Source organism: Methylovulum psychrotolerans (genome assembly GCF_002209385.1).
Lineage (GTDB): Bacteria > Pseudomonadota > Gammaproteobacteria > Methylococcales > Methylomonadaceae > Methylovulum > Methylovulum psychrotolerans.
Window position 1 is genome coordinate 1,500,048 of sequence record NZ_CP022129.1, and the last position, 57,671, is coordinate 1,557,718.

Annotated in this window: 56 protein-coding genes, 3 tRNA genes and 1 pseudogene (1 of these 60 only partly in view); 13 read left to right on the top strand and 47 right to left on the bottom strand. The window is 49.7% G+C overall.

Features of this window, described 5'->3' with window-relative positions:
- Together dnaB and CEK71_RS06790 are read right to left on the bottom strand one after the other, a co-directional pair.
- Window positions 1–1,735, bottom strand: partial view of a replicative DNA helicase gene (gene dnaB, locus CEK71_RS06785; RefSeq protein WP_088618677.1) — the 5' portion only. It extends 56 nt beyond the left edge of the window; 1,735 of the gene's 1,791 nt are visible here — the first part of the coding sequence; the start codon lies at window positions 1,733–1,735; the stop codon falls past the left edge of the window.
- A 32-nt stretch (window positions 1,736–1,767) separates the two neighbouring features.
- Window positions 1,768–2,241: a nuclear transport factor 2 family protein gene (locus tag CEK71_RS06790; RefSeq protein WP_088618678.1), complete on the bottom strand. Its 474-nt coding sequence runs from the start codon at window positions 2,239–2,241 to the stop codon at window positions 1,768–1,770.
- Window positions 2,242–2,389: 148 nt separating this feature from the next.
- Between CEK71_RS06790 and CEK71_RS06795 the strand changes: the two genes are divergently transcribed.
- From CEK71_RS06795 to clpX, 4 genes are all read left to right on the top strand, one after another.
- Window positions 2,390–2,474, top strand: a tRNA-Leu gene (locus tag CEK71_RS06795).
- A gap of 107 nt (window positions 2,475–2,581) precedes the next feature.
- Window positions 2,582–3,883, top strand: a complete 1,302-nt coding sequence (gene tig / locus CEK71_RS06800; RefSeq protein WP_088618679.1) for a trigger factor — start codon at window positions 2,582–2,584, stop codon at window positions 3,881–3,883.
- A gap of 9 nt (window positions 3,884–3,892) precedes the next feature.
- Window positions 3,893–4,540, top strand: coding sequence for an ATP-dependent Clp endopeptidase proteolytic subunit ClpP (clpP, locus tag CEK71_RS06805; RefSeq protein WP_088618680.1), 648 nt, complete (start codon window positions 3,893–3,895; stop codon window positions 4,538–4,540).
- Between the two features lie 56 nt (window positions 4,541–4,596).
- The gene (gene clpX / locus CEK71_RS06810; RefSeq protein ID WP_088618681.1) at window positions 4,597–5,859 is read left to right on the top strand and encodes an ATP-dependent Clp protease ATP-binding subunit ClpX; all 1,263 of its coding nucleotides are present in this window, start codon (window positions 4,597–4,599) and stop codon (window positions 5,857–5,859) included.
- 64 nt (window positions 5,860–5,923) lie between these two features.
- Here the strand turns inward: clpX and CEK71_RS06815 are convergent, their stop codons facing one another.
- The gene (locus CEK71_RS06815; RefSeq protein ID WP_088618682.1) at window positions 5,924–6,568 is read right to left on the bottom strand and encodes a helix-turn-helix transcriptional regulator; all 645 of its coding nucleotides are present in this window, start codon (window positions 6,566–6,568) and stop codon (window positions 5,924–5,926) included.
- Window positions 6,569–6,723: 155 nt separating this feature from the next.
- Here CEK71_RS06815 and CEK71_RS06820 point away from each other — a divergent pair, with 155 nt between their 5' ends.
- On the top strand, window positions 6,724–7,110 hold the full coding sequence (locus CEK71_RS06820; RefSeq protein WP_088618683.1) for a group I truncated hemoglobin: 387 nt from the start codon (window positions 6,724–6,726) through the stop codon (window positions 7,108–7,110).
- Window positions 7,111–7,189: 79 nt separating this feature from the next.
- Window positions 7,190–8,176 (top strand): 2Fe-2S iron-sulfur cluster-binding protein, encoded by a 987-nt coding sequence (locus CEK71_RS06825; RefSeq protein ID WP_088618684.1) that lies wholly within the window; start codon window positions 7,190–7,192, stop codon window positions 8,174–8,176.
- A 117-nt stretch (window positions 8,177–8,293) separates the two neighbouring features.
- Here the strand turns inward: CEK71_RS06825 and CEK71_RS06830 are convergent, their stop codons facing one another.
- A complete protein-coding gene (locus CEK71_RS06830; RefSeq protein WP_088618685.1) occupies window positions 8,294–8,695 on the bottom strand; it encodes a hypothetical protein in 402 nt (133 codons plus the stop codon).
- A 313-nt stretch (window positions 8,696–9,008) separates the two neighbouring features.
- Here CEK71_RS06830 and gshA point away from each other — a divergent pair, with 313 nt between their 5' ends.
- From gshA to CEK71_RS06845, 3 genes are all read left to right on the top strand, one after another.
- Window positions 9,009–10,601 (top strand): glutamate--cysteine ligase, encoded by a 1,593-nt coding sequence (gshA, locus tag CEK71_RS06835; protein ID WP_088618686.1) that lies wholly within the window; start codon window positions 9,009–9,011, stop codon window positions 10,599–10,601.
- Between the two features lie 3 nt (window positions 10,602–10,604).
- Window positions 10,605–11,333, top strand: coding sequence for a phosphoadenylyl-sulfate reductase (locus CEK71_RS06840; RefSeq protein WP_088618687.1), 729 nt, complete (start codon window positions 10,605–10,607; stop codon window positions 11,331–11,333).
- A gap of 129 nt (window positions 11,334–11,462) precedes the next feature.
- A complete protein-coding gene (locus CEK71_RS06845; protein WP_088618688.1) occupies window positions 11,463–12,224 on the top strand; it encodes a DUF4184 family protein in 762 nt (253 codons plus the stop codon).
- Between the two features lie 110 nt (window positions 12,225–12,334).
- On the opposite strand, the gene CEK71_RS06850 is transcribed toward CEK71_RS06845, so the two are convergent.
- From CEK71_RS06850 to CEK71_RS06935, 20 genes are all read right to left on the bottom strand, one after another.
- Window positions 12,335–12,410, bottom strand: a tRNA-Phe gene (locus CEK71_RS06850).
- 54 nt (window positions 12,411–12,464) lie between these two features.
- A tRNA-Phe gene (locus CEK71_RS06855) sits at window positions 12,465–12,540 on the bottom strand.
- Between the two features lie 64 nt (window positions 12,541–12,604).
- Window positions 12,605–12,757, bottom strand: coding sequence for a hypothetical protein (locus CEK71_RS23115; RefSeq protein WP_170065111.1), 153 nt, complete (start codon window positions 12,755–12,757; stop codon window positions 12,605–12,607).
- An 8-nt stretch (window positions 12,758–12,765) separates the two neighbouring features.
- Window positions 12,766–13,563, bottom strand: coding sequence for a twin-arginine translocase subunit TatC (gene tatC / locus CEK71_RS06860; RefSeq protein ID WP_088618689.1), 798 nt, complete (start codon window positions 13,561–13,563; stop codon window positions 12,766–12,768).
- Complete coding sequence (tatB, locus tag CEK71_RS06865; RefSeq protein ID WP_088618690.1) at window positions 13,550–13,873, bottom strand: Sec-independent protein translocase protein TatB; 324 nt, start codon at window positions 13,871–13,873, stop codon at window positions 13,550–13,552. The genes tatC and tatB overlap by 14 nt, the downstream gene beginning before the upstream one ends.
- Before the next feature lie 5 nt (window positions 13,874–13,878).
- Window positions 13,879–14,094 (bottom strand): Sec-independent protein translocase subunit TatA, encoded by a 216-nt coding sequence (gene tatA / locus CEK71_RS06870; RefSeq protein WP_088618691.1) that lies wholly within the window; start codon window positions 14,092–14,094, stop codon window positions 13,879–13,881.
- Window positions 14,095–14,127: 33 nt separating this feature from the next.
- Complete coding sequence (locus tag CEK71_RS06875; protein ID WP_088618692.1) at window positions 14,128–14,445, bottom strand: phosphoribosyl-ATP diphosphatase; 318 nt, start codon at window positions 14,443–14,445, stop codon at window positions 14,128–14,130.
- Window positions 14,446–14,513: 68 nt separating this feature from the next.
- Window positions 14,514–14,894, bottom strand: coding sequence for a phosphoribosyl-AMP cyclohydrolase (hisI, locus tag CEK71_RS06880; RefSeq protein WP_088618693.1), 381 nt, complete (start codon window positions 14,892–14,894; stop codon window positions 14,514–14,516).
- A 26-nt stretch (window positions 14,895–14,920) separates the two neighbouring features.
- A complete protein-coding gene (locus CEK71_RS06885) occupies window positions 14,921–15,121 on the bottom strand; it encodes a hypothetical protein (protein ID WP_088618694.1) in 201 nt (66 codons plus the stop codon).
- 1 nt (window position 15,122) lies between these two features.
- Window positions 15,123–15,896, bottom strand: a complete 774-nt coding sequence (hisF, locus tag CEK71_RS06890) for an imidazole glycerol phosphate synthase subunit HisF (protein ID WP_088618695.1) — start codon at window positions 15,894–15,896, stop codon at window positions 15,123–15,125.
- Complete coding sequence (locus CEK71_RS06895) at window positions 15,893–16,204, bottom strand: hypothetical protein (RefSeq protein ID WP_103974571.1); 312 nt, start codon at window positions 16,202–16,204, stop codon at window positions 15,893–15,895. Before CEK71_RS06895 ends, hisF begins: the two co-directional genes overlap by 4 nt.
- Window positions 16,186–16,536, bottom strand: coding sequence for a hypothetical protein (locus CEK71_RS06900; RefSeq protein WP_198328491.1), 351 nt, complete (start codon window positions 16,534–16,536; stop codon window positions 16,186–16,188). Before CEK71_RS06900 ends, CEK71_RS06895 begins: the two co-directional genes overlap by 19 nt.
- 120 nt (window positions 16,537–16,656) lie before the next feature.
- On the bottom strand, window positions 16,657–17,388 hold the full coding sequence (gene hisA, locus CEK71_RS06905; RefSeq protein ID WP_088618698.1) for a 1-(5-phosphoribosyl)-5-[(5-phosphoribosylamino)methylideneamino]imidazole-4-carboxamide isomerase: 732 nt from the start codon (window positions 17,386–17,388) through the stop codon (window positions 16,657–16,659).
- A gap of 63 nt (window positions 17,389–17,451) precedes the next feature.
- Window positions 17,452–18,087, bottom strand: a complete 636-nt coding sequence (hisH, locus tag CEK71_RS06910; RefSeq protein WP_088618699.1) for an imidazole glycerol phosphate synthase subunit HisH — start codon at window positions 18,085–18,087, stop codon at window positions 17,452–17,454.
- Window positions 18,088–18,107: 20 nt separating this feature from the next.
- The gene (gene hisB, locus CEK71_RS06915) at window positions 18,108–18,701 is read right to left on the bottom strand and encodes an imidazoleglycerol-phosphate dehydratase HisB (RefSeq protein WP_088618700.1); all 594 of its coding nucleotides are present in this window, start codon (window positions 18,699–18,701) and stop codon (window positions 18,108–18,110) included.
- 111 nt (window positions 18,702–18,812) lie between these two features.
- Window positions 18,813–18,989, bottom strand: a complete 177-nt coding sequence (locus CEK71_RS23120; protein WP_170065110.1) for a hypothetical protein — start codon at window positions 18,987–18,989, stop codon at window positions 18,813–18,815.
- 25 nt (window positions 18,990–19,014) lie between these two features.
- The gene (locus tag CEK71_RS06920) at window positions 19,015–19,533 is read right to left on the bottom strand and encodes a hypothetical protein (RefSeq protein WP_157679034.1); all 519 of its coding nucleotides are present in this window, start codon (window positions 19,531–19,533) and stop codon (window positions 19,015–19,017) included.
- A 99-nt stretch (window positions 19,534–19,632) separates the two neighbouring features.
- Window positions 19,633–21,444 carry a translational GTPase TypA gene (typA, locus tag CEK71_RS06925; protein WP_088618702.1) on the bottom strand — a complete coding sequence of 604 codons (1,812 nt, stop codon included), beginning with the start codon at window positions 21,442–21,444 and terminating at the stop codon, window positions 19,633–19,635.
- Window positions 21,445–21,609: 165 nt separating this feature from the next.
- Window positions 21,610–22,002, bottom strand: coding sequence for a rhodanese-like domain-containing protein (locus tag CEK71_RS06930; protein ID WP_088618703.1), 393 nt, complete (start codon window positions 22,000–22,002; stop codon window positions 21,610–21,612).
- A gap of 197 nt (window positions 22,003–22,199) precedes the next feature.
- Complete coding sequence (locus tag CEK71_RS06935) at window positions 22,200–23,108, bottom strand: LysR family transcriptional regulator (protein WP_170065109.1); 909 nt, start codon at window positions 23,106–23,108, stop codon at window positions 22,200–22,202.
- Window positions 23,109–23,399: 291 nt separating this feature from the next.
- Between CEK71_RS06935 and CEK71_RS23125 the strand changes: the two genes are divergently transcribed.
- The gene (locus CEK71_RS23125) at window positions 23,400–23,552 is read left to right on the top strand and encodes a hypothetical protein (protein ID WP_170065108.1); all 153 of its coding nucleotides are present in this window, start codon (window positions 23,400–23,402) and stop codon (window positions 23,550–23,552) included.
- Window positions 23,553–23,628: 76 nt separating this feature from the next.
- Here CEK71_RS23125 and CEK71_RS06940 read toward each other — a convergent pair whose 3' ends face one another.
- The 17 genes from CEK71_RS06940 to CEK71_RS22450 form a co-directional block, all read right to left on the bottom strand.
- Window positions 23,629–25,635 carry a polysaccharide biosynthesis protein gene (locus CEK71_RS06940; protein ID WP_088618705.1) on the bottom strand — a complete coding sequence of 669 codons (2,007 nt, stop codon included), beginning with the start codon at window positions 25,633–25,635 and terminating at the stop codon, window positions 23,629–23,631.
- Complete coding sequence (locus tag CEK71_RS06945) at window positions 25,632–26,633, bottom strand: MraY family glycosyltransferase (protein WP_088618706.1); 1,002 nt, start codon at window positions 26,631–26,633, stop codon at window positions 25,632–25,634. Before CEK71_RS06945 ends, CEK71_RS06940 begins: the two co-directional genes overlap by 4 nt.
- Window positions 26,633–27,589, bottom strand: coding sequence for a UDP-glucose 4-epimerase family protein (locus CEK71_RS06950; protein WP_088618707.1), 957 nt, complete (start codon window positions 27,587–27,589; stop codon window positions 26,633–26,635). The genes CEK71_RS06945 and CEK71_RS06950 overlap by 1 nt, the downstream gene beginning before the upstream one ends.
- A gap of 152 nt (window positions 27,590–27,741) precedes the next feature.
- Window positions 27,742–28,878, bottom strand: coding sequence for a glycosyltransferase (locus CEK71_RS06955; RefSeq protein WP_088618708.1), 1,137 nt, complete (start codon window positions 28,876–28,878; stop codon window positions 27,742–27,744).
- Window positions 28,875–30,191 carry a glycosyltransferase family 4 protein gene (locus tag CEK71_RS06960; RefSeq protein WP_088618709.1) on the bottom strand — a complete coding sequence of 439 codons (1,317 nt, stop codon included), beginning with the start codon at window positions 30,189–30,191 and terminating at the stop codon, window positions 28,875–28,877. The genes CEK71_RS06955 and CEK71_RS06960 overlap by 4 nt, the downstream gene beginning before the upstream one ends.
- 127 nt (window positions 30,192–30,318) lie before the next feature.
- Window positions 30,319–32,817 carry a GtrA family protein gene (locus tag CEK71_RS06965; protein WP_088618710.1) on the bottom strand — a complete coding sequence of 833 codons (2,499 nt, stop codon included), beginning with the start codon at window positions 32,815–32,817 and terminating at the stop codon, window positions 30,319–30,321.
- Between the two features lie 15 nt (window positions 32,818–32,832).
- Window positions 32,833–33,780: a glycosyltransferase family 2 protein gene (locus tag CEK71_RS06970; RefSeq protein WP_088618711.1), complete on the bottom strand. Its 948-nt coding sequence runs from the start codon at window positions 33,778–33,780 to the stop codon at window positions 32,833–32,835.
- Window positions 33,781–33,975: 195 nt separating this feature from the next.
- Window positions 33,976–36,495: a glycosyltransferase family 4 protein gene (locus CEK71_RS06975; protein WP_088618712.1), complete on the bottom strand. Its 2,520-nt coding sequence runs from the start codon at window positions 36,493–36,495 to the stop codon at window positions 33,976–33,978.
- Complete coding sequence (locus tag CEK71_RS06980; RefSeq protein WP_088618713.1) at window positions 36,495–37,733, bottom strand: class I SAM-dependent methyltransferase; 1,239 nt, start codon at window positions 37,731–37,733, stop codon at window positions 36,495–36,497. The genes CEK71_RS06975 and CEK71_RS06980 overlap by 1 nt, the downstream gene beginning before the upstream one ends.
- Window positions 37,730–38,950, bottom strand: a complete 1,221-nt coding sequence (locus CEK71_RS06985; RefSeq protein WP_088618714.1) for an ABC transporter ATP-binding protein — start codon at window positions 38,948–38,950, stop codon at window positions 37,730–37,732. The genes CEK71_RS06980 and CEK71_RS06985 overlap by 4 nt, the downstream gene beginning before the upstream one ends.
- Complete coding sequence (locus CEK71_RS06990) at window positions 38,950–39,744, bottom strand: ABC transporter permease (RefSeq protein ID WP_088618715.1); 795 nt, start codon at window positions 39,742–39,744, stop codon at window positions 38,950–38,952. The genes CEK71_RS06985 and CEK71_RS06990 overlap by 1 nt, the downstream gene beginning before the upstream one ends.
- Before the next feature lie 59 nt (window positions 39,745–39,803).
- Window positions 39,804–41,219 carry a dihydrolipoyl dehydrogenase gene (gene lpdA / locus CEK71_RS06995; protein WP_088618716.1) on the bottom strand — a complete coding sequence of 472 codons (1,416 nt, stop codon included), beginning with the start codon at window positions 41,217–41,219 and terminating at the stop codon, window positions 39,804–39,806.
- 17 nt (window positions 41,220–41,236) lie between these two features.
- On the bottom strand, window positions 41,237–42,553 hold the full coding sequence (gene aceF, locus CEK71_RS07000) for a dihydrolipoyllysine-residue acetyltransferase (protein ID WP_088618717.1): 1,317 nt from the start codon (window positions 42,551–42,553) through the stop codon (window positions 41,237–41,239).
- Between the two features lie 15 nt (window positions 42,554–42,568).
- Window positions 42,569–45,247, bottom strand: coding sequence for a pyruvate dehydrogenase (acetyl-transferring), homodimeric type (gene aceE, locus CEK71_RS07005; protein WP_088618718.1), 2,679 nt, complete (start codon window positions 45,245–45,247; stop codon window positions 42,569–42,571).
- Between the two features lie 440 nt (window positions 45,248–45,687).
- A complete protein-coding gene (locus CEK71_RS07010; protein ID WP_088618719.1) occupies window positions 45,688–48,075 on the bottom strand; it encodes a putative bifunctional diguanylate cyclase/phosphodiesterase in 2,388 nt (795 codons plus the stop codon).
- Window positions 48,076–48,210: 135 nt separating this feature from the next.
- Window positions 48,211–50,871, bottom strand: coding sequence for an MMPL family transporter (locus CEK71_RS07015; RefSeq protein WP_088618720.1), 2,661 nt, complete (start codon window positions 50,869–50,871; stop codon window positions 48,211–48,213).
- Window positions 50,872–51,032: 161 nt separating this feature from the next.
- Window positions 51,033–51,197: a hypothetical protein gene (locus CEK71_RS22450; protein WP_157679036.1), complete on the bottom strand. Its 165-nt coding sequence runs from the start codon at window positions 51,195–51,197 to the stop codon at window positions 51,033–51,035.
- A gap of 76 nt (window positions 51,198–51,273) precedes the next feature.
- Between CEK71_RS22450 and CEK71_RS23560 the strand changes: the two genes are divergently transcribed.
- A complete protein-coding gene (locus CEK71_RS23560) occupies window positions 51,274–51,723 on the top strand; it encodes a transposase family protein (RefSeq protein WP_088618721.1) in 450 nt (149 codons plus the stop codon).
- Window positions 51,724–51,736: 13 nt separating this feature from the next.
- Entirely contained in the window at window positions 51,737–52,114 is a 378-nt protein-coding gene (locus CEK71_RS23565; protein ID WP_232463817.1) for a transposase family protein, read from the top strand.
- Between the two features lie 45 nt (window positions 52,115–52,159).
- On the opposite strand, the gene CEK71_RS07030 is transcribed toward CEK71_RS23565, so the two are convergent.
- From CEK71_RS07030 to CEK71_RS07060, 6 genes and pseudogenes are all read right to left on the bottom strand, one after another.
- A complete protein-coding gene (locus CEK71_RS07030) occupies window positions 52,160–53,542 on the bottom strand; it encodes a tetratricopeptide repeat protein (protein ID WP_088618723.1) in 1,383 nt (460 codons plus the stop codon).
- 35 nt (window positions 53,543–53,577) lie between these two features.
- Window positions 53,578–54,135 (bottom strand): annotated as a pseudogene (locus CEK71_RS07035) (IS3 family transposase); the annotation flags it as partial.
- 60 nt (window positions 54,136–54,195) lie between these two features.
- A complete protein-coding gene (locus CEK71_RS07040) occupies window positions 54,196–55,302 on the bottom strand; it encodes a replication initiation factor domain-containing protein (protein ID WP_088618725.1) in 1,107 nt (368 codons plus the stop codon).
- Window positions 55,299–55,592 carry a hypothetical protein gene (locus CEK71_RS07045; protein ID WP_088618726.1) on the bottom strand — a complete coding sequence of 98 codons (294 nt, stop codon included), beginning with the start codon at window positions 55,590–55,592 and terminating at the stop codon, window positions 55,299–55,301. Before CEK71_RS07045 ends, CEK71_RS07040 begins: the two co-directional genes overlap by 4 nt.
- Window positions 55,589–55,831 (bottom strand): hypothetical protein, encoded by a 243-nt coding sequence (locus tag CEK71_RS07050; protein WP_088618727.1) that lies wholly within the window; start codon window positions 55,829–55,831, stop codon window positions 55,589–55,591. The genes CEK71_RS07045 and CEK71_RS07050 overlap by 4 nt, the downstream gene beginning before the upstream one ends.
- Window positions 55,832–56,172: 341 nt before the next feature.
- Window positions 56,173–57,153 carry a hypothetical protein gene (locus CEK71_RS07060; protein WP_088618729.1) on the bottom strand — a complete coding sequence of 327 codons (981 nt, stop codon included), beginning with the start codon at window positions 57,151–57,153 and terminating at the stop codon, window positions 56,173–56,175.
- A 124-nt stretch (window positions 57,154–57,277) separates the two neighbouring features.
- Between CEK71_RS07060 and CEK71_RS07065 the strand changes: the two genes are divergently transcribed.
- On the top strand, window positions 57,278–57,622 hold the full coding sequence (locus CEK71_RS07065; protein WP_088618730.1) for a hypothetical protein: 345 nt from the start codon (window positions 57,278–57,280) through the stop codon (window positions 57,620–57,622).
- Window positions 57,623–57,671 lie beyond the last annotated feature (49 nt).

Genomic DNA, 57,671 nt, shown 5'->3' on the forward strand with positions numbered 1-57,671 from the left:
ATTGGCCTAAAAAGGTCAGCCTGACCGTACCTAACGGGCCGTTACGCTGCTTGCCGATGATGATCTCGGCGATACCTTTATCGGGGCTGTCTTCGTTATAGACTTCATCACGATACACGAACACAATCAAGTCCGCATCCTGTTCAATTGCGCCGGAATTATGGCTGACAATGCCATCCGCCAACCAACAGGCATTGCCGGGTACGGTCAAATCAAACACCTCTTCTTCACCTGCGGGCTCAACGGCAACCACCCTATCCCAAAACAAAGCATTATTGGCTAAAGCCTGCAATTTATCACCCGGCTGCAACTGCCCTGCCCTTTGCCAATCCCATAAGCCGCGCAGACGGTGCTCTTTAGTGCAACGTATAGTGCGGCCACTGGCAAGGCTAACTTTAACAATCTCTTTGCGCCCCACCGACCAAACCAAATCGGTAGCGGCAGTTTGCAACTGCCCTTGCGGCGAGACCGACACCACTTCTGGCGTTTGTCCGACCAGTTCGCTGATAGGCAAGCGGCGACCATCGGCCAACAGCACCAAGGTATCGCCTGTTACACATTCACGCAAATCCGACATAACAGGCCGCTTGTTCGGGCGTTGCTCCAAATTCCGGTTAAGCTGCGACAAGGCAATGACCGGGACGTTCAATTCTTTCGCTAAAGCCTTTAAGCCCCGCGAAATGTCAGAAATTTGCTGGACGCGGTTCTCGCCGCTAGAAGGCGATTGCATCAACTGCAAATAATCCAGCACAATCAGACCCAGTTGCCCATGTTCGCGGGTCAAACGCCTAGCGCGTGAGCGCACTTCGGTGGGCGACAGCGCCGGGGTATCATCAATAAACAGCTTGGTTTCCGCCAACAAGTTAATCGCCGAGGTCAACCGGGGCCATTCGTCATCCTCCAGCTTGCCCGTGCGCACTTTATGTTGGTCGATACGCCCTAAAGACGACATCATCCGCATCGCCAAGGCATCCCCCGGCATTTCCATACTGAACACCGCCACCGCTTTGTCGCTTTTAATGGCGATATTTTCCGCCATGTTCATGGCTATAGTAGTTTTTCCCATGGACGGCCTACCCGCAACAATAATTAAATCAGCAGGTTGCAGGCCAGAAGTCAGCTGGTCAAAATCCGAGAATCCGGTCGCCGCTCCGGTGATATTGCCGTCTTGCTCAAACAGGGTTTCGATACGGTCGACCGCCTTGGCAAGCAAGGCCTTAATGGGGATAAAACCGCCCTGCCCGCGCTGGCGTTGCTCGGCGATTTTAAACACCTCGCGTTCGGCGCTTTCCAACAACTCGGCGGTCTCGCGGCCTTCTGGGTTAAACGCCGAGTCGGCAATGGTGGTGCCGACATGAATTAACTGGCGCAGCACCGAGCGGTCACGGACGATATTGGCATAAGTGACGATATTCGCCGCGCTGGGGGTATTTTTCGCCAACCAACCCAAATACGCCAAGCCGCCGGTATCCTCCAACTCGCCCGCTAAGGCTTCGGAAATGGTGATAATGTCAAACGGTGACTGCTTTTCGGCAAGCTGGGCGATCACCCGAAAAATCAGGCGATGGTCGCGGCGGTAAAAATCGACTTCCTGCACCTTATCGGCGACCGAATCCCAGGTCTGGTTGTCCAGCATCAGCCCGCCCAACACCGCCTGTTCGGCGGGTATGGAATGCGGCGGGATGCGTAGCGATTCCAAAGGGTCGTCATTGGCGAACATATAATTATCAGACATACTTAGCTTACTTCTCGGATCAGGCAACAGGGCTACAGCCCCAATTCAGATAAAGAGGGATGCCCGTCAGGCCGTGGCCCTTGCGGCCAATGGAACAGCCTATCCGCTTCGCTAATCGCCAGATCGTTAATGCTGGCAAAACGCTGGCGCATCAGGCCGTATTCGTCAAACTGCCAATTTTCATTGCCATAAGAGCGGAACCATTGTCCGGCGGCATCATGCCATTCGTAAGCAAAACGCACCGCGATACGGTCATCGGTAAATGCCCATAGCTCCTTAATCAAACGGTATTCCAATTCGGCCGCCCATTTGCGCTCAAGAAAAGCCGTGATAGCCTCGCGCCCCGAAAAAAATTCCGCGCGGTTACGCCAGGTAGAATCTACGGTATAGGCCTGCGCACAGCGGGCGGGATCGCGCGAGTTCCAGGCGTTTTCGGCGGCACGGATTTTTTGTCCGGCAGTTTCAAGGGTAAAAGGTGGGAATGGCGGTTTAGTTTCTAGGGACATGGCGGCTCCGACGTTGAGTAAAATGACGGTTCTAAACGGTTAAGGATAGCATAATTAAGGCCCGCATAAGGCAAATAACAAAGGATTTTGAAATAATAGCTTGTTATATGTAGGGTAAAACCTATATAATGCCAAGTTCATTCAAAGTGCGAACGTGGCGAAATTGGTAGACGCGCTGGATTTAGGTTCCAGTAGGTTGCCCTGTGAGAGTTCGAGTCTCTCCGTTCGCACCACCTAATTCCTTAAAAATGGCGGATTGATCCAATAATCGGCCATTTTCAGTTCTATTGAGCCGTTACCAGTCTCTAAAAAATCCTTATCAAACGCGTGGAGTAAAGAAATGCAAGTTTCTGTCGAGAAGACATCTGAATTAAGCCGAAAAATGACCGTCAGCGTGCCAGAATCCGTTGTCCAAGAAAAAATGGCGACACGCTTCAAGTCATTGGCCCGTGAAGTTAAAGTCGACGGCTTCCGCCCAGGCAAAGTACCTCCACATGTGGTAAAAAAGTTATTTGGCGACCGTGTCCGTGGCGAAATCGCTGGCGACCTGATCCAATCCACTTATTATGAAGCCCTGAAAAACGAAGACTTAAAACCGGCTGGCCAGCCTTTTATCGATTCGATTGACGAATCGGAAGGCTTTAAATACACCGCCATCTTTGAAGTCTACCCAGAAATCATTTTAGACGGCTTAGACCAACTGCAAATCACCCGCACCTTAGCGACCGTCGAACAAGCGGATGTGGATGCGATGATTGATAAATTGCGCAACCAAAAACTGACTTGGACAACCGTTGAACGTGCCGCCCAAGACCAAGACCGCATCACCATTACCTTTTCAGGCATCGCCGACGGGGAAAACTTCACCAACGGTAACGTCGAAAACTATCAAGTTGTGATCGGCGCAAAACAAATGATCCCTGGCTTTGAAGAAAGCCTGATCGGCTTAACGGTCGGCGAAAGCAAAACCTTTACCGCCACTTTCCCAGAAGCTTACGGCAACACCAAGCTGGCCGGAAAAACCGCAGAATTTACTGCTGAAGCCACTACCGTCGAAGAGCCTACCCTGCCGGAAATTGACGCTGAATTTATCCAAAGCTACGGCGTTGAAGACGGCACTGTCGAGTCTTTCCTTAGCGATGTCAAAACCAATATGGAACGTGAACTGGCAACCGCTTTATTAGCCAGACTGAAAAACTCGGTGATGGATGCCCTGTATGCCCAACTTGACATCAGCGTCCCTACCGGACTGATTGATGAAGAAGTCGAAAATCTGATGAAGCCTTATGTCGAAACGGCAAAACGGCAAAAACTCAGCTTAGAAGACTTACAGTTACCGCGTGACATCTTCGAAGCCCAAGCTAAACGCCGTGTCGCTCTAGGTTTGATCCTCGGTGACATCATCCGCCAAAACGCTATCACGCTTGATGAAAACAAAGTCCGTAGCACGGTTGAAGACATGGCGAAAAGTTATGAGTCGCCAGAAGAAGTCGTCAACTGGTATTATAGCGACCTGAGCCGTTTAGCCGATGTCCAGCAAATGGTCTTGGAAAACCAAACAGTCGAATGGCTGGTGGCAAAAGGGCAAGTTTCTGAAGAAACCCTGCCGTTCGCCGAAGTCATGGAAAAACACCAACGTTAAGGGGTCTTTATGTACAGGCATGATGCAATAAATGCCGCCAGCCAAATACAAGCGGCGGGCGGATTGGTTCCTATGGTTATCGAGCAGACTGCCAGAGGCGAGCGTTCTTTCGATATTTACTCCAGATTACTGAAAGAACGGGTTATTTTCCTAGTCGGCCAAGTCGAAGACTATATGGCCAATTTGGTCGTTGCCCAGTTGTTATTTTTGGAATCGGAAAACCCAGACAAAGACATCCACCTGTATATCAACTCACCTGGCGGTTCAGTAACGGCGGGCATGTCCATTTATGACACCATGCAGTTCATCAAGCCCGATGTCAGCACCATGTGTATCGGCCAAGCCGCCAGCATGGGCGCGTTATTATTGACGGGTGGCGCAGCGGGCAAACGCTACTGTTTGCCGCACTCCAGAATGATGATACATCAGCCTTTAGGCGGTTTTCAGGGGCAAGCGTCAGATTTTGACATCCATGCCCGGGAAATTTTATCTATCCGTGACAAACTGAACCGCGTCCTGTCGCACCATACTGGCCAACCTATCGAAAAAGTGGCTCAAGACACCGACAGGGACAACTTTTTAAGTGCAAATGATGCCGTGGCTTATGGCCTGATCGATAAAGTCCTGACCAGCCGCGCCACTACACCAGAGGTATAAAACTTGGTCACTCGGATACCCAGTGCCTTAGGTGCTGACCCTTGCGGGAGTCAATTATGAGCCAAAAAGATGACGACAAGCTGTTGTATTGCTCTTTTTGCGGCAAAAGCCAGCATGAAGTACGCAAGCTGATTGCCGGCCCATCAGTCTATATCTGCGACGAATGCGTAGAGCTATGCAAAGATATTATTAAAGACGAACTGACCGATGAGGCCGATACGGGTGACGGTAACGAATTGCCTAAGCCGAAAGAGCTCAAAGGCGAGTTGGACAATTATGTCATTGGCCAAGAAAAAGCCAAGCGCATTTTGGCGGTCGCCGTTTATAACCACTATAAGCGGTTGCGCAACAAAGATAAAAAAGACACGGTCGAGCTGGCAAAAAGCAATATTTTGCTGATTGGCCCGACTGGCTCCGGCAAAACCTTGTTAGCGGAAACCTTGGCGCGGTTATTGGATGTGCCGTTCACTATCGCCGACGCGACCACGCTGACCGAAGCGGGCTATGTCGGCGAAGATGTCGAAAACATCATCCAAAAAATCTTGCAAAAATGCGATTACGATGTCGCCAAAGCCGAAACAGGCATTGTCTACATTGACGAAATCGACAAGATTTCCAGAAAAGCCGAAAACCCTTCGATCACCCGCGACGTGTCCGGCGAAGGCGTACAACAGGCTTTGCTGAAACTGATTGAAGGCACAATTGCCTCGGTGCCGCCGCAAGGCGGGCGTAAACACCCTAACCAAGAGTTTGTCCACGTCAACACCGCCAATATCTTGTTTATTGTCGGCGGCGCGTTTGCAGGCCTTGACCGGGTGATTAAGGCGCGTACCGAAAAAGGTGGCATCGGCTTCTCGGCAGACGTAAAGAGTAAGGACGACAGCAAGAATGTCGGCGAATTGTTTGCCGAGGTGGAAGCTGAGGACTTAATCAAATATGGCCTGATCCCTGAATTTGTTGGCCGCTTGCCTATCGTGGCGACCTTGGAAGAATTGGATGAAAAAGCCTTGATCCAAATCCTCACCGAGCCTAAAAATGCCTTGGTCAAACAGTACAAGCATTTGTTTGCCATGGAAGGGGCCGAACTGGAATTCCGTGAAGAATCTTTAGGCGCGATTGCGCGTAAAGCTATGGAAAGAAAAACCGGCGCACGGGGTCTTAGGACTATCGTTGAAAATATCCTGCTCAACACTATGTACGAACTGCCGTCTACCGACAACATCTCAAAAGTCGTCATTGATGACAGCGTCGTCCAAGGCCACTCCGAACCTTACTTAGTGTACGAGACGGAACTGAAAAAAGCCGCCTCTGACCTATAAGGCGATTCGCCTGCGCTTGGGTGCAAAACTTCTTGCACCCAAGCCCCGTCCGCACTGCCCCAGCCTAACCCCCATCACCTAAGCCGCCCAACCTAAATTGGCAGGCACAATCGCCTTTTGCCATACAGCTAAGCTGCTGCACATCGGTTGCCAATAACCCCGCCATTAACGCCTTATCGAACTCGCACAGAGCCGGATGCTGTTGGGCGACATCATGATAAATACAATTGACCGCCTTAAGCACCGACAAACCCGTCGCCGCCTCTTGACTGTGCCGCACCTCAAAACCCAAACCCGTCATAATCTGTTGTAACAGTTCCCGCTTTTCGGCCTGGGATTTGCCGACAAACTGCCCGCCCAGTTGCCGCACCAATTTATCGGCCAAGCGCCGCAAATAAGCTGCAAACGCCTCCTCCCCCATCGCCTCCTGTAAATCCGCCACCAATAACCCGGCAAACCATGCGTATTGCTTAGGAAAATGGTTAATGCCTTTATCGGTAATGCCATATAAAGCCACGGGCCTGCCCGCTGTCTTAGCCGAAGTCACCTTCCCGATATAGCCCTCGCCCTCTAAAGCCACAATATGCTGCTGTACGGCGGTGCGGGAAATCTCCAGCAGTGCCGCCAAACTATCGACGCTTAAGCCCTCCCTATTATCGCGTAACTGGGCGAGGATTTCGTCTTGGCGGGGGCTGATGTGTTGTGGCATGGGTAATTAGTCCTGTTAGGTAAGCAGGGTTCATTATGCCATAAAAAACTTTTACAAGTTAAATATTGCATAAGATTTTACATTGCTATACACTTTCTCCCCGTAAGCCAAGCCGCTTACTGACACTAATAACAACAAAACCAGAGGAGATGATTATGAGCGAAACCACCGAAGCCCCCGTATCGTTATTTGAACAACTAGGCGGCGCGGCCGCCGTTGATGCCGCCGTCGATATTTTTTACCGCAAAGTCCTAGAAGATTACCGTATCAACCGCTATTTCAGCAATGTCGACATGGCGCAACAAGCGGCCAAACAAAAAGCCTTTTTAACGATGGCATTTGGCGGCCCCAATAACTACACCGGACAAGACATGCGCGATGCCCATGCCCGCTTGGTGAAAATGGGCTTGGATGACAGCCATTTTGACGCGGTGATGGAAAACCTGACCGCCACTTTGCAAGAACTTAACGTCCCTGAAAACCTGATTGCGCAAGTTGCCGCTTTGGCAGAAACCACCCGCAATGACGTACTGGGCAAATAAGCGCTGGCTTTAACACCTACCACCCCGGAGCGGCGGCTAAAACCCCGTTCCGGTTTACCGCCCTTAACAAGGTGCCACTATGCCGCACATTACCTTAGGCGCAAGCCAACTCACCTGTCCTAGCGAGACCCTCTTGCTGGACAGTTTGCTACAAGCCAATCTCCGCATCCCTTACAGTTGCCGCCAAGGCATTTGCCAATCCTGCCTCATGCAAAGCTTGGATGCCAAACCGCCCGCCTTAGCACAAGTCGGCCTTAAGGATACCCTGCAACGGCAAAATTACTTTTTGGCTTGCCGCTGCTATCCCGAACAAGACATGCACATCACCCTGCCTAACCAGCACGGCCAAAGCATTAACGCCGTAGTGACCGAAAAACGCCGCCTCGCGCCGGATATTATGCAACTGACCGTACAGGCCAGCGGCCTGAATTTTTATGCCGGACAATTTATCAACCTACAACGCGCCGACGGCCTGACCCGCAGCTACTCCATCGCCAACCCGCCTAGCCCAGACAATACCCTAGAATTCCATATACGCCGCTTACCGCACGGGCAATTCAGCAACTGGGTGCATGACGGCTTAGCCATTGGCGACCCGCTGACCTTATCGCAAGCCCAAGGCAGTTGCTACTACTTACCCGACAACCCCGCCCAACCGCTGCTACTGATCGGCACGGGCAGCGGCCTCGCCCCCCTTTACGGCATCATCCACGACGCGCTTGCGCAAGGCCACAGCGGCGACATCCACCTATACCACGGCAGCCGCGACCCCGATGGCCTGTATTTGACTGAAGAACTGCATACCTTGGCCGCCAACGTCGCCCACTTCCATTACACGCCCTGCCTATCCGGCGAACCGCAAGCATCTGGCTACGCCCAAGGCCGCGCCCACGAGCTAGCCCTAGCGGATAAGAAAAATCTTAAAGGCTGGCGGGTGTATTTATGCGGACATCCAGAAATGGTCAATAATAGCCAAAGAATGGCCTATATAAAAGGCGCGTCGCTAAAAGACATTTATAGCGATGCGTTTGTGGTACAGCCTAGCCCAGAGCCAGACCGCGTTTAAATTTGGCCTATTTGCGCATTCCCTTGCCCCATATACCTATAGCGAACCCAGCTTCCCCTACAGAATACTTAAGCGGAGAAAAAGGCAGCGGCAAAAACCTGCCGCTGCCGGAAACAGTTATTTAAATTTAACCATCTCTTTGCCGTCGCTAGAAAAATGGCAAATGCCGGCGGCGAAGTTGGTGCACGCTTCCGATTGCTCAACTGTCGCCCCAGTTGGGGTCAAATGGATTTTCAGCTCGCAGTAACTGGCTTCGCTTTCGGAATGTTTCTTTAAGACCAATTCATTATCCGCCACTTGCTTGGCGACGCCCGTGACATGGGCGGCGCAGGCATGGCCGCCCGCTTCATCGGCATTGGGCTCGAAATCGACATCGGCGCTGACGGTCACTTCATCATTCATATTGGTGATTTTCAAATGATGGATATGGTTGCCGTCACGCAATAAGTAATGGTCGGTAGCCGCCGCCACACTGCCGGAAAACACCAACGCCATTGCCAGAAACAAACTTTTTTTCATGATATGTCCTCTTTATTGTTAGGGGGTTAATAGATAAAGCATGATGGCAAACCAGCAACCGCTTGCAAGCAATTGTCCCCAGCCTGACCCAACATAACTCATGACATTGTACCTTACTGCCTGCGCTTACCCAAAAGTGATAACAGACAAAAAGGCTTTTACCCAAGGCAAAACCATACGCCACAAGCCGCCAATTTATGCCCTGCACCTTAAAGCAATAGGCTTGGCACTAACGATAATATTCTGCCATCTTCCCAATACGCTTTATAATGGGAAGTATTTACATCAAACAACTGGGGCGCATACCCACGCTATGACTCATTTTACCAACACGCTTTCGCCACGATTGGCACAGTTGCACGCAAACGGCCTGGAAAACCTGCTGTGCGGCGGCCTTAAGGGCATAGAAAAAGAAAGCCTGCGCATTGCGCGTAACGGCATTATCGCCCATACTCCGCACCCTTACGCGTTAGGGTCGGCGCTAACCCATCCACATATCACCACCGATTATTCCGAAGCGCTGATCGAGCTGATTACACCGCCGTTTGCCGACATTCAGGATACGCTGGCCTACTTGCAAAGCGTCCACCAGTTTGTCTATGCGCATTTGGACCAAGAGATATTGCTGGGCACCAGTATGCCTTGCGGTATCAGCGGCGATGCCAGCATCCCTATTGCCGAATACGGCACCTCTAATGTCGGGCGCATGAAGCATATTTACCGCCACGGTTTATGGCACCGTTACGGGCGCACTATGCAGGCGATTGCCGGCATCCATTTTAACTATTCCGTCCCCGAAGCCTTATGGCCGGTATTGCATCACCAAGAAAACAGCCCGTTAAGCTTGGCCGACTTTATCGCCACGGCGTATTTTGGCCTGATCCGCAATTTTCAGCGCATCGGCTGGCTGGTCTTGTATTTATTCGGCGCGTCTCCGGCCATTTGCAAGAGTTTCTTTAACAGCCGCCCGGAATTGATGGCGCAATTTGCGCAATTTGACGGCCACACCCTTTACCACCCTTATGCCACGTCTTTGCGCATGAGCGATATTGGCTATAAGAGTAAAAACCAAGCTAACTTAAAGATTGACTATAACTCCCTGTCCGGCTACGTCGATAGCCTCAGCCAAGCGATCAACACGCCCTACCCGGATTACGAAGCCATCGGTACGGTGGTGGACGGCGAATACCAGCAATTGAACACGCATATTCTGCAAATCGAAAATGAGTTTTACAGCACTATGCGCCCGAAACAAATCGCCCAATCCTGCGAAAAGCCGACCGTGGCTTTAAAGCGCCGAGGAGTACGCTATGTGGAAATGCGCTCCTTAGATTTGGACATCTTCCAGCCGCTAGGCATAGCAACCGACACCGCACACTTTGTCGAAGCCTTGCTGTTGACCTGCCTGCTGACTGATAGCCCGCCGATGACTGAACAAGACCACCAGACCAATAACGCCAACCAACTGGCGGTCGCCCATGCCGGGCGCAAACCGGGACTGGAATTGGCCAGAAACGGCGGCAGTATTTTATTGACCGATTGGGCGCAAGAAATCCTCACCGCCATGCAGCCGATTTGCGCCACGTTAGATGCCAATAACCCGCAAGGGCCGTATTCTAAGGCCCTGCAAACCCAACAAGCGAAAGTCGCCGACCCTGACCTGACCGCTTCCGCACGGTTGCTGGCGACCATGCGCGAACGCTCGCAAGCTTTTGCCGGATTTGCCATTGCCAAATCGGCCGAACATGCGCAATACTTTCACGACCTGCCCTTAGACGAGACCGCCAACCAAGCGTTTCTTGACTTAGCGGCACAATCGCACAGCAAACAGCAGGCCATCGAAAACCAGCCGCAACTGCCTTTTGATGAATTCCTGCACCGCTACTTTACCCAAACTTGTTCCTAGCCTATGAACACTGCCGAAATTAACGAACTGCAAAACCAACTCCACCAAAAAAGCCCACGCATCATCCTCAAAAAAGCCCTCGCGGCCTTTGATAACATCGCCATTTCCTTTAGCGGTGCTGAAGATGTGGTGTTAATCGACATGGCCTTAACCATCCGCAAAGACATTAAGGTCTTTTGCCTGGATACCGGACGCTTGCACCCTGAAACCTACCGTTTCTTAGAAAAAGTCCGTAAACATTACCAAATTGACATTGATGTCCTTACTCCGGACCGTGTCCTATTGGATGAATTCGTCAAACGCAAAGGCCTGTTCAGCTTTTATGAAGACGGCCATCACGAATGCTGTGCCATCCGTAAGGTAGAACCGTTGGCACGCAAACTGGCGGGCTTGGATGCTTGGATCACTGGCCAACGCAAAGACCAAAGCGCCGACACCCGCCAGCATATCCCTGAAGTGGAGCTGGACAAGACTTTTTCCGGTGAAGACCATGCCTTAATTAAATTTAACCCGCTGCTGAATTGGAGTTCGGCGCAAGTGTGGGATTATATCGAAGCCTACCAAGTGCCGTTTAACGAACTGCACGAGCGCGGCTTTATCAGTATCGGCTGCGAACCCTGTACAAAAACAGTGCTGCCCAACCAGCACGAACGCGCCGGACGCTGGTGGTGGGAAGCCGAAACCAAAAAAGAATGCGGCCTACATGCGGGCAATTTAAAGGGCAAGTTTTAGCCATTCCTTAAAGAATAGTATGCCATAACACAGACAACGGCTAGGCGGCATTGGCCTTGGAGCGCGGGCATCTTACCCGCCCTTTGGGCTACCGCTTAGCCGCCGGGCAATTTACCCCCTAAAACCACCATGCCTTGGACATTTGCCCATCCTGCCGCCGTGCTGGCCATCCGCCCCCTACTATCGGCCCGCTTATCGCTTGCGGCCTTAATGGTCGGCAGCATCACCCCCGATGTCGGCTACTATCTGTCCCTATTCAAAATGGCGACTTTCGCGCATACCCTGCCCGGCGTTATCACGGTATGCTTACCCATCGGTTTGCTGTTATTGCTGCTTATTCAGCGGCTATGGTTGCCTATTGCCTATCTTTTGCCGCAACCGCACAGGCAGGCCTTGTCGGTATTGCCGATAAGGCCTTTCGCCGCGCCGTCGGCGGTCGGCCTATCCCTGCTGATCGGGGCATTGACCCATATTGTTTGGGATTCTTTCACCCATCACTCCGGCTGGGCGGTCAACCATATCGCTGTGCTGCAATACCCCTTCACGTTAGCCGCTGGCCACAACACGCCGCTGTTCCATATCTTGCAACATACCAGCACATTGCTCGGCATTTTATACTGCGGCTGGGTTTATCGAGCGTGGCTACGGCGGCAAACACCCACCCCTACAGCCAATGGCTCAAATGAGTGCTGGCGCTATCTCCTGTTGGTAAGCCTTGGGCTATTGGCTTTAGCCATCGCAACGGCTTTGGTTTATAGCGCATCACCCAGCGGCACAGCAGGCTTTACTATTGATGAGGCGTTGGTTTTTCGGCTGATACTGACGGCAACGACAACGCTGCTGGTATTGTTGGTTGCCGCATCACAACTCATGGCGCGAAAACGTCGTTAATAGAGACTGGCTCTAAATGAGGGCGGTGCAGTGTATCGGCAACACTAAGGAAGGGGGAAATCTGCGGGCATAAAAAAACCGGCCAAAAGCCGGTCTTTTTTAAAGTATCATGGTGCCCAGGGACAGAATCGAACTGTCGACACAAGGATTTTCAATCCTTTGCTCTACCGACTGAGCTACCTAGGCGTGATATTCGGTAAACAACCCCCAAAAAAGAGGAATTGCTTTGTTTTTACAGTATGGTGCCCAGGGACAGAATCGAACTGTCGACACAAGGATTTTCAATCCTTTGCTCTACCGACTGAGCTACCTAGGCCAAGCTGCAAAAAACGCCTATTAAACCGTATAAGCGGCATTTCGTCAAGCATTAGTTGTAAATTTTATTTAACAACGGATAACGCTTCCGGTTGTCTGGCCGCTTCTTGCTTATTTTGTTCCGATAACAGCGTACCCGTCACCAGAAACGCCAAGACCAGCAAATAGGCCACCGAGGCGACATAACGGGCTTTTTTACTTTGTTGATAATCATTCATAACGCGGCCTATTTATCTTGTTTGTGGATAGTATTCAGTCTGGCGGGCAGAATTTCGTCTGTGTCTTTGGGCTGTTTGGTGAGCATTTTGGCAAACAACAGGCCAATCTCAAACAACATCCACATCGGCACGGCCAACATGGTTTGGGAAATGGCATCGGGTGGGGTTAAAAACATAGCAATGACGAACACCCCAACAATCACATAAGGGCGTTTCTCCGCCAAATCTGCCGCCGATACAAAGCCCGTCCACACCAAGACAATGGTAAAGATAGGGATTTCAAAACACACCCCAAAAGCAAAAAACAGCGCTAAGACAAAATCCAGATACTTGGCAATATCGGTCATGACCGTCACCCCTGCGGGGGCGGCGGCAGTCAGGAAACCGAACACCAAAGGGAAAACCAGAAAATAGGCAAAGGCCACGCCGATATAAAACAGCAAGGTGCTAGCGACCAATAAAGGCAAAACCAAGCGTTTCTCGTGCCGATACAGGCCAGGGGCGACGAAAGCCCAAAACTGGTACAAAATCACTGGCACGGAGACAAAAACCGCGACAACAAAAGCCAATTTAAACGGGGTTAAAAACGGCGAGGCCACATCAATAGCGATCATGCTGCTATTTTGCGGCAAATGCTTAAGCAAAGGCCCGGCGAGGATGCTGTAAATGTCGTTGGCATACGCCGCCAAACCGCCGAACACCAACAGCACGCATAAGATCACCTTTAACAGGCGGTCACGCAATTCTATCAAATGGCTGATAAACGGCTGCGGCTGCGCCGGGTCTTCAAAATCAAGCTTGTTCATTATCGTGTGGCTTAGTAGGCTCATCGTGGTGTAAGGTCTCCAGTGACGCTTTTGCCGTCTGCGTGACCCCGTTCAGCTCATCCTGAATAGTTTTTAACTCCTGCAAGGCAACCTGCTCTTGGAACAACTGGCGCATTTCTTCGGCTTGCAGCTCGGCGCTGATTTCCGCCTTCACATTAGCGACCATAGCGCGGGTTTTACCCAACCAAAAACCCGCCAACCGCGCCACTTTCGGCAAGCGTTCAGGACCTATCACCAACAACGCGACCAAAGCGACCATGCACAGCTCGGAAAAACCGACTTCAAACATAACGCTTAAGCCTGGTCATTTTTTTTGGTGGTCACTTCGCCTTCGATGGTGTCGCTTTCGCCAGCGGTAGTCTTGCCATCCGCCTCACCCTCTTTCATGGCACTTTTAAAGCCCTTAATCGCCCCGCCTAAATCCGCGCCGAGATTGCGCAGCCGCTTAGTGCCAAAAACGACAATGACAATCGCCAATACAACTAAAAGATGTGGAATACTAAAGCCCATGCTTGCCTCTGTTTAACGTGATGTAGGGTTGGGTTAAGGGGTACGCCGGGCCTTTTCTTCCAGACCGGACAAACCAAAACGCCGCTGGAGTTCGGCCAGGACATCGTCAGGATGCAGGCCTTGCGCCGCCAGCAACACCAAGCAATGAAACCACAAATCGGCGGTTTCATAAATAATCTGTTGCTTATCGCCATTTTTTGCCGCAATGACCGTTTCGGTAGCTTCTTCACCAATTTTTTTCAGAATGGTGTCCAAGCCTTTTGCATACAGACTGGCGACGTAGGATTTATCCGCCGTTTGCTGTTTGCGGTCTTCCAAAACTTGGGCGAGTTGGGTTAGGGTGTTATTCATGCTATTTAAGGTAGGTTAATGCCAAATCAATCCGTCAAATGAGCCGTGTGTGGGGCCAAGACAAAGCGTTATTTATAAATCTCATCAGGATGCTTCAGTACAGGCTCCACCGCTTGCCATTGACCGTCGATCAATTGCCGATAAAAACAGCTCTCGCGTCCGGTATGACAGGCGATACCGCCTTCTTGTTCGATTTCCAGCAAAATAACGTCCTCATCACAATCTAACTGGATTCTGATGACTTTTTGCCGATGCCCCGATTCTTCGCCCTTACGCCATAAACGGTTGCGCGAGCGCGACCAGTAGACGGCATAGCCATCTTGTACGGTTAAGGCCAAGGATTCGCGGTTCATCCACGCGAACATCACCACCCTACCGCTCCCCGTTTGCTGGGCGACGACAGGAATTAAGCCCTCTGGTGTCCAGCGGATTTCATCTAGCCAATTCATGCTGCATATACTCGCGTAAAAGTTGGTTAATACGGTGTTGAAAGGGGTTTAGATGCACTAGAAAACACCGGGGCGACAGCAACCGTTTGCCCATTCGTGTGCCGTATCCGTAAGCCAGGCAACTCAAACGGCATTGGCGGCGCATCAGAGTAATCGATTTCCTTATCATCGCGCCTAGCCAACCTGCCCCAATCGGTTTTTGTTACCGCCATATCAGGAATAGCCATTTTATAGCCTCACTTCAATCCCACGCATCCGCAAGTGCTCTTTCGCTTGCTGGATAGTGTATTCGGCGAAGTGGAAAATACTGGCGGCCAAAACCGCATCCGCCTTACCGTCCAACACCCCAGCCGCGAGATGGTCTAAGCAACCGACCCCGCCTGAGGCGATCACTGGCACGGCGACCGCGTCGCTAATGGCGCAGGTCAAGGCCAAATCAAAACCTTCGCGCGTACCGTCCCTATCCATACTAGTCAGAAGAATCTCCCCTGCCCCATAAGCGACCATTTTTTCCGCCCAGCCGATAGCGTCTATGCCCGTGCCTTTGCGTCCGCCGTGGGTGAAAATTTCCCAACGGCTGGCTTCACCCGGCTGGCTGACTTTTTTTGCGTCAATGGCGACCACGATACACTGCGAGCCAAAACGTTCGGCGGCTTCTTGGACAAATTCGGGGCGGAACACCGCCGCGCTGTTAATACCGACTTTATCAGCCCCAGCATTGAGCATCCGGCGGATGTCGTCCAAGGTGCGGATACCGCCACCGACGGTTAACGGGATAAAGACTTCACTGGCGACTTGCTCAACCACATGGACAATCGTATCGCGGTTATCATGGGTGGCGGTAATGTCCAGAAAAGTGATTTCGTCCGCGCCTTCACGATCATAACGTCTGGCAATTTCCACCGGATCGCCCGCGTCACGGATATCAACAAATTTTACGCCCTTGACGACCCGACCGTTGTCGACATCAAGGCAAGGGATAATGCGTTTAGCTAGGCTCATGCGGCTTCTTTTACGAGAAAATGACGTTCATCTTCGCCATAAAGGCTTAGGGTAAAAATATTTTCGCGGATTTCAGGAGTGGTCGTCTCCCAAAGCAATCCGATTAATTCTTTCAATACGTTGCCCCCATAAGTCACTTCCAGCAAGGGCTGTTTTACGACCACATTAACAACAAATGAAGTGGGAATCATGCCCGGATAAGCTTCTTCAAGATAAACGGCATCCTTATCTCCGGTATCAATATAACCTTTTTCGCCACAAACCTGCGTAAAAGCTTGTAGCTGACCAATCAACTCTGTTCTATCCATTGTAATAACCCATCGTTATGTGGTAGTAACTCAATCAAACGCTGTACATGTTTTGGATTTTGCGAGCCTTTAGGTTGATAACGGACTTGTTCATGCCATAAGCAACGCTTTTCCCCAGCGATTAAATACGCGTGGGTCTCCATAAGGATGATATTATTTTTTTTCGTCGCGTCCAGCTTATTTTTCAAACCGCTAAAAATCAGCAACCGCTTAATATCATGGATTTTAACGGCATTCCTCACGCTGGCAATACTGTCCTTATCAGCCTCTTTGCTGTCTTCGTCAAAAAGGTTATCCACGCCAAAATGTTGGCAAATTTTCATTTTTAACATTAATTCAACGCTATAACCCGCCAAATAGAACGCGCCATCGTACTTATTGTTATCGCAAAGGATTTTTGCCTCGCTGAGCGCTCATAAGCCAGCACTTTAATGAGGTGCGAATTTTTCATTTTAAAACGATTCAGCTAATTTTGCCGCTTCGGTAAAATCCAACGTCCCTTCATAAATCGCCCGGCCTGTAATCGCACCCATAATCCCTTCATGGGCGACTTTGCCCAAGGCATGAATATCATCAATATTGGTAATGCCGCCGGAGGCAATCACAGGAATATTAATGGCCCGCGCCAATCTGGCAGTGGCTTCGACATTAACCCCTTGCATCATGCCGTCGCGGGCAATGTCAGTATAAATAATCGCTTCGACCCCATCGGATTCAAAATGTTGCGCCAAATCGATGACATCATGCTTGGATAATTTCGACCAGCCGTCAATCGCCACTTTACCGTCTTTCGCATCCAAACCGACAATAATATGGCGCGGGTATTCCAAGGCGACATCACGGACAAAATGCGGCTCATTCACCGCTTTAGTGCCGATAATGACATATTCGACCCCCGCATTCAGATACGCTTCAATCGTCTCTTCACTACGGATGCCGCCGCCGATTTGGATAATCAGATCGGGATAGGCTTCGGCAATAGCATGGACAACCTCGGCATTTCGCGGCTTACCCGCAAACGCCCCATCCAAATCCACCAAATGCAGGCGCTTAGCGCCCGCCGCCACCCAACGCCCCGCCACCGCGACCGGATCATCGGAAAATACCGTATCATCCTCCATGCGTCCTTGGCGCAAACGCACACATTTTCCTTCTTTTAAATCGATAGCGGGTATTAACAGCATAACAAGCAAATCCTCAACACGGTAATAGGCACAAAGAGGCAAAAATGACGCGCCATCACGCCACTAGACATCCCAATGCAAAAAGTTTTTCAGCAACTGCAAGCCAACGGTTTGGCTTTTTTCAGGGTGGAATTGTACAGCAAAGACATTATCCTGCGCCAAGGCACAGGCAAACGCATTGGGATAGTCGCAAGTCGCCGCCACAATAGCACCATCATCAGGCTGGGCATAATAACTATGGACAAAATAAAAACGGCTGTCTTGGGCAATGCCCTGCCATAAAGCATGGGGCTGTTGCCTGACTTGATTCCAACCCATATGCGGGATTTTCAGGCGGACACCGTCAGTATCCGCCAGCTCTTGCGCAAAACGCACGACATGGCCGGAAAACACACCTAAACCGTCGGTATGGCCATTTTCGGCACTGTCCGTCAACAAGGCCTGCATCCCCAAGCAAATGCCTAACAACGGCTTGGTGTTGGCAACTTGCCGGATAACCTCGGCCAAACCTGATCCGTTCAAGGCCAACATACAATCGCGCATCGCCCCAACACCGGGAAACACCACACGGTCAGCCTGCAAAATAGCGGCGGCGGTGCTGCTGATCTGCACATCCACGCTAGGGTCGGCATGTTGTAAGGCTTTAGCAATCGAATGCAAATTGCCCATTCCGTAATCAATAACAGCAACAGAAGACATAAATAATGCTCAGTAAAAAATCAAAGAGTGCCTTTCGTGGACGGCATCATCCCCGCCATACGCTCATCGGCAGTCATCGCCATCCGCAATGCGCGGCCCATGGCTTTAAAAATGGTTTCGGCAATATGATGGGCATTAACGCCTTTCAGATTGTCAATATGCAAGGTCACCCCGGCATGGTTGACAAAGCCTTGGAAAAACTCCCGGAACAAATCGACATCAAACGAGCCGATCATGCCACGCGTAAACGTGACATTATAAAACAAGCCGGGGCGGCCAGAGAAATCCACCACCACCCGTGACAGCGCTTCATCTAAAGGGATGTACGCGTGTCCGTAGCGGTATATACCTTTTTTGTCACCTAACGCCTTAGCGACAGCCTGCCCTAAGGTAATGCCGACATCTTCCACCGTATGGTGCGCGTCAATCTGCAAATCGCCGTGGGCGACAATATCCATATCAATCAGGCCATGCCGGGCAATTTGGTCAAGCATGTGGTCAAGGAACGGCACACCCGTGGTAAAGCTGGCCTTACCCGTGCCATCCAGATTAACGGTGATTTTGATTTGGGTTTCGAGCGTGTCGCGCTCGACGGTGGCGGTGCGTGGGGTCATGGTTATATTGTTTTTGGGGTTTCAATAAATTAAATTTTTGCTTAAATGTAGATATACATTTTCAAATAAACAGAGCAACACAGAATTGCTGTTCTTTTACGGTCATAGTTTTTACCTGCCGTCCTTGCGCTCAATGCCAAGGGCATCAAGCGGAATTACGCGACCTGCAACAAAGTCACTATCAGCCCGTTTGCCAGCAGCATCTAAACGACCCGCCAAAATATCAGCCTCAATTTCCTTATCCCACTGATCAGCTAAAAATTCTTCAAGCAATTCGGAAAATTCCATAAGCTCATTGATAACTTAATATAGGTCACTTACCTGTTTTAAAGTATTCATTGACACGTTCAGTAATTGATGTGGCATAAGGCTCAGCAAACCTCCAAGCTATCGTAGGTGCTGTCGGTACAAATATCAAAATACCAAAATGCTCTAACACAACCCCTAAATAGCTTGATCCTTGGGCATAGTAGGTATTCGGATTTAATTTATACAAGGCGACGCCAAAACCATTCCTTTCCGTTCCATTTCTAAGCTGTTCCACATTGTTTGCAAGCGGAAAATCTGCACCCCCAAATCGGCCTAGCAACCAATAAAGAGCGGCAGAAATTTCATCTTTCGTAAAACATCGTTTGCCTTGATTAGCCCAATTATTTCCGATATACAATCGACCATCTGCATTACGATCACTGGATATTTTTTGAATAATCGGCTTGTCACTGGAAATATACCAAAAGAAATCTCGCGCAACTCCACCTGGGCCGCGAGTTCTTGAAATGTGATGAACCATAAAAACACCCCAATATTTAAGCCAGCTTGAACGTTTAGACATCAATCGACAAGCTCAAAACTCTATCGCTTCCAGACGAACAGCTAACAACGGATAACAGCAGCAAAAGCCTGTTATCCGTACTGGTTGCCCTAAGAAATCTTAACCCTTAGCCGCCCGCTTACGCTCGTTTTCTGTCAAAAACTTCTTACGCAGACGGATGGATTTAGGCGTAACTTCCACTAGTTCATCTTCGGCAATAAATTCCAATGCTTGTTCCAAGGTCATTTTTTGAATCCGTGCCAACACTAAGCTTTCATCCGTGCCTGAAGCGCGGACATTAGTCAATTGTTTCGGTTTGCAAGGGTTGACGCATAAGTCATTGCTGCGCGAATGCAAGCCCACCAACATACCTTCGTAAACTTCATCGCCATTGACCAATAACAATTCGCCGCGTTCCTGTAAAGGATGCAACGAATAGGTGACGGCCTTACCCGCAACCATTGAAATCATCACGCCCCGCAAACGGCTGCCCACTTCACCCGCTTTCATCGGGCCGTAATGGTCAAACACATGATAGAGCAAGCCAGAGCCTGAGGTTGCCGTCATAAATTCGGTTTGGAAACCAATCAAACCGCGTGATGGCATCATATACTCCAAACGGATCCGGCCTTTGCCATCGGGAACCATATTGGTCAAATCGCCTTTACGCTCGCCCAATTTCTCCATAATGGTACCTTGGTGGATTTCTTCCACTTCAATGGTAACCATTTCGAAAGGCTCACATTTTTTACCGTCAATTTCTTTGATGATAACTTCTGGACGGGAGACGCCCATTTCAAAACCTTCGCGGCGCATGTTCTCAATCAAGACGGACAAATGCAATTCGCCACGGCCTGACACTTTAAATTTATCAGGGTCAGCAGTGTCTTCGACTTTTAAAGCGACGTTATGTTGCAATTCCTTATCCAACCGGTCACGGATTTGCCGGGTTGTGACAAACTTGCCTTCTTTGCCTGCAAAAGGTGAGTTGTTGACTTGAAAGGTCATGGTCACGGTAGGCTCATCCACCGACAATGGCGGCATGATTTCCACCTTATCAGGATGGCAGATGGTGTCAGAAATTTCCAGCTTTTCAATACCGGCAAAGGCAATAATATCACCGGCACGCGCTTCGGACACTTCAACACGCTCCAAGCCGTGAAAGCCGAAAATTTGCAGCATACGGCCCTTACGTTCGACACCTTCACGGTTGATAATGGTCAACGGTTGGTTGGCTTTAATGCTACCGCGTTGGATACGGCCTACCCCAATAACACCCACATAAGTGTTGTAATCGAGACTGGACACCTGCATTTGGAATGGGCCGTCAATATCAACAGGCGGCGGGCTAACTTTGGCGACGATGGTTTCAAACAAAGGGGTCATGTCACCACCCGTAATGGTGTGTTCCAAACCCGCATAACCATTAATGGCCGAAGCAAAGACGATAGGGAAATCCAGTTGCTCGTCGGTCGCGCCCAAACGGTCAAACAAGTCGAAGGTTTGATCGACAACCCAATCAGGGCGTGCGCCCGGACGGTCAATCTTATTGATGACCACGATAGGTTTCAGGCCTAAAGCAAAAGCTTTTTGGGTAACGAAACGGGTCTGTGGCATGGGGCCGTCAACCGCATCGACTAACAACAAAACCGAATCCACCATTGACAAAACGCGCTCGACTTCACCGCCAAAATCGGCATGGCCTGGGGTGTCAACAATATTGATGTGATAGCCGTTCCAATCCAAGGCGGTGTTCTTTGCCAGAATGGTGATGCCACGTTCTTTTTCAATATCGTTGGAATCCATCATCCGCTCGGTCACTTTCGTATGCGCGGCGAAGGTGCCCGACTGTTGCAGCAACTTATCAACCAACGTGGTCTTACCATGGTCAACGTGGGCAATAATGGCTATATTTCTTAATTTATCAATCACTTTGTGTACTCTGGGGGTTAAAAATAAACAGGGTGGCCCGACAAAAACAAGGTCTGGCTTAGTGTGTTAGGTAAAAAGATGGCGGTTAGCCATAAATGTGTGAAACGCAAAAACGCAGGGACGCAATGGCAGCGTCCCTGGCTTATAAAACAGGGCGTTTTTAGCTTAACTCTGTTGCCACGGCAGGCCATGAAACCGCCAACCGTCAAGCGTATTACGGTGCTTATCGCTGTCCAGTGGCCCTTCAAAACCACCTTCAATATTAATAAGCTGGGTATAGCCAATCTGTTGCAAAGCGTGCGCGGCCTCCAACGAACGCTGTCCGCTACGGCACAATAACAAGACGGGGGTATTCCGATCAGGCACCGCTTCAATGACCAGAGGGACAAATTCAGGATTCAGTAGCCAACCAGGCAGCTCTTTCCAGGCAATATGAACTGCACCTAAGGGATGTCCGATAAATGTGTGTTCAATTTTTGTCCTGACATCAATCAGTACAGCAGAAGGCTGCTGTTGCAATAAGTCCCAGGCCTGGAGTGGGGATAGATTTTTTATCATTGACCGTTCAGTAAGTAGGTTAATCTGACCACTCATAACATGGCAAGACTTTCAGCCGTTAAATAATGGCTAAAACACGGGGTTGTCGGTGACAAGTCCGCCTATTATCGCATTCAAACGGTCACGGTCAAAGCAATCTACTGCGAAAGCCCAGAATAAGCCCCCCTTTTGCCCAGCCAAGCCAGACTTTTTGGGGCTTATTCCGAACCGGGCATCGTCACTTGCGGCCCTAACCATTCCTGTAAAAAATCCAGAAACCGCCGGACTTTCGCAGACAAATACTTGCGGTGCGGATAAACCGCATGAATATCCAAAGGCGGCAAGGTGTAATTTTCCAAGACAGCTTTCAATTTACCTTTTTCAATATCCCGGCCAACTACATAAGAGGCCAGCATCACCAGTCCTAAACCATCAATGGCGGCGACGCGGATGGCATCGGCAACATTCGCCTGCATCCGCCCCGACACCGTGATAATGGTATGCCCCGATTCGCCTTTAAATTGCCATTTATTGCGCGGCGAACTGGCCCAATTCACGAGACAACTATGGTCTAGCAGGTCTTCGGGCGTTTTCGGGACACCGTAACGTTCCAGATAGGCCGGGGAAGCACAGACAACCATTGAGGAACTGGCCAGTTTTCTTGCCACCATACTGGTGTCATCCAGTACCCCCAGATAAATGGCGACATCAATGCCCTCGTCAATCAGATCCCCCGGACTGCTTTGTAATATCAAATCCACCGTCAAATCAGAATGTATTTTCAAAAACTCGGAAATGGCCCGGGTGATATGGCTAGCCCCAATCACCGGCGGGGCGCTGATTTTTAACACCCCGCGCGGCTCGGTTTGCAGATGCGTCACCGCCGACTCCATTTCCTCAACGTCCAGCAACACTTGCTGACAACGCTCAAGATAAGACGCGCCGACATCGGTCAGACTTAAACTGCGGGTAGTCCGGTTAAACAGCCGTGTCCCTAAGCTGCCTTCAAGCTGCATAATGTGCTTGGTCGCCATCGCCCTAGAGATTCCCAATTCGCGCGCGCCACCCGCAAAGCTTCCGGCTTTGGCGACCCGAACAAAAACATTCATACTGGTTAACTTGTCCACTTCATGTCCTCAATATCATCAAAATACCCCCGACTCGCCAGCTGACTAGCGTGCGGTGGAGCCATTTTCACGAAACGTGTTTATAAATTTAGTAAATGCCCGGTTATTCTATCAAGAAAATATTGACTTTCTTTATTGTTTCTCAAATAAAAGCAATCCATTCATTATTTGGTATATTGTATCTAAACTTTATCCCTGTATAGTAAGCATCAAAGCAGTGAAAAGCCCCACCCGGTAGCCACTAACCCTTACACTGTATAAAGTTTTTTAATATCTTATAGGACTTTAGCAATGAACATCGTGAAGAGAGACATCATCATAGGCTTATTGTTTATTGGCGGTATTTGGAGTTTCATTTCCGGCCAATTCATTTTTTCAACCGTATTGTTCGCCGTTGCCGCCATTTTCAGCAACATTGCGATGCGCACCCAGCTAAAAGGCTGAGGGTAAGAACCGATTAACAACCTCCTGGTGTTATACCTCTCAAGCAGCAACTCCTCATAATCTTCTGCTTGGATTTTCAGCCTTCCCCCGCTTCACGCGGCGGAAGGTTTTTTTTTGCCCGAAATAGCTGCTCAGAACAGGCTGGCGAGGCATTTTTTTGCCATAACACATCATTAATCGCACATTGTGGCACAAAACCGGTGACCGCTTCCTGTAAAACCGCCCTGACCTGCCGATAGTCACCCGCCGTATTCGCCACTTCTAGGGCGGCAAGCAAGGCTTGCAATTCAGCCCAAGCAATAATCGGTTCTTTCGCCCGCATAATCCTCGGATGGCTGGTTTCAGTCACATGATCGCCGATCAGCAATTCCTCATATAATTTCTCGCCCGGCCTTAAGCCGACCAAACTGATCTCAATTTCGCCATCAGGATGCGCATCGTCTTTTATTTGCAAGCCGCTTAAATGAATCATGCGCTTAGCCAAATCCATGATACGCACGGGCTCGCCCATGTCCAAGACAAAGACATCACCGCCCTGCCCCATGGCCGCCGCCTGGATCACTAGCTGGGCGGCTTCGGGGATGGTCATAAAATAGCGGATCACCCGCTCATCGGTCACCGTCACCGGCCCGCCACGCGCAATTTGCTCCCTAAACAACGGCACCACCGAACCGGACGAATCCAAGACATTACCAAAGCGCACCATCGTAAAACAGGTTTGCCCGGTATCTACAAGGCTAAGGCTTAGGGCCTGCAAAATCAATTCGGCAAAACGCTTGGTCGCCCCCATGGTATTGGTCGGCCTGACTGCCTTATCGGTGGAAATCAGGACGAATTTTTCCACTTGCGCGGCAACGGCGGCTTGTGCGGTATATAAAGTGCCGAAAACATTATTCCAAACCGCCTCGCCGGGATTCCTTTCCACCATCGGCACATGCTTATAGCCTGCGGTATGGTAAAGCGTCTGCACCTGAAAAGCCTTACATACTTGCTCAACCCGTGCGCGGTCACGCACCGACCCCAACACGGCAACCAACTCAACCGCCTCACCACCTGCTACCAGCAGATGCTGCAACTCTTTTTCTATCGAATACAAGGCGAACTCACATATTTCTAAGAGAATTAACGCCTTGGGCTTAAGGGCAATAATTTGTCGGCATAATTCCGACGCAATCGAACCGCCTGCCCCTGTGACCATCACCACTTTGCCGCTAATCGTCGCCCGGATTAAGGCCGGATCAGGGTCTACACAGTAACGCCCTAGCAAATCGGCAATGTCGACTTCCTGCAAGGTGTCGAAAGTGACTTTGCCTTGGGCAATATCCGCTAAACCGGGCATAGTTCGGACATGGACGGCGTGCGGCTCCAACAGGCGGATAATCTCGCTACGGCGTGTCCGGCTCACTGAAGGCATCGCCAACAAAATGTCCGACACCCGAAAACGGCTAATAAGCTGAGCTAACAATCCCGGCGGATAAATTCTTATACCATTAATTTTTTGCCTGTGCAGCAAACCATTATCATCAATAAACGCCACCGGATTATATTCGCGCCCATGCATCAAAGCCGCCGCCAATTGCACACCGGCACTGCCTGCACCATAAATCACGACATTCTTTTTCTGACAACGCACCGGATGGTGGATACCCGGCAAACGCACATAAATGTCCGACAACCACCAGCGGGCAACAAACCGGCTCCCCCCCACCAACAGCAACATCAGCACCCCATTCAAAGGCGCGACCGTGCGGGGAATGTTAGGGATGCTGGATTGGTAAATGACAAAGGCAAAAATCAGTGCGTATAATGCCGTCGCCTGGACAATCGTCCCTAATGCCCTGACCTCTATATACCTGACAATAGCATGATAAAGGCCTAAGCGGATAAAAATAGGCACGGCAATAAAGGGTGCGGCAATAAACAAATACCTTTCGTCACCCATAGGTTCATACCAGTACCCCCAACGCAAAGAAAACGCCAGCCATAAAGCCAATATGGCGAACACCACATCAATGCCGATAAGGATACTCGCCTTTTTTGCTCTGGGCAGCCCCGTAAACCAATTCGCTATCCGTGCTTTCACCCGCCCCCTTCCTTAGCGCCCGCCTTAAAAACCACGGCCAACCCCAATAGCGGAATATAAGCCAAAGCTAAACCAAAACCTGCCGACAAACCACTGCTTACCCAAAGGGCGATCGGCAACAGCCACAGGACATTAATGGCCATCACCACCAAGGAGACAAGCCGATGGCCATAAGCACGGGCGGCATACTGGTAGGCGTGGCTACGGTGCGCCTGATAAACCTTATCTCCCTGACACCAACGGCGCAACAGCGTCCAAGTTGCGTCAACAATAAAAACACCCAGCAAAATCAACCAACTCCAAAAAAATTGCGGTGAGACCCACGCTGCCTGAAGGGAAAAAATACCTAATAGTATCCCTAAAAAGCCGCTGCCGCCATCCCCCATAAATATCTTTGCGGGCGGCAGGTTCCAATATAAAAACCCCGCCGCCGCCGCAGCCAGTACCAACAAGGAGCCGGAATGTCCGCCAGTTCCATATAACAGCGCACCGCCGAGACAAACGCTAAACGCCTCCAAGCCTGCCAAACCGTCAATACCATCCATAAAATTGTACAGGTTTAATAGCCAAACCAAATACAACAGCCCTGCCCCAGTCAACAAGCCCCGCCCCCAAATACTATCGGTGGCGACCACGGCGGGCATACCGCCTAAACACCACAACACCCAAGCGGCGGCCAGAAAATGCGCCAACAACCGCCAACGCACCGAGACATGGCCACGGTCATCCAAAAAACCCACGCTGGCGACTAGCCCCCCCGCACCCACAAATGCCGCAACATCCGCCCAAGGCAAATCCCCTACCGCATAAAAAATCGGCAGACTGGCGAGAAAAACCGCCACAATGGCCAAGCCACCACCACGCGGTGTAGGCAGGGTATGGGAACTACGCGCATTCGGAATGTCAATAAGATGGCTGGCAAGGGCATAACGGCGCAACCATCCCGTTAACCCCACTGCCGCAAAGAACGCCAGCACCAGCAGAAACAAAATAATCATCAACGCGCCGTTAAATAAGACTGTGCCGTTTCAGCTAACGCTTCATTAAGGCTGACTTTAGGAACCCATGCTAACCGCGCACAGGTTTTAGATATATCCACTTGCAAATTGCCGCACAAACGCGCAGCCACCCCGCGCTTGCCTAAGCAAAACAACAGGGTATTTAACACCACCACGGGAACAGGCAACAAGCGGGCCGGTTTACCCAACGCTGCCGCCAAACGCCGCAACAGCTCCGGCGTGGCGATATCCTCGCCATCGCTGACCAAAAAAGTCTGATTGGCCGCCGCCGGATGGGTCATGCAAAGTATAATAACATCGACCAGATTATCTAGGGCAATTAAGCTACGTTTATTCACAATTCGCGCCAACGGTAAAGGTATGCCCCTGTGCAGAAAACCTAACAGAGCCCGAAAATTCGCCTTAACCCCTGGGCCGTAGACCAAAGGCGGACGGATAACCACCACCTCCATACCCGTATCTAAGGCCAACTGCCGCAAACCGTCTTCGGCTTCCCACTTGGAAAGGCCATAAGCATCGGCAGGTGCAGGCATCGCATCGGCAGTAAAGGCTTGGCCTGGAAGGGTATTTTCGCCGTTCACCTTAATGGAACTGATAAAGACAAATCGTTTGACACCGGCACGGGCGGCTTGGCGGGCTAAATTCAACGTCCCGCCGACATTGATTTGCCGGAACGCCGCCAAAGGGTCAGCCGCCTTATCGTCCAACACATGCACCCGCGCCGCCAAATGCACCACCACATCAACAGCGGTTAACGCCGCTTGCCAATCGGTGTGGGCGTTAATGTCTGCAATGGCGATATGTCGAGTGGCTTGCGGCACTGCACATAAAAAACGACGGATGGCCGCATTGACCTCCCAATGGTTAGCCATTAAACCACTACATAAAGCACTACCAATAAAGCCAGCCGCCCCCGTTACCAGAACCCTATTCATAAGCTAAACAAACAAAGCAATAAGATAACATGTTAATTTATTATTTTTTAAAAATCCTAAGCGAATAATATCCTCGGCAAAGCACTACTGACCACCTAGAACCCGACGTTAAGTAAATGACATGGCTAAAAAGCCAGATGAGTCTGTGTTGCTTAATTAGTGGCGGCATCTATGGGTGACAGCCCCAATATCCGCCTGTACAATCGGGCATAGCTTTGCCCCATTTTTTGCCCTGTCAGCAACCGTTCATAGCGCTGACGGGCAGCAGAACCTAATTGCCGGGCCAACAGCCCGTCTTCATGCAAACGGAGCATAGCCAGACGTAATTGCTCAGGGTCGGCAGGAGGGACAACAAAACCCGTTTCATTATGCACATTCACATAACTGGTACCCGTACCAATTTCTGCCGAAATGAGCGGCTTACCGAACAGCGCCCCCTCAACTAAGGTTACCCCAAACGCTTCCGAACGTAAATGGGACGGAAAAACAATGGCTTTTGCCAATTGGATGAGGGCTATTTTTTCTTCATCGCCCACATAACCAAGAAACTGCACGTTATTTAACCCCAATTGCTCAGCCTGTCCACGCAACTCGTCTTCTATCGGCCCCATGCCGACAATAACAACCTGCAAATCGGTATTTTGTATAGCCTCAAGCAAAATATGCAGGCCTTTATAATAACGAAGCACGCCAATAAAAAGAAAAAACCCTTTCCCGCACCGGGCACGGGCCGCCGCCAAGGCCGCCTCAGTAGGCTGAAGGTAACTGTTGTCATCTAAGCCAATAGGGATGATTTCGACTTTATTTTTAAAATCCTGCAATTGCCCGCTACTGGCAACATAATTGTCAGAAGTCGCCACAATGCAATGGATTTGCTTTAAAAAATGCCGCATCAAAGGCCCATACAGCATTAATAACTTTTTTTGTCTGATGACATCGGAATGGTAAGTCAGCACTGAAGGCTTCTTAACCGCCGCCAAAACATGCAGCATATCGGCAAACGGCCAAGGAAAATGGTAATGGACAATATCCGCCCAGGCCACCAACCGCTTAAAGCCCGCCAAAGCCGTAACCGACACACCGCACGACGCCACCTCAAATGTCCGATGATAACGGTAAACGTCGGCCTCTTCCCTTAAGACAACAGAATGTCCGGCCTGTGGGCTTAAAGTAAAAACCCTGCTTTCCACACCTTCGGCCAGGGTATTACGGCAAATTTGCCGGATAACTTCTTCCAAACCGCCTTGAGTATCAGGAAAATACGTCCTATAGACATGCAAAACTTTCATGCTTTTCCCAGTGCCAACCGATAACCCTGCTCAAGCCGTTGCAGATGGTTAGCAGAAGAAAACTTATCGGCTTGCTTTAACCCCCGCGCAATCAATTCCTGACGCAACACACCGTCACCCGACAAACGGTCAATGGCAGCAGCAATTTCGCCGACATCATACGGATTGACCGACAATACCGCATCACCGCCGACCTCCGGTAAGCAACTGACATTCGACGTGATAACCGGACATTGCATCAGCATCGCCTCTAAAACCGGCAAACCAAAACCTTCGTACAAAGACGGAAAAACCACCCCACAAGCCCCTTTTATCAAATACATAAGATGCTCAAAAGGCACATAGCGGATACGCCGATAACGGTTTTTGCCTGAGTCTTGTTCATGCAGCTTAGCTAGCAATGCCTGGACATCATCATAAAGCCAACCATCCCGCCCGACAATGACCAACGGATAATCTGTCCGGGCCATCATCATCGCTTCAATAATACGCGCGACATTTTTCTTAGGTTCGACACAACCAAAAAACAAAAAATACGCATTTTTGGTCAACGCAAATTCCTGCGCTAAAAATGCGGCCACTTCCCCGTCATCTAAAGTCTGATAATGTGCCGGAATGGCAACGGTCTGATAAGTGACGAAGACCTTTTCTTCGGGAATGCCAAAATAGCGGATAAGATCGTTACGGCTATGTTCCGACACTGTAAAAATCATATCGGCGGTCTTCATAGACAGCTTAAGGATACGCTGATAATGCCGCAAATTAATATTGGTGCTGTGCGGCAGCACTAAGGGGATAATATCATGGAATGTCACCACATTTGCCGCATTCTTCATGTACATGGGCAACGGGCAAGTGGCATGGAAAATATCCACTTTTTTATCCTTCGGGAAGCTGATCGCCAAAGAACGGTCTACCAACAAAGAATAGGCTTGGCATACCCTAAACACCGAAGGGATATTAAAAAACTCGCCCGCAGGCAACCTGTCCTTAACCCGTCTACTATCCACGTCGGGCAACACCGGCACAGGCCGCGCTTCTATAGGCCGCCCTAACAAATAGTTGCCGAAATATTGCCCGCTGTAGCGCAGCCATTTAGTAACATCTTTGCGCCCCGCTTCCCCCTGTGTAGCCAAAGCCTCAACAAAACGCCCCCAAGCTTGGCTAGGATCATGGTCAACACCATTCAGCCCATAACAGACGGAAACGTCATGCCTATTTGTAGCGAGGATTTTTGCCAATTCGCGGGCATAAGTCGCAATCCCCGTACCTTGGAGAAACCCCAAATTAAAGCCGTCAATCGCAATTTTCATAGTCAATTTAGCCAAAAATAGCCATAATCCCAATTAATATCTTCCGTTCGTCCCATAGTCTCTGCTTAACCATCGGTTCACGGAGACAACTTAACATACGAAGAGGTTGCCAGAAAAACGCCGCCCCTTATTCCGTAAGTTGAAACGATACAACGCCGACACCCAGTGTCCGAGAATCGCCGCTAATCCCTAACTTTTTTGGCGACATTGAATCGGGAGTGGCGAACAAAAAGTCCAACTGCCCTTTGTCACCAAGTACACTGGCCGGTATTTCCACAACCGCTTCTTGCGGCTTATCGTCGTGCCCTGCGTGGAGGACAAGATGCCTGAGCACATTGCCATTCAAGGCAATATCAACCCTCTGCTCAGAATGCTTTTCATTGACAAAAGCGTTCATATTTAAGCGCAATAACAGCGGCTTAGTTTGCGGCGAGTCTAATCTGAGCCGCAAGCGGGCTTTGCGGCCCACTGTCCACCGCCCCCAAGGCTCTGGATTTGACCAACCCTCTCTTGAATATAAAGGGCTATTACCTTGCGCCGAAAAATCGACTATTTGACCTAACTTATAGATAGGGATAGGTAGAGCATCTTGCTCATTCCAAAATGGCTTGGGAACGCCTAAACCAAAGCCATATATTCCCACATCAGCGCGTAATCCTGAGGCGGCACGGCTTAACCTGACATCAGGACGGAACTTGACAGACTGGGCTGTCAGCGGACGGTTGAACAGCACCCTCACCCCCCAAGGGGCAGGCAACACCCTAAAATCCCGGACACGGCGTAATTCATGACCGTCTGCCCATAATTCATGCTCCCCAAAATACACATCCGTAAACCCGCCTTGCAAACCCGTAATATCGATTAAATCTGTTACAGTGTTGCCAAGCTCCCAAGAAAGCGCTTGCCCTTCGGTATCTGGCGCAGAATTAACCGACAAATTGACAGGCCTGAAATCGACCTGAGTCCGAAACGACAACAGCAATACTAAGGAAACCGATACGATGCCAAATTGAGTGGCAAAACTTTTCTTGCTGACATTCCATTGCCGCACCAAAAAAGCAACCAGTAACCATGCAAACAAGGCAAGATACGGAAACATCCATTTAAAGTAATGGATATTAAAATAACGCCACAAGCCATTAGGCAATAAATCGCCATACGGCAGATACAAGACAAATTGCACGCACATCGCCAAGGCAATAGTGCGCAACACCCAATCGCCGCATAGAATGACAAAAACAAGCCCTATCAATGACAGGGCAAGCCAAGGGTAATGGTCAATTAAGCCCGACTTAGGTTCCAGATAAAGGCTATAGCCATCAAGAAACAAGGACACAAACTTTTCCGCCAAATCCGCCGGAAAAAAACCGTTTGCCGCATTAACTTGAATATAGCTACCCAATATTGACCCGAAGACCAAGTAGTTAAAGCCGATAAATAGGGCAGGCCCTATCAGTATGCCTACCGCCGAACCCGCAAATATGCGGCTAAAAGGGGCTAGCCAAGCCGTGCCGGAAGCACGCAAAAGCTGTATTATCCGCCCGATATAACCAAGCCAAAGCACCCCGCCTACCACTGCGTCAGCCGGACGTAAAGCCGCAATTAAACCGATTGCCAGAGAAATGCCAAAACTTGCCATAACAGAGGGTACTGGAACCAAAGCCCCTGGCCGGCTTGGGTTATCGCGCAACTTAAGCATCCCGTAAATCCCGACGGAAAGCAGTGCGGTACAGAGGGTTGATGTCCAAGGGATTAAAAAGTGTTCAAAAATCCTGTAATTGGCCAGTACTGACACCAGTAACAAAGCTACCGCCCCCCATCTGGGTATATAGCGGCTAGCAAGCCATATAAATACCGCACAAAACCACAACAGGCAGACAAAATTAATAAGCAAAAAAGGATGCTTATCCAACCAAGGCACAAAAAGACTGCCCAGCATTGGATACAAGGGAGGGTAAAAATACTTTTCAGGACTAAAGTCGAGTTGGGCGATTGAATTGACGGCCAAAAGGTACTTGCCTTGATCGAACCACCCCCACCAACCTAAAGGGTATTGGCTGTCATTTCCTGGGACGTAACGGTGCGACACATAACCGACAAAATAAGCGATAGTTACCATTAGCACCGCTACGCACGGCTTACAAATAGATTTCTGCCAGCTTACCAACCTAATAACATTTTCCTGCCCGACAAAAAGCACTAACGGCTCCAGAAAACTCATCGGCTGAGTATTTATTTCCCGCTCACTCATTGACCCGCCCTTAAATACATAGCGCTTCGCCATAACAAAATTAACGGCCAATCCGGCAACTGAACCCAACCCCAAAGCGGCTAACGGCCATCTTGCCATCGATTCAAACGTAAAAATAGCTAAGGCATATACGGCATAATTAAGCCCGGCACCGACCGATTGCGAAACAAAATAGCGTTTAAATTCCGCCCAACCATCTTGGCGGCTTTTAAACGTAAATAGGCGGTTTAAGCGCCATGTCACCAAAATAGCAACTAAAAAAGACCCAAAACGCGCCAAATACGGCCCAAAATAAGGCAAGAGCCCAAACAAAACGCCCGCATCAACCAAAAAGCCTAACGTACCAACCGATGCAAAACTCAAAAAACTACGCATTACTGCCGTCCATCATCATTTAACTTTACCGCCCGCGACCGATTTATGCTTTAAATAAAAAAGCCTTTTCATTTCGCGTCTGCCGGTCAAATTGCTGTCGATGATAACGCCAGAAAACATTGAAAACACGCCGATAACCGTCATACCAACCACTAACGTCGCAGTAGGCAAACGCGGCACCAAGCCAGTCTCAAAATACGTTGCAAATAGCGGGGCGGCAAGCAGTAATGCCCCTAATAATAAGCTTAAACCCAAAAAACCAAACAAATGCAGAGGACGCTCGTTTTTTACCAACTTAAACACCATAAAAAGTATCTTAAGCCCGTCTTTATAAGTGGACAACTTACTGACCGAACCTTCCGGCCTAGGCCCATAAGGCGTGTCAACTTCTGCAATCGGCATCCGTAACTCAAGGGCATGGACAGTCAATTCCGTCTCAATTTCAAACTCACCCGATAAGGCAGGAAACGATTTGACAAAGCGACGCGAAAAGACCCGGTAGCCTGATAGCAAATCGGAAATGCGGTCGCCAAATATTTTTGTAATTAGCAAAGAAAACATCGCATTACCAAAACGATGCCCGCCCCTATACGCTGCCTGAATAGTAGATTTTCTGACCCCTGTCACCATATCCAAATTCTCGGCCAGCAGCTTATCTACCATTAAAGGCGCAGAATCTGCATGATATGTTGCATCGCCATCGGCCATCACATAAACATCCGCCTCCACATCGGCAAACATACGCCTGACCACATTACCCTTACCTTGCAAAGATTCAGTGCGGACGATAGCCCCCGCTTGCCGCGCCACATCAATTGTGTTGTCGGTTGAATTGTTGTCATAGACATAAATCTTACCGTCGGGCAAATTCCTTTTAAAATCATCAATCACTTTGGCTATCGCCAATTCTTCATTATAGCAAGGGATCAAAACAGCAATCCTTAATGATTTGCTTTCTTTCATTCTATAAATTCCAAAGGAGGGGGAGTAGAAGGGTATAAATCTAAGGAAAGGATATGCAGCAAATGGTCGTATATTGCTTAAAACCACATTATTTTTAACGCAATACAATGCCCAGATTATTTAAAACCTAGGTGGATTCCGGCTTTTTTTATGCCCACCTACGCGTGTGGCGGGCAAAAAAGCCAGATCACTATTTCATACCCGTTCACTAATCTGCATGGCAGCCAGTAATTGCCGGGTACTTTGGCACCATTTCTGCCACGGCATATTATCTGACTTAGGCGCGGCCTCTGCGGCATATAAACCCAGCCACTGATGAATGGCATCGGCGAGCATTTCTGGCTGCAAGCCATTGAAGAAATAGGCATATTCACCCGCCACTTCACGGAATATCGGAATGTCCCGGGCAATAATAGGCAACCGTTGGTTAGCCGCTTCAATCAGCGGCAAGCCAAAACCTTCCCCTTCGCTGGCGGCAAGCAAACAGGTGCTTGCACCATAGACTTTCTCCAAATACTCATCACTGATGCCTTGCAGCCAGAACAAGCGTTTGTTGAGCAATTTATGGTTTTTTAAACGGCTAGCCAAGCTTTCGATCATCCAACCTTGCTTGCCGACGATCACTAAATTGACATCAACCCCTTCTGACCAGAGCAATTCAAACGCCGCTAATGTTTGGGCATGGCCTTTGCGCGGCTCAATTGTACCGACACTCAAAAAACTAGGGGCTTGGCTAAGTGCCGATAACACCGTATCGGCATCATCAGGTATCCCTAAAGTCGGCACGCTATTTTCCACGTCAGCGCCCAAATGGAAAAAGCTGATGGGCAATGGCATCAGCCTAGGCGGCGGGTTAGCATTCACCCATGCCCTGACTTGATTGGCCACTGTCTCAGAAACACAAATCAACCCCGTAGCAACCTCGGTAATGCTGGCCAACCATTTAGCAAAGACAGCCGATGTACCCTCAGGCCACCAATCTGGCCGCTGAAGCAGCAATATGTCATGGACAACAAAGTACACATAAACCCCTTGAGCCTGCAAACGCGCATGTAAGGGATGAAGGAATGGGGTTAAGTGGGCGTTCAGATCGACCGCAAGATAAGTGTCCCCTTGGTTAAACTCAACCACGCCATCGGCAATATCCGCGTCGGGTTTCCCTAAAAAGCGTGCCGAAAAACGCTCGGCATAACGGTATTGCTGACCATCGAAATAAATAGGCCGTACCACTAGCCCATCGAAATCAATAGTGAACAACTCCAGCAATATACTGCGCACGACCCGCTGAATACCGGACTTTGCATCGCGTTGGACAAGTTCCGAAATATCATACAGCAATTGTCTGGGCAAGCCGACGGCAGTATTAAATGCAATCGCCTTGGCAACTTGCCGTAAATCAGCCTCAGAATATTCACAGGGGCAACTGATATGCGCTATGGCATCCAGTACATTATTAAAACTGCCCGAAACTTCCGCCGCAAGATCCGAACCCTGCCGCTTAGGGTAACCTTCAAAAGCCGTCCATATTTTAAGGGCGCACGAATCCCACGAAAACTTTGCCGCCTGTTGCAAACCGTGTTGGCTTAATTGATGGCGGAAGGCATCATCCGTTAAAGCCTGAGTTATCTTAGCGCTGATGGAGGCTACAGAATCCGGGTCGAACAACGCCTCTTGAAAACCAATCACTTCTGGAATGCTGGTCGTATCGGAGCCTATCGTCGGGGTTCCGCAAGACATTGCCTCCAATACCGGCAACCCAAAGCCTTCATGTCGGGAAGGAAACACAAACAACGTGGCCCGGTTATAAAGCAGGATAAGCTCCGCGTCGGATACATAGCCCGTCACCACCACTTCATGTTCCGCAAGCCCAGATTTTTTACGCAACGCCTGCAAATTTTGCCGATCACCGTCCGTAATTTTGCTGACAATGACCAACTGATGCGTATCGCGCAAATTTTGGGGCAACCCGGCATAAGCGGCAAATAAATTCACAAAGTTTTTACGCGGATCAAAGCCTCCAGGCGCATACATGACCACTTTCCGCGAGATGCCAAGGCGCAAAAACAATGCCGAGACGGTTTCATGTCCGTAACTCTCCGGCCTAAAACAGCCATCAGCCGCCGAAGCAATAGTGATAATGCTATGTTCCTGCAAACCTAAGGCCTGCACAGCCTCTTGCTTGGAATGGGCAGAGATTGAAAACAGTAAATCGGCCTTTTTTAACGATTGGATTTTGCCATCGTAATAATGCCTTTGCTGCGGCTGCGCTAAGTATACATTTGGCTTCATCAATGGGATCAGATCATGCAAAACCACCGCCGTTTTAATGTTAGGCGCAAACAGCCCTATTGAAGACACCGCGTCATCGACATAACCTTCAAACAGACTGGGAATTAAGACAAAATCAGGCTGTAACTGCTGTAAAAAATGTTCGCGGATTTTTTCACCCGCCCTAGCCCGCCAAACATTGGCAGGCTCACGCTCCGCCACGGGTGTCGGTATATCAAACACACGCAGGCGCGACTCTGGAAGCAAATCGGCAAACGCTTTCCGTATTGAGAAAATACTGTCAGGAAAAGCGGCATTGAGAACCAACCAAATATCATGTGTGCCGGCATTGCGTACTAGCGCTAACGTTAATGATAAGGCAGAACGGCCTATCCCCCGAAATCGGCTCTCCGTTTGCGCCCCTTGCATATCAATGACTATACGCATCAGCTTCTTCCTTTGTGTTGATCGATAGCATCCATCAAGCCGTTATAAATTTGCTGGGCACGCTGGCCCAGTTGTAGCGTAGACGTATTGTCTGCCCCGGACGGGGAGGCAAAATTATCCGTATTTAAAATATGCGGCCCCATCCTAAAATAAGCAGACCGCAAGGCTTCATATACCCCGAATTTCCTTGCTATTGCAACACACAAGGGATGGCTGTCCACAACGCTCATCGCGTAGCTTACCAGCGGTTTAGCACATTTTTTCACCAAGGCCTTAATCCGCATAACAGGGCCATGTTCTTTCAACAGCCTCAATTGGAAGGCAATCCAACGCAAAAGGGCAGTGATTCGCCAAGAACGGCTGTCAGATACCGCATCTAATTTGGCAACGGCTTGTTGCATTGCCGCCAATGTCTGTTCGTTTTTTTTGTTAATATGTTCCACTGCTGCTTGCGCCTGTTCCGCGATACTGATGGCCTGATTGATTTTGGCCTGTAGTTGCTCATCATACCAAGCCGATAGTGTACCGAGTGTTAACCCATACTCATGCCCGAAACAAACTGAAAAAACCGACAACTCTTCAGGTAAGGCATTCTTTTGGGCAACTATCGCATAATCTGGGCTTACCCCATTAAACACATCGGCAAGGCTTGGATTTTTACTTGAGAGCAATTCGGCAGGTTCCTGCAAACGCAAAATTTTTGTACGGCCAAAGCCATAATATTCGGGTAAAAAAGCTAACAAAGGCGGCGGAATGGGGCGTTGATGGGTAGGGTCCATATAAAACCCTACCGTACCGACCACTATATTTTCGGAATTAGGACTTTCCAAAATCAACAGGCCAGCAGGCTTTAACACCCGTAATGCTTCCTGAACCAAAATTTGTAAATCAATAAATGGAATATGCTCGATCAAATGAAAAGCGGATACAATAGCCATACTGTCATCCGGCAATTTTTGCAAATAGGAGACAGCGCTACCTATTTCAACATCTAACCCTGTGTCCCTACAAGCGGATAGCATGTTTTCATCAATATCGACACCTTTCGCTTCAATCCCCGTCCCAAGTAAAAGCTCTAACCATTCACCCCGCCCACAGCCTAAATCAATGGCACGGGCATCGGGATATAAGGCTTTCACGGATTCGACAAAAGGGAGATAAATACCCAGCCGGCATTTCACTAACTCACGCGAGCCACGAAACCTATCCTCAAAAGACCTGTAAAACGCATCGCTCATCGGAAAACCTCAAGTTCGGGAGAGAGCCAAGCGACGCCAACAAAACGCTTCCTGCTCATATTGATAACATTAAAAACCAATGCTAAATCTCTCCATTCATAGTTTTTCCCAATATGGGTATCCGAAGTGTGCAGCGCAACCGCGATGGAATAACTGCCCTCACCTAAATTGGCGGCGAAGGCAAACTTAAAACAGATAGACTCGCCAGCAGACACATTGCTTAACGTTTGGCATAAATGATGGGTATTAATCCCAAAAACAGGCTGTCCCAACCTATCCTTAATCATATAGCCCAACACCAATTCAGGCAGTTCCTTGTGTACGGCAACGGTTATTTGCAAGCAAACAGCTTGACCGACATCCACCACCTCCACTTTGGCGTCTGAACTATTCAGTAACGCAATATCGCTTACCATCGCTTCACCAGATCCCGAAACGGTTTGCACTTTGCCATCATCCGTAATATTAAGCCTGACCATTTCATGATCACGCTCCGCTAACATGGCATTATAATAATCCATGATTGCTTCTGGAGTCCCTTCCTTAATAACGCTACCCGCATTGATAAGAATAGCCCGATTACAAATCGACTGGATAGCGGCTTTGTCGTGCGAGACAATCAACAGCGTCGTACCTTGCAGGCCAAATTCGCGTATCCTAGCAAAACTTTTGTGTTGGAAATAAGCGTCACCCACCGACAATGCTTCATCGATAATCAAAATATCGGGCCGTTGGGCGGTAGCGACACTAAAAGCCAAACGCATCTGCATACCGCTGGAATAAACCCGCACTGGCTGGTCAAGGTAATCGCCTATTTCAGCAAAAGCCTCTATGTCCGGCATAAACCGATGAATATCGGCGACACTATAACCGAGCAATTGACCCGCCATAAAAACGTTTTGCCTACCCGTAAACTCAGGGTGAAAGCCCATGCCCAGCTCCAGCATTGCGGCAACACGTCCGGTCATGGTAACTGAACCGGTGGTCGGTTGCGTTGTGCCCGTAATCATTTTCAGCAGCGTGCTTTTACCCGCACCATTGATGCCGATAATGCCTACAGCCTCACCCGGATGGATAGTGAAATTAATATCGCGCAACACCCATTTCAATTGGTGGCGGGGTTTATTAAAAGGCGATAGCCATTCTGCCAGCCGTGACCAGCGGCTAGGATATTGCTTATACGCTTTGCTCAGATTGCTAACAGTAATGCTGCCCATTAAAGTTCGTCCACCATTTCGCCGGATCGCTTGCTAAAAAGATGGAACGCCAGCCAACAGAGGATCAGGCTAAGTATAGCAACGGGTAGTAACGTTGCCCATTGCGGCCATAAGCCATTGAGGAGAATATTTTGATAAGCGTGGATAATGGCGAACATAGGGTTAAAGGCCAATAAGCCGCGTATATTTTCTGGCAAAATGGTGATGGGGTAAACGATAGGCGTAAACCAAAACCAAAACTGGATGACAATACCAAAAAACTGGCCTACATCGCGGAAAAAAACATTAAGCACACCTAAGGTGATACCCAAGCCTATCGAAAATAGCACTTGAATAGCCAACACGGGCAATACTGCCAAAAAAGGCCATCCGGGAAAATTGCCGCTTAAAACCAGAAATATACTGAATAAGCCGAAAATAATCCCGAAATTGAGCAGGGAGTTTAATACGACAATAACAGGCAAGCAAATGCGGGGAAAATTCAATTTCTTAATCAGCGTAGCATATTCAAAAAAAACATTTTGGCTACGGCTTACCAGTTCAGCAAATAAATTCCACGTCAACACGCCTGCGCAAAGATAAATGCTGTACGCAAAATCGCTATCTATACCCGGCAACCTAGAGCGCATGACTTGCGAAAAAATAACCGTATACACCACAATCATCGCAAGCGGATTAATGATAGTCCATACGGCTCCCAACATAGAGTTCTGGTACTTAGATTGAAATTCGCGCTTGACACTACCCAGCACAAAACCACGATAAGCCCAGAGGGAAGATAATTTGTTATTCAAAGCCTTATATCTATTAAGAATAGCAAGCCAAATAATGGCCTTGAAAAATTCACCGGCGCTTATTTTTTAATATAAAGGTCAGTAATCGTACCCGTAATCATTTCCGCCGCAAAGGCAAACGTTTCTGACAAAGTCGGATGCGGATGGATAGTCAGGCTAATATCTTCGGCATCAGCGCCCATTTCCAACGCCAATACCGCTTCGGCAATCAGTTCGCCCGCGTTAGGACCGACCATACCGGCACCGAGAATCCTGCCCGTGTCTTTTTCGCACAGGATTTTGGTAATGCCTTCTTTGCGGCCCATGCTTAACGAACGGCCGCTCGCCGCCCAAGGGAAAGCCGCCTTATCGTAGTCTATGCCCTGTTGTTTGGCTTGGTTTTCGGTCAAGCCCATCCACGCGATTTCAGGATCGGTATAAGCCACCGACGGAATAGTCAGGGCATCAAAACTGGCTTTGTGTCCGGCAATCACCTCGGCGGCCACCTTACCTTCATGGACGGCCTTATGCGCCAACATCGGATTGCCGACAATATCGCCAATGGCGAAGATATGCGGCACATTGGTACGCTGTTGCTTATCGACGGTGATAAAACCTTGCTCGTTGACTTCGACCCCCGCCAATTCGGCACCAACCAACTTACCGTTAGGACGGCGGCCCACGGCTACCAAAACGGCATCAAACAGTTCCGATTCGGGTGCGCCCTTACCCTCAAACGATACCTTCAAACCTTCCGGCAAAGCCTCAATCGCCGTGACGCGGGTTTCCAGCCAGATATTTTGGTATTGTTTCTTGATGCGGCGGAACAGCGGCGTAACCAAATCTTTATCGCAACCCGGGATAATCTGATCCATCAATTCGACCACGCTGATTTGCGAGCCAAACGCATGGTAAACCGTCGCCATTTCCAAACCGATAATACCGCCGCCGACAATCAGCAACTTGTTAGGGATTTGGCTTAAGGCCAACGCCCCGGTCGAATCCCACAAACGCGGGTCATCGTTCGGGAATGAAGGAATTTTCGTCGGTTGCGACCCTGCCGCGATAATCGCTTGCTGGAAATTAACCACAGTAGTGCCGGCTTCGCCTTGTACCGTCAGGCTATTGGCTGAGGCAAATTGCCCCACGCCGTGAACAACAGTGACTTTACGTTGTTTAGCCAAGGCAGACAAGCCACCGTTTAAGGTCTTGGTCACACCTTCTTTAGAGGCGCGGATTTTATCCAAATCCAGCACTGGCTTACCGAAACTGATACCGTGTTCGGCCATTTCATCCGCTTCATGGATAACCAAGGCGGTGTGCAACAACGCTTTAGACGGAATACAGCCGACATTCAGACACACGCCGCCCAACACCGGTTCACGTTCCACCAAAACCACTTGCTTACCTAAATCCGCCGCCCGAAACGCCGCACTGTAGCCGCCGGGGCCGCCACCTAATACCAACACTTCCGCGTCAAGAACTGTTTCACTCATGTCTATCTCTCTTAAATTTAAAGTAACAAACGGCGGATGTCGCTTAAGTTTTGCTTGATGACCGCCATAAAACGCGCCCCTTCGGCACCGTCTATGACCCTATGGTCATAGGTCAAATCCAGCGGTAACATCAACCGGGGTATAAATTCCTTACCGTTCCAGACTGGCTGCATTTTAGCCCGGGTCACACCTAAAATCGCCACTTCCGGGGCGTTGACTATCGGCGTAAACGCCGTGCCGCCAATGCCGCCCAAACTGGAAATGGTCAGGCAACCGCCCTGCATATCCGCCGGCATCAATTTGCCTTGGCGGGCTTTCGCACTTTTCTCCGCCAACTCCACCGCCAATTGGTTAATGCTCTTGGTATTGACATCACGCAACACCGGCACAACTAGGCCATTAGGGGTATCGACGGCAATACCGATATTAAAATATTTTTTCAGGATCAGGCTTTCACCATCGCTGGACAGCGAGGCATTAAAGCTAGGGAACTGCTGCATCGCGGCAACCAATGCCTTAATGATAAACATCAAGCCGGTGATCTTAATTTCATCCTTACCTTTTTCGGCATTCAGCGCATTGCGGAAGGCTTCCATATCGGTAATATCCGCTTCTTCGTGATACGTCACCATCGGCAGGTTCAACCAGACCCGGGTCAGGTTCTGTCCGGTCAGACGCTTGATCTTGCTTAGTTTTTGCACTTCAGTAGCACCGAACGGCGAGAAATCGACCGCCGGGATGCTAGGGATACCCGCACCCGCCGTACCCGGCAGACCCTCAGCCATGACTTTCTTGACGAAGTTTTTCACATCGTCTTTCAAAATCCGGCCTTTGCGGCCACTACCCGCCGTAACCTTACCGATATCGACACCCAACTCGCGGGCGAACAAACGCACCGAAGGCGACGCATGGGCTTTTGCCCCTGTACCGCTAATCGGTGCAACTGTTTCGGCCACAGCCGCTTTCGGTGCAGGCGGAACGGGCGCGGCGGCTACTGCGGCCTCTGGCGCAGGGCTAGCCACCGCTGGGGTGGCCGCTGCCGGAGCGGCAGGCTGCTCAACAGCCTCCTGCCCCGATTCGGCAACCATGACAGTAGCGATTAACGCCCCTTCGGCAACCTTATCGCCCGGCTTGATAAAGACTTCTTTGACTGTCCCGGCAGCATTGGACGGCAATTCCATAGAAGCCTTATCGGTTTCTACCGTAGCGACCGTCTGCTCCAATTCAATAACGTCACCGACTTTAATCAGCACTTCCACGACATCAATAGACGGTACGTTACCGACATCAGGCACTTTAATTTCAAACAACCCAGTTTTATTATTATCGGTCATCTTCTTATCCTTGGATTACATTAGCCACGGTGCTTTGACATCTGGCGAAATACCGTATTTGGCGATCGCCACGTCAACTTTGGCAAGCTCAAATTGCCCCAAGTCAGCCAGGCTCTTCAATGCGGCAATAGTGACATGGTAGCGGTCCACTTCAAAAAAGCGCCGCAAATTCTCGCGGGTATCCGAACGGCCAAAACCGTCCGTACCTAATACCGTATAAGGGGCGGCAATCAGACTGCGGATTTGCTCGGCAAAGGCACGGGTATAATCGGTGGCGGCAATGACCGGCCCGACAGTTTTCGCCAAACAGGCCGCAACATGCGCTTGCTTAGGCGGCTCGGTCGGATGCAGACGGTTCCAGCGCTCGCAATGTTGCCCATCCCTGGCCAATTCGGTAAAGCTAGGGCAACTCCACAAATCGGCTTCCACGCCCCAATCGGTGCGCAACAACTCGGCGGCGAATTCAACTTCCCGGAAAATAGTCCCCGAACCCAACAACTGCACCCGTGGGCCTTTGGTGTCCGCACCTTGGCGGAAACTGTACATCCCCTTGAGGATGTTATTTTCCTCGCCTTTCGGTAAGGCCGGATGCTCGTAATTTTCGTTCATCACGGTGATGTAATAGAACACATCTTCCTGTTCGACATACATGCGGCGCAACCCGTCTTGGATAATCACCGTCAGCTCGTAAGAGTAAGTAGGATCATAAGAAACGCAGTTCGGTACAGTCGCCGCCATCAGATGGCTATGACCGTCTTCATGCTGCAAGCCTTCGCCATTCAAAGTCGTACGCCCTGCCGTACCGCCCATTAAGAAACCACGGGTACGCTGATCGGCAGCGGCCCAAATCAAATCGCCGACCCGTTGGAAACCAAACATGGAATAATAAATGAAAAACGGGATCATCGGCACGTTATGGGTAGAATAAGACGTACCCGCCGCAATCCAGTCGCACAGACCGCCAGCCTCGTTAATGCCTTCCTGCAAAATCTGCCCGTGCTTGTCTTCCTTATAGAACATCAGCTCTTTGGCATCTTGCGGCGTGTATAACTGACCGACTTGCGACCAAATGCCCATTTGCCGGAACATGCCTTCCATACCGAAGGTTCTCGACTCGTCAGGGACAATCGGCACAATTCGCTTACCGATATTTTTGTCTTTGGCGAGGATATTAATTAAACGCACAAAAGCCATTGTTGTGGAAATTTCGCGGCCTTCGCCCGTCGCTTCCAACAACGCCTTAAAATCGCTTAACACCGGCACATCCAACGCGTAGGACTTGCTGCGGCGTAACGGCAAATGCCCGCCCAAATCGGCACGGCGTTTAAGCATATACTCCAGTTCCTTAGAACCTTCCGCGAAAGTCAGGTACGGCAGTTCGTGCAGTTGGTCGTCCGTGACCGGCAACTCGTAACGGTCACGGAAATGGGTCAGCGAACTGGGGCTCATTTTTTTCTGTTGGTGGGTGATATTTTGCGCTTGGCCGGATTCGCCCATGCCATAACCCTTAATCGTTTTCGCCAAAATCACCGTCGGTTGGCCTTTATGGTTAACCGCCGCATGGAAAGCCGCATAGACTTTAGCAGGATCATGGCCACCCCGATTTAGTTCCCAAATATCACGGTCAGACCAATCGGCGACCATCGCTTTCAGCTCAGGGCTGTTGAAGAAAAACTCCCGGACATAGCCGCCATCTTTGGCCTTAAAGGTTTGGAAATCGCCGTCTACACATTCCATCATCCGCGCAATCAGCAAGCCTTGCTTATCCCGCGCCAACAGAGTATCCCAACGCTGGCCCCATACGACTTTAATGACATTCCAACCCGCGCCCCGGAATTCGCTTTCCAGCTCTTGGATGATCTTGCCGTTGCCGCGCACCGGCCCGTCCAAACGCTGCAAATTACAATTGACGACAAAAATCAGATTATCCAGCTTTTCACGTCCGGCCATACCAATGGCGCCCAAAGATTCCGGCTCATCCGTCTCGCCATCGCCTAAGAAGCTCCATACCTTACGGTTAGCGGTATCGGCAAACCCCCGGTCTTGCAAATAACGCATAAACCGCGCCTGATAAATCGCCATAATCGGCCCCAAGCCCATCGACACGGTCGGGAACTGCCAAAAATCCTGCATCAGCCACGGATGCGGATAAGACGGCAAACCGTTGCCGTTGACTTCTTGGCGGAAGCTGTCCATTTGTTCTTGCGTCAACCTGCCCATCAAAAACGCCCGTGCGTAATCGCCTGGGGTTAAATGGCCTTGGGTATAAATCAAATCCCCGCCATGATGGTCGCTGGCGGCGTGCCAAAAATGGTTATAGCCGACATCATACAGCGTCGCCGCCGAAGCAAAACTGGCAATATGGCCACCGACATTGGTATGCTTGTTGGCGCGTAACACCATCATCATCGCGTTCCAGCGCACATAAGAACGGATTTTTTGCTCTATCGTCGCATCGCCGGGAAATTGCGCCATCCGCTCGACCGGAATGGTGTTGAGATACGCCGTATTCGCACTAAAGGGAATATCAAATCCTGAATGGCGGGTCACCGCCACCAGTTGTTCAATCAGAAAATGCGCCCGTTCGCTGCCATCCTGTTCCAGTACGGATTGTAAAGCTTCAATCCACTCCCTGGTTTCTGCCGGATCAATATCATTCTGTCCGGTAATTTCTGATATTAGACTCTTCATCATGGTTAATCCTGTTTGGGTTTGATCCTGTGGGGGTTGATCGTTTAGCGCAACGGCATAGCATGGGTAACATTAAAAAATGCCAAACCCGGCGGATACCGCCTAAGCCTATCCTGTTGGGTTCTTTTGTGCCAGATTGGGGGGTAGGCGGGTAACGCAGTCAATACGCTTTTTAAAGTCATTGCTTGAAATAGGCTGGTGAACGGTGTTTTAGGCGGCAACGCCTAGTAAGAAATACACGCGCAGTTCGACATAGTATATACAAATGAAGGGAAGCAATGCACTCGTTTTAGCAAATTTACCTGAGTACGCAGACACGGCACAGCCTCTCAAAAGCATCGCCAGCCTTTATGGCCACCCCCGCCCTGCGGCAAGGGCTGTGATATAATTCACATTTTTTCAAAAATCTCCGCCGCGTCCAGATACTTAAAGGGCTTTGGCATTTACAAAAGTCCTTTATCAAAAAATCCCGTATCCTGGGACGAAGACGGCAAGGCCTTTCTTTGGCTGCTGGTCAAATGGCGTTGGGCTTCTTTTGCCAGCAAGTTGGTCATGTCTTGCGTCGGCAACGGCTTGCTAAAAAAATAGCCTTGGATGATGTCACAGCCGCGATGGGTCAAATATTCCAATTGCTGCTCCGTCTCCACCCCTTCGGCAATGATTTTTTGCCCCAAAGAATGTCCCATTTCAATAATCGCCGAGGTCAATCGGGCATCTTTCGATTCGACCGTCATTTCCCGAATAAACGATTGGTCTATTTTCAGCACATCAATGGGGAAGCTTTTCAGATACGATAATGACGAATAGCCCGTGCCGAAATCATCTAAAGCAATTTTAATGCCCATTTTCTTCAAACGCTGCAACTGCAACTCAATTTGCTTAATGTCGCCGACCAACATAGATTCGGTGATTTCCAACTCCAAATGCTTGGAATCCAGCTTGGCTTGGGAGAGCGCATCTTCCACCGATTTGAGGAAATTATTATCGGTAAACTGCCGCGCCGAGACGTTAACGGACACCTGTTTTAAAGGATAATCAGCCAGCAACCACTTTTTCATCTGCAAACAGGCGACCTTCATAATCCATTCGCCAATCTCGACAATCAGCCCGGTCTCCTCGGCAATCGAGATAAATTTATCAGGCGGGATCATTTTCGGCGGCTTAGTCGAACCTTGGAACCAGCGGATTAAGACCTCTGCACCAAAAATGGTGCGGCTGGCGGCGTAATATTGGGGCTGGTAGTACAACTGCAATTCATTTTTCTCTAAGGCCTTGCGCAAATCCAGTTCCATCAGCAAACGGTCTTGGGTTGCCGCCGCATAATCTTTTTTGTAAAACTGATAATTATTGCGCCCCTGCTTTTTCGCCTCATACATGGCAATATCGGCATGTTTCAACAGCACCTCGGCGGTCGTGCCGTCGTCGGGATACATAGAAATGCCGACACTCGCCCCGATAAACACTTCGCGGCTTTGGATATGGTACACTTCTGATAATTTATGGATAATCTCCCCGGCAATCATCGAAGCCGAGTACAGCGCCTGTTCATGGGAGGTCTGGTTCAGCAACAACAAAGCAAACTCATCGCCGCTTAACCGCGCCACCACATCATCTTCGCGCATAATCGCGCGTAGCCTGACCGCCGTATCTTTCAGCAAGCTGTTACCCGCATCATGACCTAAAGAATCATTAACGGTTTTAAATCGGTCCAAATCAATAAAGAAAATCACCGCAAAATAGGTTTTATGCTTAACCTCTTTCAAAAACAGGTTGAGGCGGTTAAAAAACACCACCCGGTTCACCAACCCCGTCAAATCATCATAATGGGCGATTTGCATGACCCGTTGCTCGGATTGCTTTTGCGCGGTAATGTCGAACAGCGTCGCAAAATAACTCACCTCTTTGCCTTCCTGGGCAATAGCGATAATATCCAAACGCACCGGCAACAGCTTACCGTTTTTATGCCGACAATTCAGTTCCCCCGACCATAACACTTCCTGCTCATTATTAAAAAAATCGGTACGGATCAGCTCAATTTGGTCATCGATAATCCGCGACATCGGCTGATGGTTGATTTCGTCAAACACATAGCCCGTTAACTGGGTAAAGGCCGGATTAACCCGGTTAATCCTAAACTGGGCATCCAAAAACACAAAACACCAATGGCAGACCTGAAACGCCTGTTCCACCTGACCGAGCTTCGTCTTTTCTGTCTGGTCGACAAAATGTCCGGTGACCAGCAAATACAGACGGTTTTGCATGACATCAAAAACCGGTGTCCTGATAATCTCCAGAATTTCACTCTTATTGTCGAGCCGAGGAATAACCCGCGTTTCCTTAACCTTGCGCCGTAAATGCCAGGCACTTTTATCTTGGATACCGCTCAAGCGTAACGCCCGCGCGTTGCTTTGCGGAAACGCGATCAGTTCGTCATCGGTTTTGCCAATATAATCGACATCCTGCAAATTTAAACTGAGCAGATAAGACCGGCTCGCCCGCAACCAATGCCCATCCCGGTCTTTTAGGCATAAAAAATCGGGGATATGCTCAATGACGCGTAAATAATCCTGGTTTTGCGGCGATAACACAGGCATTTCATAATAAGCCGCCTCTTGCGCCTCTTCATCATTGGCCGCCAGCGCCTCAGCCCGCCATTGCCAAAGATAGCCGATAAAAAACACCATAAATACCGTGCCGTCCAGCCCCAACAAAGCCTCGGCCAGCTCATCTTTATAGGGCACATGCCAATCGGGTACAAAATGCACTATCACCAGATAAGACACATTTGCCAACACCAGCACCAATAAGCATAAAGGTATCTTATAATTCATAAACCCATGATTAACGCATAGCAAGCAATGTTAAATAGATAGCCACAACCGCATTGGCTTGCTAGTAGTTTAAACGCAAATACCGCATAACCCAAGTCCACAATCAATAAGGTTTACCTTTCGTTCCAAAACCCATCATGCCGCCACATCCGTCTCTTTCAAGACCAACTTGCTTAAGACAGGCAAGATGATAAAAGTGCTGAACATAATCCAAAAAATCCCTACTGTAATCACCAAGCCCATACTGGCAATACCTTGGTGACTAGAAAACGCCAAGCCGGCAAAACTGGAGCTAGTGGTCAACGCGCCATAAAACATCGCCCTAGCGGTGCTGGACTGATACATATTTTTCTCTTCAATCGCGGAATGGCGCAATTTTTCCACCATGTGGATACCGTTATCGACCCCAAAACCCAATAACAGCGGCAAGGCGATAATATTGGCGAAATTAATCGGGGTGTGGGTCAGCACCGTGCTGGCCATCGTAAACAAGCCTGCCAACACCAATGGGGTCATAATCAGCAAGGTATCGGTGACATTGCGGCGGATGCTGAACAAGACCAAGGCGATGGTGATTAAGGCAATGGTAATCGCTTCTTGGAATGCCGCCACCACCGCCTTCATAGACTCCCAATATAAAATCGGCAAATCGGTGGTATCAGGCTCTACCGCCTGCACATCGGTGATGAACTGCACCATATTGGCCAATTCGTTCAAATTCTGCTTAGGGAAGATCTGGATACGGTACCAGCCCTCTTTACTTAACCAACGGCTCTTAATATCGTCAGGAATATCCGCCAAGGCAATCCCGCCCGCATCAAAGCTGCCCAGCAACTCATTCATCACTTGCGGTAACGTCCCCATCAGCGCGGTTTGCACCTTATCGACAAACGCATGGCGATAAGGTTGCAAACGCGCGTCGTATTCGGTCAACATATCCTGCAATTCATCTCTGAACCCCGTCAAGATGGCAATTTCTTGCGGGTCGGTCTTTTTCGGCAACACAGCCGCCAAAGAGGTCAGCAAATGCCGGATTGCCGGCACCGGGTTATTGTCCATATTCAACGGCGGAAACTCGCGGGTCTGTATGCCCATGGTCAACGCCATGTCCTCAATCAGCGCCAGCTTATCGTCCTGATCGGTCGGCTGGAAATCAAACAGGCTGATGGTTTTGTCAACCGTCGCCAGCGTCGCCAGCTTTTTTTGCACAGCCTTGGCCTTGTCCGCATCCTTCACCAACACCGTCAGCGTCATCGGCGTGGTTTCCTTATCTTGGGTCAGGCGCTTAAAGGCAATGACCGATTCGGTATTAGGGTCACGCAGATTAATCGGGTTAAAATCGGTCTGCACTTGCGGCACCAAAAATGCCGCCCCGACCGCCAACATCGCCACCAACAACGCAATCGGCTTGGCATAACGCATGGTTAACGCCGCTATCTTAGACGGCAAACGCTCAAACCCTGAGGGTACTTTAACGGTAGGGGTAGCCGATACAGTCATCGGAATCAGCTTTAATAGCACGGGCAAAACGATCAGCGTCACCAGCAGACAGATAAACAAACTGGTTCCCGCCAACAGCCCCAATTCCGACACGCCCTGATAATCGGTCGGGATAAACGCATACAAGCCTATCGCGGTCGTGCCTGCGCACAGCAGCAACGACGGGCTAGTCGAGGTTAAGGTGCTGATAATCGCCCTATCTTTATTAATATGATGGTTGATGTTATCGCGGTAGCGCAAACAAAAATGGATGGCATACTCGACCCCCAAACCGATGTTCGACACCGCAAACGCCACCGAAATCAAATTCAGCTCCCGCACCGCCGCTGCCGCAAACGCCCCGCACAACACCATGCCTAAAGCCAAGGTCACTAACGTCGCCAAGGTCAAATACACCGAGCGGTAAGCCACCAACAAAATCCCCAGCACCACCACCACCGAAAACAAGCTGGCGTTAAACGTCCCGGTGCTAATGCCGGACAACTCGTCATCCTCCAGCCCCACCTCACCGCTGAGCCACACCTTCACTTCCGGCAAATCGGCCTCTTGGATTTGCGCCACCGCTTTGCGCACCGAATTGATCGCCTCCTCCGCCGGACGGATGCGGGCATAATCAAACTTAGGCCGGACAATAATAAAACTGTTTTTGGAGGTGACTTTCTTGCTGTTGGTGATCAGCTCTTCCCACGATAACAAAGCCTTGTCGCCGTTCATGGTCTGATGCAACGCCGCCGAGACTTTTTTCAGCATCGCGGGCAAATCCATCGGCACCGGGCCATTATCGCCTGTTGCCGTCAGCGCGTCGTCAATAATGGAAAAAAAGCCCGACAAATGGGTTTCCTGATAAATCCGCCCGATAAACGGCTGCGCCTCGGACAAAGTCTCCGACAAATCCTGCAAATCCGCCTTATCCAGATACAGCAAGCCATTACGGCGGAAAAACGGGTTATCGTTCGGGGTGTAGACCGACTCAAAATTGACCTTATCGGCGTTTAACAAACGGCTTAAGCGTTGGGTCGCCGATTTGGTCAACTCCGGGGTACTCGATTCCACCACCAGCAGCAACGTGCGGATGTCTTGGGGAAATGCCTGCTCAAACCGACGGCTGGTTTTTTGGAACGGCGCATCCGGCGCGACCAGCTCGGTGGTGTCGGTATTGATGCTGAGGTTATTGGCGGTATAGACAAATGCGAAGCCTACCGTCACGCAGACGACGAGTAAGATAAGCAAGGGATGGGCAACACTCCACTTCCCCCAACGGGACAATAAGTGTTCACTTTGGCTGGTAAATGACATATCGGACAGTTTGAGTTTCAGAAACGGATTAGAATAGCCGAAATTGGCAATGGGCGTTAAAGAATCTTGTGGGGTGGGGGTGATTTGGGGGGTTAGCCCTGTTTTTTACTTATAAGTCCATGACAAACCGCCATAAGCATGACAATATTTTAACCCACCCGTCATTCCGGCATACCCATAGGGCATAAAGGAATAGCCGAAATGACGGGGATACATAAAGATACCGTCACGCATTGAGCGACACGGAATGGAGTGCAATGGTCTTTAGCCATTGCACGAGGCAACATATAGCCTGTGGTTTGCTTAGCGACGACGCTATTAGACATCTTTCCTAAATGTTGCTGACTATATAAGCGTTGACAGGTTAAAATACCAAGCTTTATCCTGACCCGCGAAAAAGCCATGAAACCGTATGCCCAGCTACCCACCGACAACCCCGAAGAATACAAACGCCTTGTCGGGTTGTCAAAAGAAGATTTCCAGCACCTCAACGGCAAGCTGTGCGTTTACATCGGCGAACAAAAAGCCCTCAGCCCGTTGACAAGGCGAGGCCGGAAAGACTCCAAACTGACCACGGAAGACCGCCTGTTGCTGACCCTCTATTACCTCCGCCACTATCCGACCCTGATAAATTTGGGGGCGGTTTTTGGCATTAGCGAATCGTATTGCCATAAGGTGTATTCGCGCACGGCCAGGATGTTGGCCAAAATTGAGAAGCTCCCCAACCGTAAGGCATTGCTGGAAGAGGGGCAGTCCGCCACCCTGATCATTGACGCGTCGGAGCAGCGCATCGAACGCCCCGTAAAAGGCCAAAAAGACTTCTACTCAGGAAAAAAAAAGCCACACGGTTAAGGCGCAGCTCATCATTTGCGCGTTGACGCTCTCCATCCTCTCGGTCGTGGTCGGCAAAGGCAGTCAACATGATTTTTCGGTCTTCAAAGGATGCCGCCTGTTGCTGCACCCCGACGCCCTGCTGTTGGCAGATTCGGGATACCAAGGGATGCACGGCCTCCACCAAAATTCGGTATTGCCCGTCAAGAAACAAAAAGGCAAACCGCTTTCTGCGGAGGACAAAGCCCATAACAAAGCCCTTTCAAAACAGCGGGTTTTCATTGAGCATGTCAACCGCCGCTGCAAAATTTTCAGGATTGTCAAGGACGTTTACCGGGGCAAACACAAAAACTACTCCCTGACATGGAGCCTGGTGGCTGCACTGGTTAACCTGAGATATGGCAACATTTAGGAAAGATGTCTATTAAGTACGCCCATATTATGCCCCCTACTGCGCTTAGCTTAACTGCTCCCAATAATCCAACCCCTCACCGCCCAAGCCTTTAGCCAAGCCCTCCAAAGCCTGCAACACTTGGGCCAAACCAATCTGTTTAGCAATACGATAAGCCGTTAACCAAGCCACCAAAGCTTGTTGCTGTTCATCATTTTGCCAATGGATATGCCCCATATTAAACAAAGTCCTACATTCACCCGCACTATCGCCGATGGCTTGCCGGATTTGCAACGATTGCTCCAAGTAGCGCAAGGCGGTGCCGTAGTCGCCTTGGGCATCGTAGATCTGAGAAATGTTGTTGAGCGTCGTGCCTTCGCCGGATTTGTCGCCGATGGCTTGCCGGATGTGCAGCGCTTGCTCCAAGTAGCGCAAGGCGGTGTCGTAGTCGCCTTGGGCATCGTAAATTTGGGAAATGTTATTGAGCGTCGTGCCTTCGCCGGATTTGTCGCCGATGGCTTGCTGGATTTGTAGCGCTTGCTCCAAGTAGCGCAAGGCGGTGACGTAGTCGCCTTGGGCGTGTGCAGTTGCGGCAAGGTTATTGAGCGTCGCGCCTTCGCCGGATTTGTCGCCGATGGCTTGCCGGATTTGCAGCGATTGCTCCAAGTAGCGTAAGGCGGTGCCGTAGTCGCCTTGCGCGAGTGCGGTTGTGGCAAGGTTATTGAGCGTCGCGCCTTCGCCGGATTTGTCGCCGATGGCTTGCAGGATTTGCAACGATTGCTCCAAGTAGCGCAAGGCGGTGCCGTAGTCGCCTTGGGCATTGTAAATCTGGGAAATGTTATTGAGCGTCGCGCCTTCGCCTTGTTTGTTACCGAGTTCGCGGTCAATGGGCAATGCTTGTTCATAATACGCCAAGGCAGTCGCATAATCGCCCCGCAAGTCCTGAATCAAAGCCATTTGGTTATAAACAAAGCTCTCGCCTTTTCTGTCGCCTAACGCTTGACGTATCGGTAACAGAGCTTCATACAAGCCTTTGGCTTCATCATAACGGCACAACTTATATAAGCGATTAGCCAAAGCCCCCGTCACTGGCGAATAAATAGGCAGTTGCCCGCCCAGCTTGGCGATTCGGCTCAGTTCCCAAACCTCTTCAAGGCGAATGGCATAATCACTCTCCCACCACAGCTCATACACGCACTCCGCCGCCAAGCGATAAACCGCCTGTTGCTCCTCGGCATCCAAAATATCCGCCACCAACGGCACCAGCAAGCGCGAGACATACACCCCATCCGCCACCGTTTCCACCAAGCCTACCGCAATAGCGGCCTGTAAATGGCGGTCAACATCCGCCCCCTCCATCACCGCCCCTAACAAAGCTTTTGGCACAAATGCCTCGAACAAGGCCAAGCAGGCAATAAGCTGGCGGGTGTCGGCGTGTTGGTAGTCCAATAAGGTGATGTGTCAACACTTTTCCGGACACATGGTTAAGCAGCCATTTGCTGCAATTCGTAGTCTACAGGCGACAAATAGCCATTGGCTGAATGCCGCCGCTCTCTGTTGTAAAAGACCTCAATATATTCAAACACAGCCTGTTTTGCCGTAGAACGCGTTTGATAAGTCTCATGGTGTATCAGTTCGGTTTTGAGCGTATGGAAGAAGCTTTCTGATACGGCATTATCCCAGCAATTACCCTTACGACTCATACTCTGGCTGATACTGTGTTGCTTTAACAGCGCACGGTGGCTTTCCGACGCATATTGGCTGCCCCGATCCGTATGCCATAACAAACCTTTGTCGGGTTTCCGCTTCCAAATAGCCATTAACAGGGCATCGTTGACGAGCTTGGTGCGCATATGTTCCGCCATTGACCAACCGACCACTTGCCGTGAATACAGATCAATCACGACAGCCAAATACAACCAGCCTTCTTGGGTATGAATATAGGTAATATCGCCAACATAGACTTGATCGGGTTGACCCACCTTAAATTTACGATCCAGAAGGTTCGGTGAAATGGGCTTATCATGTTTAGAATCAGTGGTTGGCCAGCTTGACGGCTGACTCTCTAAATTCGGCGCTATAGGTTTTGGCTTTTTCTTGGCTCATAGTAGGATCACACTCTTTTCAGGATATTTTAAATTGTGTGTCCGGTTTAGTGTAGCCACATCATGGTAGCCTTTGGCGAGTTGAAGGCCTTTTTCGTAGATACGCAGGTAACGGCCTGATTGCCTAGAGCCTATATAGAGGGTTCTGCCTTTGCCGTTGGGCTTTTCCCAGTTACCGTGACATTCAACTTCGGGAGGGCAACCGCGACCGTTAAACAGCCCTGCCCTATACATTTCCAGATAATCGTTTAGTGACACTTCGCTGTTAAAGCTGTCATGGGCAAGGTCTACGCGGGTTATCTTGGCATCGGGTATGTTTTGGAGGAACCGCTTCAAACGCAATTCCCAACCGACTTTTGCGGACATAAGGCCTTGACCTTTAACGGTTACAAGTACAGTGCCGTTTTGTCCGCCTATGCAGACTATGCCCCAGCCGTTAAAGCCGAGGTCATAGGAATGATGGTAGAAGTTAAGGCCACTTTCGCGTTTGCGGGTGATGCCATAGCCGAAAATGTCATGAAGATGCAGGGATAACGCCGTAATGTAGTCCTCATCACCGAGGGCAGGATGTCCGGTGTTCAGTTCGATAGGGAACAAATCGGCTTTGAAGGTGAAGTTGACCCAATCAACAAAAGAATGCTTCACATCTTTGCTTTTATCGGGCAACGGGATAGAAACCGCCTGATATTTGCCTTTTCCCATGGCAACCAATTTAAGTTTTTCCAGGGCCTCAAAACTAGGCAAGCCTGAATAGCCATCCTGTGACTTCACCCCCCTGTTAGTAAGGGGGGTGGGGGCGAGGCCGCACAAAGCCGCCGCTGGCGCGTCGGCTGTTTGTGCGGCCTCGCCCACCCCTTGGGCAGGGTTTGCGGTAGAATCCGCTTTGGCCTTTATGGCTTGCCCGTGTTGCGCCTGCATTTCTTCAAGGGAATGGACTTGGGCATTAGACAACAACAGGCGTTGCCGGACTTTTTCTTGTTCGGTCAATACGAAAGGCGGCAGTATTTTGTCTTGGAGGCGTTGGGGCAACCTGTAGAAACCTTCATCTAGTGTGACGGCATCTTGAAAGCGGTTTTCAATAAAGCTAGAAGCGCCTAAAGTCATGGCTTGATACCCACTGGTTTAACTTGAGGAGCATCAGAAGGACAGCCCTCATCACCTTGCGGAACAGCCAAGTTACCCAACGGTGAGGTTTGATGACGCGGAAAATCCATATTAGAACTCGACAACATAATAGGAAGATCGATATCAGGATTCCAGTAAAGAATATGAATAAGGTCACTATATATCTCCCAATATTGGTCAAAATCCAACAGGGTGGCAGAGTTTGAATAAATGTAGGCGGCGAAGGTGGTCACGTCGGAGGGTTTTTGTAGGGGCTGTATCGGCATCATTCACCGTCCTTAAAAAGGGCATCGACTTTGTCTAAAGAATCAATGAGTGCCGCGCGGACAAGACCGGACTTGGTAATGCCCAGAACTTGGCAAGCGGCATCAAGACGGGCAGAGAGGCCGGAAGAAATGACCACGCCGATCTGCAAAGTGCCGCCAGCGTCTTTGTCGGCTTCTTCAAGCGCAAGCTGAACCTTTTTAATGCGTACGGCTTGAACGTAGGATGTAATCAAGTCATCCATGGGAAGCCCCCTCAAGCGGCGAGCGGCCTAGATTATTAAAACCAGAATCCATTGGGATACCGCAGTATTTACAATTGACGGTGTAAATAATCATGACACACCCGCCAAAGATACCAAATAATCAACAATGGCGAGAAGCGGCCAACCAAAAACACATAAATAAATAAAATACTTAAAGTTGCGCCTAAAATAGGGGTGATGATAAATATGATCAACAAAAATAAGGAAATTGCACCATGTAAGCGGACGCTTGAAAAATGCCCGCCAACAGTCAATATGAACCAAGAGCATCAAAACGACGGCGAAGGCTTCCAAGAAATAAACAAATTGGGAAAGCAACATCATAACGCCGCCTTAATCTTTAAAAAACAAGACTGGCAAAGTGAAGAAATATCGGACAAAGGAGAAAACACCCCGTATTCATCCCCCAAGATAGAAATACAAAGCTTGTCTATCCCGAAAAGCATAACGACTAAAGATGCCGCCGCCATCGCAAAAGGATGACCGACGGCGAGCGCGACGGAGGAGCCGATTAAACAAAGTGAGACGAAGAAAGCTAAGGGCTGAAAACCCGCCCCGGCTTCGTGAAACCGAAATTGATCAACCAAGGTTGAATAACCGTTAATAATATTGATGGTTTTAGCAGGTACTGTGTCAGCCAATAAATCTTTAATCGCTGAAAACGCAACCAGCGCGGAATGTTGGGCAACAAAAAACGCCTCGTAAGTTTCTGACTCATCAGCTTGATTCAGAAAAAGTTCGTAAAGGTTAAAGACCGTTTGTTTTATGCGCTCTTCATCCAACGCTACAGAAACGTCAGTTTTGACATCAGGTAACGTTAAGCCGTCGGCTAAAATTTCCCGTGCTATGATATTTGCCAAAGATGTGGCGCATTCTTGCTCATTAACGAGCATGAAAGGCAACTGTTCGGCAATCTCGGACAAAATGGCATTGACCAGAACCTGCACGGAATCGACGACCGCCTCAGGATAGGTTTTTATGATGCGCAGGGCGATTTTATAGACGTAATCGGGGGCGACAATGCCGACCGAAACGGGTAGGCGTTGCATTTCAACACTAACAACACGCAGGATGCTTTCGTAACGTTTGGCCAATTCGACTTCGACTAAGCAAACAAAGGGATTGTTGCCTTGGGAGTCGATTGTCCAAATCAGTTGAAGAGTGGGGGCTGTTGATAGCTGGAAGTCAAAAGGTGTGCTGGCTGAAAAATCCGACGCTATGGAGCCAGCACAGGCAAGCGCGTCTAAAACTGTTGAGGTGGGGGCGGTACTGCTTTGGGCTTTATCGGTCTGTAGGTTCATTGGCTTGCCTTCAATGATGATTTAAAAATGGTCGTATAGAAACCAACCGTCATACACAGACTAACCTTGCATCAAATCAATGTCAAGAATATAGTCGTATAGAAACCAACTAGGAAATTCAAAAATGAAAACCGTCATTGACTACATAGATGATTTAAAAGAAAAAACAGGAAGCGATTACAAAACAGCAAAACTGTTAAAAATAGATAAAGGGTCGCTATCAGTAATCAGAAGCAAAGGAAGAATGGCAGACGAAACGGCAATAAAAGTAGCGGAAGCCTTGGGAGTAGACGAGACAGAGGTACTGATAGCGGCGGCGGTCGCCAGAAGCGACGGAAAGGTGCTTAGCGCGTGGTTGAAGATTTCCAAAGCCGTCGGAGCGGCGGCTAGTTTTTTTATTTTAATTCAAAGCGTTAACTATGTTTTGTGGGGGCTGGAGCTGCAAAAAATGCATATTATGTTAAATTAAAGACAGAACCCGATTTAACCGCGCCAGAGACTGCCAGGAATACGGTACG

Excerpts from the sequence above, each read along its gene's own strand:
- CEK71_RS06790 (WP_088618678.1), bottom strand. The coding sequence starts at position 2,241 with ATGTCCCTAGAAACTAAACCGCCATTCCCACCTTTTACCCTTGAAACT.
- tig (WP_088618679.1), top strand. The coding sequence starts at position 2,582 with ATGCAAGTTTCTGTCGAGAAGACATCTGAATTAAGCCGAAAAATGACC.
- clpP (WP_088618680.1), top strand. The coding sequence starts at position 3,893 with ATGTACAGGCATGATGCAATAAATGCCGCCAGCCAAATACAAGCGGCG.
- clpX (WP_088618681.1), top strand. The coding sequence starts at position 4,597 with ATGAGCCAAAAAGATGACGACAAGCTGTTGTATTGCTCTTTTTGCGGC.
- CEK71_RS06815 (WP_088618682.1), bottom strand. The coding sequence starts at position 6,568 with ATGCCACAACACATCAGCCCCCGCCAAGACGAAATCCTCGCCCAGTTA.
- CEK71_RS06820 (WP_088618683.1), top strand. The coding sequence starts at position 6,724 with ATGAGCGAAACCACCGAAGCCCCCGTATCGTTATTTGAACAACTAGGC.
- CEK71_RS06825 (WP_088618684.1), top strand. The coding sequence starts at position 7,190 with ATGCCGCACATTACCTTAGGCGCAAGCCAACTCACCTGTCCTAGCGAG.
- CEK71_RS06830 (WP_088618685.1), bottom strand. The coding sequence starts at position 8,695 with ATGAAAAAAAGTTTGTTTCTGGCAATGGCGTTGGTGTTTTCCGGCAGT.
- gshA (WP_088618686.1), top strand. The coding sequence starts at position 9,009 with ATGACTCATTTTACCAACACGCTTTCGCCACGATTGGCACAGTTGCAC.
- CEK71_RS06840 (WP_088618687.1), top strand. The coding sequence starts at position 10,605 with ATGAACACTGCCGAAATTAACGAACTGCAAAACCAACTCCACCAAAAA.
- CEK71_RS06845 (WP_088618688.1), top strand. The coding sequence starts at position 11,463 with ATGCCTTGGACATTTGCCCATCCTGCCGCCGTGCTGGCCATCCGCCCC.
- CEK71_RS23115 (WP_170065111.1), bottom strand. The coding sequence starts at position 12,757 with ATGAATGATTATCAACAAAGTAAAAAAGCCCGTTATGTCGCCTCGGTG.
- tatC (WP_088618689.1), bottom strand. The coding sequence starts at position 13,563 with ATGAACAAGCTTGATTTTGAAGACCCGGCGCAGCCGCAGCCGTTTATC.
- tatB (WP_088618690.1), bottom strand. The coding sequence starts at position 13,873 with ATGTTTGAAGTCGGTTTTTCCGAGCTGTGCATGGTCGCTTTGGTCGCG.
- tatA (WP_088618691.1), bottom strand. The coding sequence starts at position 14,094 with ATGGGCTTTAGTATTCCACATCTTTTAGTTGTATTGGCGATTGTCATT.
- CEK71_RS06875 (WP_088618692.1), bottom strand. The coding sequence starts at position 14,445 with ATGAATAACACCCTAACCCAACTCGCCCAAGTTTTGGAAGACCGCAAA.
- hisI (WP_088618693.1), bottom strand. The coding sequence starts at position 14,894 with ATGAATTGGCTAGATGAAATCCGCTGGACACCAGAGGGCTTAATTCCT.
- CEK71_RS06885 (WP_088618694.1), bottom strand. The coding sequence starts at position 15,121 with ATGGCTATTCCTGATATGGCGGTAACAAAAACCGATTGGGGCAGGTTG.
- hisF (WP_088618695.1), bottom strand. The coding sequence starts at position 15,896 with ATGAGCCTAGCTAAACGCATTATCCCTTGCCTTGATGTCGACAACGGT.
- CEK71_RS06895 (WP_103974571.1), bottom strand. The coding sequence starts at position 16,204 with ATGGATAGAACAGAGTTGATTGGTCAGCTACAAGCTTTTACGCAGGTT.
- CEK71_RS06900 (WP_198328491.1), bottom strand. The coding sequence starts at position 16,536 with ATGTTAAAAATGAAAATTTGCCAACATTTTGGCGTGGATAACCTTTTT.
- hisA (WP_088618698.1), bottom strand. The coding sequence starts at position 17,388 with ATGCTGTTAATACCCGCTATCGATTTAAAAGAAGGAAAATGTGTGCGT.
- hisH (WP_088618699.1), bottom strand. The coding sequence starts at position 18,087 with ATGTCTTCTGTTGCTGTTATTGATTACGGAATGGGCAATTTGCATTCG.
- hisB (WP_088618700.1), bottom strand. The coding sequence starts at position 18,701 with ATGACCCCACGCACCGCCACCGTCGAGCGCGACACGCTCGAAACCCAA.
- CEK71_RS23120 (WP_170065110.1), bottom strand. The coding sequence starts at position 18,989 with ATGGAATTTTCCGAATTGCTTGAAGAATTTTTAGCTGATCAGTGGGAT.
- CEK71_RS06920 (WP_157679034.1), bottom strand. The coding sequence starts at position 19,533 with ATGTCTAAACGTTCAAGCTGGCTTAAATATTGGGGTGTTTTTATGGTT.
- CEK71_RS06930 (WP_088618703.1), bottom strand. The coding sequence starts at position 22,002 with ATGATAAAAAATCTATCCCCACTCCAGGCCTGGGACTTATTGCAACAG.
- CEK71_RS23125 (WP_170065108.1), top strand. The coding sequence starts at position 23,400 with ATGAACATCGTGAAGAGAGACATCATCATAGGCTTATTGTTTATTGGC.
- CEK71_RS06945 (WP_088618706.1), bottom strand. The coding sequence starts at position 26,633 with ATGATTATTTTGTTTCTGCTGGTGCTGGCGTTCTTTGCGGCAGTGGGG.
- CEK71_RS06950 (WP_088618707.1), bottom strand. The coding sequence starts at position 27,589 with ATGAATAGGGTTCTGGTAACGGGGGCGGCTGGCTTTATTGGTAGTGCT.
- CEK71_RS06955 (WP_088618708.1), bottom strand. The coding sequence starts at position 28,878 with ATGAAAGTTTTGCATGTCTATAGGACGTATTTTCCTGATACTCAAGGC.
- CEK71_RS06960 (WP_088618709.1), bottom strand. The coding sequence starts at position 30,191 with ATGAAAATTGCGATTGACGGCTTTAATTTGGGGTTTCTCCAAGGTACG.
- CEK71_RS06965 (WP_088618710.1), bottom strand. The coding sequence starts at position 32,817 with ATGCGTAGTTTTTTGAGTTTTGCATCGGTTGGTACGTTAGGCTTTTTG.
- CEK71_RS06970 (WP_088618711.1), bottom strand. The coding sequence starts at position 33,780 with ATGAAAGAAAGCAAATCATTAAGGATTGCTGTTTTGATCCCTTGCTAT.
- CEK71_RS06975 (WP_088618712.1), bottom strand. The coding sequence starts at position 36,495 with ATGCGTATAGTCATTGATATGCAAGGGGCGCAAACGGAGAGCCGATTT.
- CEK71_RS06980 (WP_088618713.1), bottom strand. The coding sequence starts at position 37,733 with ATGAGCGATGCGTTTTACAGGTCTTTTGAGGATAGGTTTCGTGGCTCG.
- CEK71_RS06985 (WP_088618714.1), bottom strand. The coding sequence starts at position 38,950 with ATGGGCAGCATTACTGTTAGCAATCTGAGCAAAGCGTATAAGCAATAT.
- lpdA (WP_088618716.1), bottom strand. The coding sequence starts at position 41,219 with ATGAGTGAAACAGTTCTTGACGCGGAAGTGTTGGTATTAGGTGGCGGC.
- aceF (WP_088618717.1), bottom strand. The coding sequence starts at position 42,553 with ATGACCGATAATAATAAAACTGGGTTGTTTGAAATTAAAGTGCCTGAT.
- aceE (WP_088618718.1), bottom strand. The coding sequence starts at position 45,247 with ATGATGAAGAGTCTAATATCAGAAATTACCGGACAGAATGATATTGAT.
- CEK71_RS07010 (WP_088618719.1), bottom strand. The coding sequence starts at position 48,075 with ATGAATTATAAGATACCTTTATGCTTATTGGTGCTGGTGTTGGCAAAT.
- CEK71_RS07015 (WP_088618720.1), bottom strand. The coding sequence starts at position 50,871 with ATGTCATTTACCAGCCAAAGTGAACACTTATTGTCCCGTTGGGGGAAG.
- CEK71_RS22450 (WP_157679036.1), bottom strand. The coding sequence starts at position 51,197 with ATGTCTAATAGCGTCGTCGCTAAGCAAACCACAGGCTATATGTTGCCT.
- CEK71_RS23560 (WP_088618721.1), top strand. The coding sequence starts at position 51,274 with ATGAAACCGTATGCCCAGCTACCCACCGACAACCCCGAAGAATACAAA.
- CEK71_RS07040 (WP_088618725.1), bottom strand. The coding sequence starts at position 55,302 with ATGACTTTAGGCGCTTCTAGCTTTATTGAAAACCGCTTTCAAGATGCC.
- CEK71_RS07045 (WP_088618726.1), bottom strand. The coding sequence starts at position 55,592 with ATGATGCCGATACAGCCCCTACAAAAACCCTCCGACGTGACCACCTTC.
- CEK71_RS07050 (WP_088618727.1), bottom strand. The coding sequence starts at position 55,831 with ATGGATGACTTGATTACATCCTACGTTCAAGCCGTACGCATTAAAAAG.
- CEK71_RS07060 (WP_088618729.1), bottom strand. The coding sequence starts at position 57,153 with ATGAACCTACAGACCGATAAAGCCCAAAGCAGTACCGCCCCCACCTCA.
- CEK71_RS07065 (WP_088618730.1), top strand. The coding sequence starts at position 57,278 with ATGAAAACCGTCATTGACTACATAGATGATTTAAAAGAAAAAACAGGA.